Below are 41415 nucleotides of genomic sequence, written 5' to 3' on the forward strand. Positions count from 1 at the left end.
AGTTAAGGGTTGTTTTTACATGCCCATGTATGCTTTGCGTACTTCCTCCGAGCAGAGAAGCTCCTGCGATGTGCCTGAGTAGACTATTGTTCCGGTCTGGATGACATAGCCTCTCTTTGCGATCTCAAGGGCTTCCTGGACCATCTGCTCGACGAGGAGGATCGTTACGCCCCTCTTGTTTATCTCAATAACAGTCTCAAAGACTTTCTCAACAAGACTTGGCTGCAGGCCCAGGGAGAGTTCGTCAAGAAGCAAAAGCTTCGGCTTCGACATAAGTCCCCTTGCGATGGCGCACATCTGCTGTTCGCCGCCGCTCATCGTCTCTGCGGTCTGGTCTCTGCGGTCCTTGAGTATCGGGAAAAGGTCGTACATCTCCTCCAACCGCCCGTCAATTTCTTTTCTGTCCTTTGTGGCGAAGGCTCCCAGTTCGAGGTTTTCACGCACCGTCAGTTTGGAAAAGAGGCGGCGTCCTTCAGGAACATAGCTCAGCCCCTTCCTGATCGTTTTTGAGGCCGAAGTCTTTGAAATATCCTCCCCCATAAAGCTTATCGTACCGCTGACCGGATGCATAAGACCTGCGATCGTCCTCATGGTAGTGCTTTTGCCGGCTCCGTTCGCTCCGATTATTGCGACAAGCTCGCCCTCGTTTACCTCAAGTGAGATGCCATGGATGACCGGGACCGCGTCATAGGCACAGTGTATGTTTTTAACTTCAAGCATGGCAGACATCACTGTTCCCCCTCACAGACCCTGAGTCTCTTCGCAAATTTCTCGCCGAAGTATGCCGTGATGACTGTCGGGTCGTTGATTACTGCCTGCGGGCTGTCTTCCGCTATCTTTTTGCCGCTGGCAAGGACAACTATCTTGTCGGCTATCGGCATAATAGCCTCCATGATATGCTCGACCATCAATATGGTCACGCCCTCTTCCCTGAGCCTCACAATGACTTCCACCATCTCTTTTACCTCGGTCGATGTCAGTCCGGCAACAGACTCGTCAAGAAGAAGGAGCTTCGGGCCTGTCGCAAGGGACCTCGCCACTTCAAGCCTCTTCTTGTTGCCTATGGTAAGGCCGCCAGCCAGCTTGTTTCTGAGATCTCCCAGGAAGCAGAGGTCCACGCAGTGCTCAGCGACTTCGTTTGCCTTTGCCGTGTCGCTGTATCGCATATAGGCTCCGACCAGAATATTTTCATATACGGTCATCTCCTTGAGTGGCCTTACGACCTGGAAGGTCCTTGCGAGACCAAGGCGGGCCATCTTCCACGACGGGTATCCGGTCACGTCGAGTCCGTCAAATGTCACCTTGCCTGAGGCTGGCTTGTAGAGACCTGCAACACAGTTGAAAAGGGTCGTCTTGCCGGCTCCGTTGGGGCCTATAAGGCCAACTATGGTTCCTTTTTCCACATCAAAGGAGACATCGCTGTTGGCAAGCAGGGACCCGAATTTCATGGTCAGATCTCTGACTTCAAGCAGTGCCATTACGCGTCACCTTCTTCTCTTACGATTTTTTTTCTTGTGAAGTACCTGATCAGGCCCATGATCCCCAGAGGCTGCTTGATCATTACGATTATTATGATCAGGCCGAATATCATCAGGTCAACGCCTGCTCCGAGATTTGAAAGGTACGCGCGGGTGTATTCCTGAAGAGGTATAAGCACCAGTGCTCCAAGGAACGGCCCCCAGAATGTTCCAAGTCCTCCAAGTATAGTGATCAGGACAAATTTCATTGACATGTCAAGGGACATTACCATCGGCGGATCTACGCGGTAGTTGTACTGGGCGAAGAACGATCCGCAAAGTGCTGCCAAAGACGCCGAAAGGGCCATTGCAGAGAGTTTAACGACGGTGCTGTTGACTCCGAGGGATTCAGCGGTCTCCTGTCCTTCGCGTACGGCTCTCAGGTAGTATCCCATCCTGTGTCTCTCTATCCACCTGACGATACTGAAGACAAGGATAAATATGGCAAGCGCTCCGAGGTAATAGCCGTTCTTCGTGTCGGACCAGGAGAAATTCTTCCATCCGTCGGGAAGGATGGGATAGTCAAGCCCCAATGCTCCTCCCACAGCATCCCATATCATAAAGAGACGGTTGAATATTTCTACGATCGCGAATGTCGCTATCGCGAAGTAGTGTCCCTTGAGCTTAAAGCAGGGATAGCTGATTATGACTGATACGAGAGCTGCGACGACCATTCCGAGCGGCGCGCCGTACCAGGGAAGGCTCTCGAAAGTGACCACTGCCAGTGACGCCCCGTAAGCACCGATACCGAAGAAGACAGAGTGTCCGAATGAAGTCTGTCCGCAGTAACCGCTTATTATGTTCCAGGACTGTGCCATGGCCGCATAAAGCAGTATCATAGTCGCGACGTGGCCGAAGAAGGATCCGCCTATGACACCCGGGATAAAAGGCAGCACGACGGCGGCAGCAAGGAATCCATACCAGAGTTTGTCTGATTTTTCTTTAAACATCGCCGTCACCACCCGAACAGACCCTTAGGTCTTATTAGAATTACAACAAGATAGATGGCAAATACTGCCACGTACTTAACGACCGCAGCCACATAGAATCCCGCGAAGGACTCGACAAGCCCGATCAGCAGCGCAGCAAAGAGGGCTCCGGGAATACTTCCGAAACCTCCGAGCGCAACGACCACAAATGCGATAAGGCTGAAGAGCCCACCGACTTCGGGGTGAACTGCCAGATATGTAGTCATAAGTCCGCCCGCTACGCCGACACAGGCACCGCCGATCCCAAAGACGAGCAGATAAATATTTTCGGTGTCGATCCCCATCAGTTCGGCTGCTTCCTTGTCCATGGCCGTAGCCTGGATGGCCCAGCCCACCCTTGTCTTTTTAATGAGCCAGTAGACGCCTAGCAGGACCACCAATGAGAAGATGGCTGTTACAAGTTGGGGCAGCGATACGATCGCACCTGCCACCTCAAATGTTTTGCCTTCCATTATTGTTCCGGACAGCAAACGGAAGTTGGGGGTAAAGCGGTTCATGCAGAAGTTTTTAAGGAGCATTGAAAGGCCGAATGTCGCGAGCAGCGGTGCCATCGCGGCTTTTCCGAGACTGTTCTTTATTATGAGCCTGTAGGTCAGGGCTCCCATAAGGAACAGGAATATTCCGCCGGCTATCCATGAGAATAGCGGGTCAATTCCAAGTATTTCACCTATCCAGTAGCAGAGGTACATTGCAACCATCAGGAATTCTCCGTGTGCGAAGTTGATGACGTCCATAACTCCCCACATCATGCTTAGTCCCGCCGCGACAAGCGCGTAAAGGAGTCCGCTGAGGATCCCGTCTATTAAAACCTGCAAAAAGTTACTCACTGTAAAAACCTCCCTAAAAGAGGCGGGGCAATCGCTCGCCCCGCCTCATAACGCCTAAGCTGTAAGATCGACTAGCGTTTGTCCCACGGGGTCATGGGGAATACAGGCTCCGACTTCTTGTACTTAAGCGGGAAGACTGTTTTGTAGTCCTGGTCCTTTATCTGTGTGATGACGCTGAGTGCATAGACGTTCTGTCCGCCGGGCTCAAACTTGACTTTTCCGCTGAGAGACATCACTGAGGGGAACTCTTCGGTCCTGAGAAGCTGTACGACCTTTTCGGTATCGAGGGATCCGGCCTTCTCTATCGCCTGTGCGAGCACGAAGAGCATTACGCCTTCCTGGATGGAGTCGCTGTCAAAAGGCTGGTTGCTTCTTGGGGTATAGTATTTCTTCTCGATCTTTATCGCTTCGGGCATGAATTCCTTCGCGAGTGCAGGTGAATATCCCATTCCGCCCATGAAGTGGTCGCCGTCACCTGCAAGTTCTTTCTGGACTGCAGGGTTCTGATAGCCGGTGCAGTAGTTGAGGGCTATCTTCGGCAGCCAGTTTACCTGCTTCATCGTACGGACCCACAGTGAGTAGTCGCCGCCAAGTGCTGCGCCGAAGACCGCGTCGGGGTTTGCAGCCTTAAGGGTCTGGACTTCGCTGTTGAGGTTGGTTGCGCCGTTGTTGAAGGGAACGTCGGCTACGACTTTAAGACCGATCGCCTTTGCAGCCTTGTGAGCCTCTTCGGCAGCGTGCTTTCCGAATTCTGTGTTCTCGTAGATAACTCCAAGGGTCTTGATGCCTGCTTTTTTCTCTTTGTTGAGATATTCGATGTAATCAACAAATTCCTTTGATTCGATCGCATCTGTCGGAGCGTGGCGGAAGAAGTACTTGTAGTCGCGCTCTGTGAGAGCCGCGGAGCTCGAGCATCCGCACATGAAAATCTTCTTTGCGCGCTCTGCAACAGCACTCGCCGGTTTTGTGGCTGAGCTGTTGTAGCATCCGATCACCGCAAAGACTTTCTCCTGGTTGTAAAGACGCTCTGCTTCTGACTTGGCGACATCCGGTTTTCCCTGGTGGTCGGCCTTGATTATTTCGATCTTGTATCCGTCCAGAAGGCCTTCCTTTGCCGCAAGAGGAGCGTTGATATCCGGGTTGGCTTTGTTGATGACATCTGCTGCCGCAAGAACAGCATTGACGCAGTTCTGTCCGGAAACAGCTGCCGGACCTGTGAGGGGGAAGAGCGCGCCTATCTTGATGACCTTGTCAGCAGCAAACGCTGACTAACAGACCATCATAGAGAAGACCAAAACCATAAGTACCGCAAACATGGAACGCTTTCTGAGTTGCATTGAAAATCGACCTCCTGTAATAATGATTAAGTTGCTAAGACCAGAAAACTCTGGTGTATCAGTGACTGGCTTATTATAGTTAATTGAGTAACAAGATGTCAATTTTTTGTCATATTTCACATTTGTTATTAACCACCCTGAATTCTTATTGCCAATGGATCGGATGACATTTTAAACTAAATACGGACTATTTTCCCCTTGTTTCAATGTTCCGTATTATTTAGTGTTTCACAAAATAAAAAAGGGCAATTATGGTTGACATTTATTTTATAGGGGAATATATTATGAACAAGCTGGTGAACAATTCGTTCTAAACCAACAAACAACTTAAGGAGGCCGTCTGTATGATCTTTCAGGCTGAAGTACTTATAACACCGCGCGAGGGTGTGCTGGACACGCAGGGCAAGGCAGTGGAGAAAACACTGACTCACCTGGGGTACAAGGGGATCAACGAGGTAAGGGTCGGCAAGATAGTAAGGATGCAGCTTGATGCGCCGACAAAGGAAGAGGCCGTTAAAGATCTCGAGTCCATGTGTTCAGACCTTCTCTGCAACGACCTGATCGAGACCTTTAATATTTCAGTAAGGGAAAAATTGTGATGAAAACTGCCGTCGTCGTCTTTCCCGGGAGCAATTGCGACAGAGATGTCCAGCGGGCTGTGAGCGAATCACTGAACACCGCTGTAGATATGGTATGGCATGAAAATGATAATTTTGCCTCCGGAACGGACCTTGTGGTACTGCCGGGTGGTTTTTCGTACGGAGACTATCTCCGTTCAGGGGCGATGGCAGCAAGGTCGCCGATCATAAAGGCCGTAAGGGAGCATGCGGACAGAGGCGGGCTGGTGCTGGGGATCTGCAACGGGTTCCAGATCCTGACCGAAACAAAAATGCTGCCGGGAGCCCTGCTTCCAAACACCTCCCTCACCTTTATATGCCGCAGATGTCATGTCCGGGTGGAACGTACAGACAACAAATTCACTGCGGGCCTGAAAGAGGGAGATGTCATGCAGTTTCCCATAGCCCACCACGAGGGGCTGTTTTTCCTTCCCGATGACGAGCTGAAAAAACTGGAAGAGGCAGGACGCGTGGTCTTCCGGTATGCAGACCCAAAGACAGGCAGGGCCGGAGCGGAATACGCACCTAACGGCGCATTGAACGGCATTGCAGGGATATGCAGTGAAAAAGGAAATATACTTGGACTGATGCCCCATCCCGAACGTGCAACGATCCCTCATCTTAACGGAGGTACGGACGGCATCAGGTTCTGGAATTCGATCGCAGGGGCTTTCAAAGAAAGAGGTGCATGCTGATGGACTACAAGAGCGCCGGTCTTTCCGACTCGGAATATAAACGCATTAACGAACTTCTTGAAAGAGAGCCCAACCCACTTGAAACACAGCTGATCGGGGTCATGTGGTCTGAACACTGCAGTTACAAGTCGACCAAGAGGCTCCTTAAGACTTACCCCTCGACCGGCAGATATGTGCTCCAGGGACAGGGAGAAAATGCCGGGGTAGTTGACATGGGCGAAGGCTGGGGATTTGCCTTTAAAGTTGAAAGTCACAACCATCCTTCAGCTGTTGCCCCGTTTCAGGGAGCCGCCACTGGGGTCGGCGGGATAATAAGGGACATAATAGCCATGGGAGCACGTCCGACGGTATCGATGGACGGACTCTTCTTCGGCGATCCTTCACTTAAAAAAACAGAAAATCTCTCCAAAGGAATAGTTGAGGGGATCGGAGCTTACGGGAACGCTGTCGGTGTGCCCATTGTCGGAGGAAAGACCTTCTACTCCCCCTGTTACACTGACAACCCTCTTGTAAACGCTTTCAGCGCAGGATTCGTCCGCCTTGACAAGATGGCAAGCTCGCAGACCGCGAAGAGCGGAGACCTTGCGGTGCTCCTGGGTTCCAAGACGGGACGCGACGGGATCGCAGGAGCTTCATTCGCCTCCCGTGAACTGGATGAGGACTCGAAGGCAAGCAAACCGCAGATACAGATCGGGGACCCGTTCGAGGAAAAACTCCTGATTGAATGCTGCATGGATCTTCTTGACAAAGACCTGATCGCATCGATGCAGGACATGGGAGCGGCGGGGATACTCTCCTCTTCAAGCGAGATAGCCCACAAGAGCGGGTGTGGCATAGACATTACCGTTGAAAAGATCCCCCTGAGGGAAAAGGGAATGGCTCCGTGGGAGATATTCCTCTCCGAGTCACAGGAGCGCATGCTTCTTATAGTTGAAGAGGACAAGCTTGATCCTGTCTTTGCACTGGCTGCTCATTACGGGCTGGACTGCGCTGTAGTCGGGATCATGACTGATTCGCACCGTTACAGGGTATATGAAAATGGAGAACTGGTGGCTGACCTTCCCACATCCATTCTGGGAGACACACCGGAAGTGATTTGGCCGTCGTCAGAGCCTGCGGATATTATTCAAAGAGGCACAATAAATATGTCTTCCTTGATCTCAAAGGATCCGGAGTCGGATCTCTTGTCCCTTATAAGCTGCCCTAACGGAAGAAGCAAGCATAATATATGGGAGCAGTATGACTCAATGGTCCAGCTGCATACCATCGAGGGACCGGGCGCGCCTGCAGCCGTTGTCGAAGTGCCGCAAACCGAAAGGGCATGCCTGCTTACTATGGAGGCTGAACCTAACAAATGCTGGACAGACCCCTACATGGGAGCTTCAGAGACGATGGCCCTTTCGCTCAGGGGACTCTGGGTAGCCGGGGCTGAAGTCCTTGGGATGACGAACTGTCTCAACTTCGCCTCACCCGAAACCCCGGAAAAATTCTACGAACTCGAGCAGTGCATCAAGGGGCTTGCGGATACGTGCAGGGATCTGGACTGTCCGGTAGTTTCAGGAAACGTGAGCCTTTACAACGAAACGGCAAGCGGACAGATCTACCCCACTCCCCTCGTCGTGACTGCGGGACTTCTTGTAAACAGAAACAGACGACTGGAATCAGGAAATGCACAAACCGGAGACATTCTCTACGTTGTCGGAGATATTTGCGGTTCACTGGGAGCCTCACGCTACCAGGTAATGAAAAATGGGAGACCTCTCGGTAAAACAGTCGGACCGGATCATGATAAGGAGACGGCTTTTAGGGAAAGGGCAATGAAAACTGCTTCTTCCGGAGCCGCATCTTCCGGACGCGCTGTTGCAGGCGGCGGTCTTGCTATTGCGATTGCAAACGAGGCGATAGCCTCAGACAGGGGCATAAATGTTGATATAAGCTTATCACTCTCGGCAGAAGAGCTTCTCTTCTCAGAAGGTGGTGCAAGAGCCATATATGCAGTCCCCAAAGAGAAAGCCAACTCTTTTGAAAAGATCTGGGACGGTTATGCCTGCACAAAGATCGGTACTGTCGGTGGAGATAAGTTTGAATGGAAAGATATGTTCAGCCTTGATCTCTCAAAGTTGAAAAAAGTTTTCACGGAGGGCGGCTTCTAAAAATGTGCGGCGTTTTCGGCGCTTACAGCATTAACGGCGCCCCGGTGCTCGAGGATGTATATCTTGGTCTCTGCGCTCTGCAGCACAGAGGCCAGCTTTCTGCCGGAGTGGCATGGATCGCAGAGGGGAACGTAAACATCAAGAAGGGGATGGGGCTGGTCCACGAAGCTCTTGACCAGAGCTGCCTTTCAAAGATAGATGCATACACCGCCATAGGACATGTGAGATACGCCACTGCAGGAAGCACGAGAGTAGACGACTGTCAGCCGATAGGGGCGAACTACTCGCAGGGGCCTGTGGCTATCGCTCATAACGGCAACCTGACAAACGCCCAGGGGCTGAGCAGTTATCTTGAAAACAAGGGCGCAATATTCCACACATCATCCGATACGGAGACCATCCTTCAGCTTATGGCACACCAGCCCGGGGTAGTGCAGCTTGAAGCCCTTGAAAGATCCCTCGCAAAGATACAGGGGGCATACAGCCTTGCGGTCCTTTTCGAAGGATGCCTGATCGCGGCAAGGGACCCATGGGGCTTCAGGCCTCTGATCATAGGGCAGAAAAATGAGACTATATACGTCGCCTCGGAATCCTGCGCACTTGACATACTGGGGGCGGAGATAGTCCGTGACGTTGAACCCGGAGAGATCCTCGTGATCGACAGAAGGGGGATGATTTCGCGAAAACTCCCTGTCCTGCCGCCGAAAAGATGCCACTGCTCGTTCGAATACGTATATTTTGCACGGCCGGACAGCGTGATAGACGGCAGGTCAGTCTACAGGGCAAGGAAAGAGCTTGGCGTAAAACTCGCAGATCTGGATGTCCCCCAAAATTCTGTCGTGACGGGAATGCCCGACAGCGGAACACTGGCGGCTCTGGGATTCGCACAGAAGGCAGGACTCCCCTTCGAGATGGGTATAGTTAGGAACAGGTATGTAGGAAGGACATTCATACAGCCTACTCAGCTTGTCAGGGATATTGGGGTCAAGATCAAGCTCAACCCACAGCGTACGGCCTTCATGGGCCGGGAGGCCGTGGTCATCGACGACTCCCTTGTACGCGGGACTACGGCGGGCAGGATCATATCAATGATAAGGGAGAGCGGGGCAAAAAAAGTCCATCTGAGGATCGCGTCACCCCCTGTCTGCTTCCCCTGCTATTATGGGATAAACACTCCGAGTTCGGACGAACTTGCCGCTGCGCAGATGGACATCCCGTCCCTCTGCAGAAAGATCGGGGCCGATTCCCTTGAATACCTGACCTGTCAACAGCTCAGAGACGCAATAGGACTTCCGTCGTCGGAACTGTGTACGGCATGCTTTGACGGAAGTTATCTGGAAAACGAGGATTACTCTGATCTTCTGGAAGTCTGATCCAAATTTTACGAAACAATAGATACTGTTCACATATATTTTTTGGAGGTGCTGAAAATGGAATTGAATAAAAAGGATTTTATCTATGAAGGCAAGGCAAAAAGGCTCTACACCACGGACGACCCGGATATTGTCATAGTAGAGTACAAAGACAGCTTCACGGCTTTCAACGGAGAGAAGAAGGCGACCATGAGCGGTAAGGGGCAGCTCAACAATAAGATCAGTTCAAAGCTCTTCGGATACCTTAAATCGAAGGGCATCGGGTCGCATTTCATAAAGCAGATAGACGATATCCATCAGGAAGTGACAAGAGTCTCGATCGTTCCCCTGGAAGTTATAGTGAGGAACATCACGACCGGTTCGCTCTGCAAAAGGCTCGGCGTGAAGGAAGGAATGAGGCTTCCACGTCCCCTAGTCGAGTTCTGCTACAAAAACGACGAACTGGGCGATCCGCTTATCCTGGAAGACCACGCTATCCTCTTCGGCTGGGCCACGGAGGAAGAGATAGCAAAGATAAAAGAGATATCACTGAAGGTCAATTCAGTGCTGACCGAATATTTTGCGGCTAAGAATATAGTGCTGGTAGACTTCAAGCTTGAGTTCGGCAAGGATGCAAAGGGTGAGCTGATGCTTGCCGACGAGATCTCACCGGACACCTGCCGTTTCTGGGACAGCTCGACCGGAGACCGTCTGGACAAGGACCGCTTCCGCAAGGACCTGGGAAACGTGCTTGGAGCATACGAAGAGATCTGGAAGAGGATATCTGAGTAAATAATGAGCGGGATATTCGGGGCTTACAGCAAATCAGGCAGGTCCGTACTGGAGGAAGTTTACCTCGGATTATACGCCCTCCAGCACAGGGGACAGGAGTGCGCCGGCATTGCATGGAGCGAAGGCGGACGGATCGAAGCCGCAAAGGGCATGGGACTGCTTCACAATGCTATAGAACAGAAGTGCCTCACTGAGAAAAACGCGCCTTGCGCGATAGGTCATGTTCGTTATACCCCGCTGCCCGGTTCCCAGCTCCACAATGTTCTCCCGGTAGGTGCAAATTATGCAAGGGGCACGGTCGCTGTTGCACATGACGGCCTAATTACCAACCTTAAGGAACTTACATCGCAGCTTGAAAAACAGGGGGCCATCTTCCAGTCATCAACTGATTCGGAGGCCATCATCCACCTGATGGCGCACAAATCACACATGCAGCCGCTGGATGCATTTATTGACTCCCTCAGAAAAATTAAAGGGTCATATGCTGTTATTGTACTTATCAACGGCACACTGGTTGCAGCCCGCGACCCATGGGGGTTCAAGCCTCTTGTGATCGGGGAAAGGGACGGCAATTACTATGCGGCATCTGAATCATGCGCACTTGACATCGTCGGGGCAAAACTCATCCGCGACGTAGAACCCGGTGAGATAGCTGTTATCGACGAGAGAGGCATAAGGAACCTCCGGCTTAACCATGAGTGCTGCCGCGGCATGAGATGTTCTTTCGAGTACGTTTACACTGCCCGGCCCGACAGCATAATTGACGGAAGGTCCGTTTATGAGGCACGCAAAGAGATGGGAAGGCTTCTTGCTGAACAGGCGCCATGTACCGCTGCCGAGATAACCGCAGGCATGCCTGACAGCGGCACAATAGCGGCTGTGGGTTACGCCGAAAGATCCGGGATCCCGTTTGAAATGGGAGTCGTCAGGAACCGATATGTGGGAAGGACGTTCATCCGGCCTACACAGAAAGTCCGCGAACTCGGTGTTAAAATAAAACTGAATCCGATATCGGAAGTTTTCGACAAAAAGAAAGCAGTCGTGATCGATGATTCGATCGTCAGAGGGACCACTGCAGAGAGGGTAGTCTCGATGATAAGAGACTCAGGCGCATCCGAGGTACATCTCAGAATAGCCTCCCCTCCCGTTCTTCACCCATGCATGTACGGGATCGACACCAGAAAGGAAGAGACCCTTGCGGCTGTCAGGATGACTATTCCCGAACTCTGCAGAAAGGTCGGGGCGGACTCACTTGAATACCTGAGCGAAGATAATCTTACAAAGGCCATAGGCCTTCCGGATGATCAGATATGCACGGCCTGTTTCACGGGCAAATATCTTGACGAGACCGATCTGAAAGCGGGTGTGTGATCTTGGATAAAAACCTCACTTACGAAAAGGCAGGCGTCAGCATAGAGGCCGGCGACCTATGGGTCGAGACAATAAAGGAAATGCTGAAGCAACGCCCCAAAGACCCAAACTGCGTAGGCGGCGTGGGAGGCTTTGCGGGACTCTACAGGATAGGCGGAGGAAAATGCATTGCCGCATGCTGTGACGGAGTAGGCACCAAACTCGAACTTGCAAAGGAGACCGGCATATACCGCGGCCTGGGTCAGGATCTTGTAGCCATGAACGTCAACGACCTCGTCACAGGAGGCGCAAGGCCCCTCTTCTTCCTGGATTACGCCTCATGCGGAAAGCTGGACGCAGGGATATTCGGTGAGATCCTAGAGGGCATACTCGACGCCTGCGATGAAAGCATGTGCGCACTGCTCGGCGGGGAGACGGCAGAGATGCCCGATGTTTACGGTGAAAAGGGATTTGATCTCGCAGGTTTTGCCGTAGGCATGATCGACGAGGACAAAATTATTGACGGGAAAAATGTTAAAGAGGGCGACGTGCTTCTGGGACTCAGAAGCTCCGGAGCCCACAGCAACGGCTACAGCCTTGTCAGGAAGGCACTTGGCAAAGACGGTCTGGCCGCCGGCCTTGACACGGTTCCGGAAGGCTGGGGCGAGACGATCGCCGAAGCAGTCATGAAACCGACCAGGCTTTATGTAAAGCCTGCTCTGGCAGCTGTCGACACCGGGACTATACACGCAATGGCTCACATAACCGGCGGGGGCATGTACGGGAATGTGATAAGGGTGATCCCCAAAGGACTCGACATAGATATCGACTTCAGCTCATGGGAACGCCCTAAAATTTTCGGTCTTATCCAGAGCGCTGGGATAGAAGAGGATGAAATGAGGAAAGTCTTCAACCTCGGTATCGGATATGTATTTATCGTCGACCCGCAAGAGGTACGTCTTATCGAAGGCGCTCTTTCCGAATTAGGCGAAAGCCCTGTGAAGATAGGAAGGGTAGTTAAGTGTGCCTCCCGCGCATAGCGATCCTTATCTCAGGTACAGGATCAAACATGGAAGTCATCCTCAAGGCATGCATCACAGGTGAACTTCCGGCGGAGGTCTCATTCGTCGGAAGCGACAACATAAACGCAAGGGGACTGGGGACCGCGGCAGCGCTTGGGGCGCCCACCCGTGTGTTTTTTTACAAGAGGGACGGCAGGAATTCTGCGGAGGAGGCTATAGCAAAGGCTGTCGAAGAGACGAAGACAGACTGGATAATACTTGCCGGTTTTATGAAAATTTTGTCGCCCGCATTCGTGAAGAGGTTCCCTGACAGGATAATAAACATCCATCCCGCGCTGCTGCCTGCTTTTCCCGGGGCACACGGCATCCGCGACGCATGGGAGGCTAAGGCCGGCCATACCGGTGTCACAGTCCATGTAGTCGATGAAGAGGTCGACCACGGCAGGATACTTGCACAGGAACGGGTAGACATCCTTCCTGATGATACGATCGAGATGCTTGAAGAGAAAATTCACAGGGTCGAACACAGGATATACAGTGAGACCCTGAAAAAACACTTTGAAGAAAATCCTATATCAATTGAAGAGCGGGAGGAATAGTGATGATGGAGACCAGAAAAGCGCTCATCTCTGTCTGGGACAAGACGGGCGTGCTCGAATTGGCAAAGGGCCTGGCTGCCCACGGATACGAAATAGTTTCCAGCTCAGGAACTGCAAAACATCTTGAAGAGGGCGGGCTTAAGGTTACGGAAGTTGTTGACATGACAGGACTTCCCGCGATCCTTGGCGGCAGGGTGAAAACCCTGCATCCGGCTGTCATGGGTGGGATCCTTGCAAGAAGAGGATTGGCACAGGACGATGAAGACAGGAAAAAGTTTTCGATCCCGCTTATCGACGTTGTGGTCTGCACGCTCTATCCCTTCGAAGAGACGGCCGAAAAGGGAGCCGACCTTGACCAGCTTATTGAGAAGATCGACATCGGAGGAGTCTCGCTCATTAGAGCGGCTGCAAAAAACTACTACCACGTTGCAGTCGTGACTGACATTGCAGATTACGGAAGCGTCCTCGAAGAACTTGAGAAGAGGCAGGAATTTCCCCTTGAATTCAAACAGAAGCTGGCGCTGAAGGCCTTCCGCCTTACAGCATCATATGACGCCACTATATACAAGGGGCTTTGCTCCGAGACAGGAACTGCTGAAGAGGCGGGAGAAGACAAGATACTTCCTTTACGGAAAGTGCAGGATCTGAGATACGGGGAGAACCCTCACCAGAAGGCTGCCCTCTTCCTGCCCCCGCTTGAAAAACAGCCGTTTGAGCAGCACTCAGGCAAGGAGCTCTCATACAACAACCTACTCGACCTTGACACGCTTCTGAGAGGTTGTTCCGTATTTCAGGACCAATGCGCATGCACCATAGTCAAGCACACGACTCCATGCGGAACGGCACATGGCAGGACCCCGCTCGATGCATTCAGGAAGGCGTTGGAGTGCGACCCGATCTCAGCATTCGGCGGCATCATCGGAATGACAAGATGTGTGGACATGGCGACTGCGAAGGTCATTACCGAGACCTTCTTTGAGATAGTCGCCGCCCCCTCATACGCGGAGGGAGTCGTTGAATTTTTCAGGGACAAGAAGCCCAATCTGCGTGTCCTTACAATAACTCCGGGATATGCCCCAAAGCTTCAGATGACGGGGAATCGCTGCGGTTACCTTGTCCAGGAAGACATGCTCCCACCTCTTCCCAAAATGAATGAAGGCAAGTGGATCGGCAAGGCAAGACCTGACCTCTGGGATGACCTTATCTTTGCCTGGAAGACCGCTGCGATAACAAAGAGCAACGCTATCGTCCTCGTAAAGAACGGAGCCGCGGTAGGGATCGGCGGAGGCTTCACCAACAGGGTGGACGCGGCAGAGTATGCGCTGAAGCTTGCATGTGAAAAGGCAAAAGGGGCAGTGCTTGCATCAGACGCATTCTTCCCCTTCCCCGACACCGTAGAACTTGCCGCAAGAGAGGAAGTCAGCGCAGTGATACAGCCGGGAGGTTCCATAAAGGACAAAGAGATATTCGATCGGGCTGAAGAGCTTGGAATAAGCATGTTCGTCGGCAGCGGCCGGACGTTCAGGCACTAAGGAGGGACATTTATGAGAATAATGGTCCTCGGGGGCGGCGGCCGTGAACATGCCATCGTCCACGCTTTTTCAAAATCCAAGGTAGTCACAAAACTCCACTGCTGTCCGGGAAACCCGGGAATATCCAAACTGGCGGCCTGCCATGCGGGAAATCCGTCCGATCCCTTCCAGATGACGGCACTATGCAAAAGGCTTGACATAGACCTGGTATTCATCGGACCTGAAGCCCCCCTTGTAGCGGGTACAGCCGATGCGCTCAGAGCTGCGGGCATACTTGTCATGGGTCCCGGAAAACTTGGAGCACAGCTTGAGGGAAGCAAGATATTTTCAAAAAATTTCATGAAGAAGCACGGGATACCTACATCTTCTTTCGAATGCTGCCAGACGATAGAGGAGTGCGGGGCTGCTGTCGACAGAAGATCTGCCCCATACGTCGTAAAGGCTGACGGGCTGGCTTCCGGCAAAGGTGCATTCCTCCTTGATACAAAAGAAGAGGCAATGACAGTCTGCAGTATGATGCTGGACGATATGATACTCGGCTCGGCCGGCAAAAACATAATAGTTGAGGACTTTGTCGAAGGACAGGAGATGACGATCCTCGCTATAACTGACGGGGAAACAGTCAGGATCCTCCCTTCCAGCCAGGACCACAAGCGCGCGCTTGACGGAGACAAAGGCAACAACACAGGCGGGATGGGAGCCTATTCCCCTGTTCCCTGGGTGGACAATGCTTTTTTAAAAAAGGTTGAAGATATCGTCCTCATGCCCACTCTGGAGGGACTGAAGAAGGAGGGTATACCATTCTGCGGGGTCATCTACGCGGGCATCATGATAAAACCCGACGGATCGCTCTCTGTTTTGGAATACAACGTAAGGCTGGGAGACCCTGAAGCACAGGTCGTACTTCCTGTCTTTGGGGGGGATTTCGGGGAGGCGATCTTTGCATGCTGCAAAGGCGACCTGTCGAAGGCAGAATGGCCCGCCCCCGAACGTGTCGCTCTTGGGGTGGTCATGGCTTCGGGAGGATACCCGGACAAGTACCAGACAGGATATGAGATAGTGATACGCGACGAGGAAGTCCATGACACCTACATCTACCACGCCGGAACGGCACATGACAACACAGGCACCCTAGTCACATCCGGAGGAAGGGTTCTCACCGTTGTAGGAATGGCTCCCACTCTAAAGGAAGCAAAAGAACTTGCATACAGGCGTGTAAAGACCGTCTACTTCAGGGACGCGCACTACAGGAAGGATATCGGAGACAAATCTTTGAAAGGTGAGGATAAACAGTGACGACACCCGTGGTCGGAATAATAATGGGATCGGCATCGGACATCCCTGTGATAGAAAAGGGTGTCAAGGTACTCGATGAACTCGGGATCCCCTATGAAGTTGCGATAGCCTCCGCTCACAGGACTCCGCGAGACGTGGAGGGATATGCTGCAAATGCCCCCCAAAGAGGGATAAAGGTCATTATCGCTGCGGCCGGCCTTTCTGCCGCCCTGCCCGGAGTCGTGGCAGCCGCTACGACTCTCCCGGTCATTGGCGTACCTGTCAAAGGCGGAGCGCTCGACGGGCTTGACGCACTGCTCTCAGTTACACAGATGCCTCCCGGAATCCCCGTAGGCTCAGTAGGCCTCAACGCCTCACTGAACGCGTGCCTGATGGCGGCAAGGATAATAGCCATCAATGACACAGACCTGTCGAAAAGACTTGAAGAGTGGTCAAAGAAGAGAGCGTCCGCTGTCGCTGAGAGCCGCACTGAGCTTGCAAACCTGCCTGCGGCGCCCGAGGTGGCCTATAGACTTTAAAGACGGCTGAGCCGTCTTAAAAGTCGTGAAGCAGCGATATCCGATCGCTGTGAAGCAATTGTGAAGCAGTGGCGAAGCAATTGTTAAAAGCTGAAGGAGACTGCATCCGCCGGGGAATTCGCGTCCTTCGGCCGCTGGAGAATTTGCAGCTGAGAAACGCTGCGGAGAATTTGCTCGCTTTGCATCGCGGAGAATTACGGCCAAAGGCCGCGGAGATTCAAAAGCACCATCTTTCCGGAATGATCTCATCGGAAACGATGGTGCTTTTTGTTTAGGTTCAAAAGAATAGTAATAGCAAGTATCTAGAGCCGCATGGTCCCCGATTCAAGCACTCGGGGACGACGATATAAAAGACTTTCATTAACCGCCGGGGGGTCTTCCGGCAAATTCTCCGCGATGCGAAGCGAGCAAATTCTCCAGCGGCCGAAGGACGCGAATTCTCCGCAGCCAAAGGCTGCAAATTCCCGGCCTCTTTCATCTCCCCTTAAACACCGGCTTTTCCTTTTTGAAAAATGCATCGACTGCGTTTTTGTGATCCTCGGTCTGTATGCACTGTGCCTGGAGGAGGGCTTCCTGCTCCATCAGCTGATCCAGCGTCATTGCGTCTGAGCCGTTGATCAGCGCTTTTGCCAGCCTGTGAGCTATGGGAGGTCCCTGAGCGATTTTTTCCGCAACCTTCATGACCTCTTCATATAAGCTCCCAGCGGGGAATGTCATGTTGACTATGCCGATATCTTTCGCCTCCCCGGCGCTGATGTTCCGTCCGGTCAAGACCAGTTCCTTTGCCTTTTGAAGTCCTACCAGTCTCGGAAGGGCATAAAGCCCTCCGAGGTCGGGGATAAGACCCACATTTGCAAATGCCATTCCGAACTTCGCATCTTCAGAAGCGATTATCATGTCCGCGTGGAGTGCTATGCAGAAACCTGCTCCTACAGCGTAGCCATTGACCGCTGCAATGGTGGGCTTGCACATCCCCGCAAACTGCTTCACCCACGGGGCAAACCTTTTCATGTATAGATACCCTTCGTTGGCATCAAATCCCTCTGAAAACCTCTTCAGGTCGCCGCCCGCACAGAAGGCCCTCCCGGTGCCTGTAAGCACTACAGCCCTGACGGAACTGTCCCGCTCAACATCTGCTGTCGCCTCGCAGAGTTCCTCAAAGAGTCGGCTTTCAAGGGCGTTCATCGTCGCGGGTGAATTCAGCCTTATCACAGCGACATTCGAATCTTTTATAATTTCTATCTTATCGTACCCTGACATCTCATTCCTCCCCGGCAGTGTGGATCGGTCCCTGACTCCTATGCCGAAAAAATACTCAGATACTTGTCTCCTCTGTCGGGCTGGACCGTGACCACGATGCTCTCCTTCGGCAGTTTTTTTGCCTCCTGCAGCGCCGCCCATACGTTTGCACCCGTTGATATCCCGCTGAAAAGCCCCTCTTCGGATGCCAGCCACTTTGCTGTCCTGAGGGCGTCTTCGTCACTTGCCCTTTCATAGGCTGTGACCACGCTCCTGTCGAGATTTTTTGGCACAAAGTTGGCCCCTATCCCCTGAACCTTGTGGGGACCTGCCCTTCCTTCCGTGAGAAGCGGGCTCGAAAGTGGTTCAACAGCAATTATTCTGACATCGGGAAATTCCCTTCGAAGGACTTTCCCCACACCGCTTACCGTACCGCCTGTTCCAAACCCGGCCACAAAAGCAGCGATTTTTTTGTTTTTTGGAATCTGTCTCATGATCTCAGGGCCGGTCGTCATCTCATGTGCCCAAGGATTGCCCTCGTTTGAGAATTGGTCCAGCATAAGCGCATTCTTCTCTTTTGAGAGGAACTCGCATGCGGCATCGACCGCCCCCTGCATTCCCATGGATGCAGGGGTAAGGAGCAGTTCCGCCCCGAAGGAGGATAATATCGTTCTTCTCTCTACCGACATGGATTCAGGCATTGTGAGAACGACCCTGAGTCCCATAGCCCTTCCAAGCAGCGCAAGTCCTATGCCTGTATTGCCGCTTGTCGGCTCCACAAGGACCGTATCGCTCTTCAGGTCGCCTCTGAGCTCAGCTCTTTTGAGCATTCCCCACACTGCCCTGTCCTTTATCGATCCTCCTGGGTTGGAACCTTCCAGTTTTATCCAGACACCAGCCCCCCCGGTCTCTGTCTTGAGTTTATAGAGCGGAGTGTTGCCTATCAGTTTCAATATTTCTACATCGTCAACTTTCATTTTCACCACTCCTGCACAGACCCGGTCATTCAGCTGCTTTTTCAAAGACAGCCCTTACCTTCTCTTCGTCCACTGTTCCCTCATGTACCTTTTCGTCTCCTACAAAAAAGCATGGCACGTAGAAGTAATCACACTTCTCTGCCTCTTCCGGCTGCAATTTTTCGTCGATCATCACAAACGGTATTTTTTTGTATTCCGGGTTGGAGTCAAGAAGCGACGATATTATCTTCCTCGCCTTTGCACAGTGCGGACAGCTTTCAAACATGAACATCTTTATCTCTTTCATTGCGAGACCTCCTTGTCTGCGTTTAAAAAATAATTTGTCGGTCAGTTGTGTATGACTATGTATAAATTGAGCCAGAAGGCAAAACATCCCCACAGGATGTATGGTATGAGAAGCACCGCAGCAAGCCTGTCATGTCTGTTGAAGACCGCGGCAGTCCAAAGCACGGCGAAGATCAGAAGGAATAAATTGACCAGGCCTGCGTTAGTTTCCATGAAGTAAAAAAATACCCAGCTCCAGGTCAGGTTGAGGATAAGCTGGACAAAATAGGGTATCAGCACACCGGCACTGGCTCTGTTCACGACCCTGTACGCGGAATATCCCATCAGCGCATAAAGGAACGTCCAGACTATCGGAAAGGCTATATTGGGAGGCGTCAGAGATGATCTTGACAGTTCACTGTACCAGAGCATGGAGCTCTCGTTCATAGCCCTGCCGCCGATAAATGCAACAGCAAACGAAAGACCCTCCCAGAATAAAAGGGAACGGAATACCCTCTTCATCCTGATTTATTCACCTTTCCCCTCCGACGACTCTATGAGACGCCTCTTGCTTATTTCGTCCGCGACAAAGTATGCCACGGATTCAAGGACATACATGTCTCCCTTGTATCTTCTGGGTGTATCGACTCCGAGAAATCCCCAAAATTTTCCTTTTATCGTTATCGGTATGGCATACATCTCCTCTATCCCCTGGACCGCGAGCCTTTCGTACTCTTCAGGATAGGTCTCCCTGAACTCAGAAATATCCTTTAGGAAGACTGTTTCCTGTTTCGTGAATGCTTTTTGCCACAGGGGTGACCTGTACAGCGGAAAATGCTGAAGGTTGCCTATTGCGGGTGCAACTCCTTCCGCAAGCCACTCGTTGGTCATGCTTATCGTGCGCCCGTCATCGTTGATCCTCATCATATAGCTCCTGTCGGCTTTGTAAAGCTCAGCTACGCGCCTGAGGATAACGTTCATCGACTCTTCGAGGTCTGTTGCATAAGCCATCTCGCCGATCCCCTCCAGAAGCGCCTTTTCGATCTTTAGCCTCGAAGAGAGTATCTTCTGCTGCTGCTCTTTTTCTGTGAGGTTGATAGCCCATTCTATCCTGGCAAGCCTACCGTTCCAGTCAATAAGTTTGTCCTTAAGCATGTAATGGTTCCCGGAGTTTTGGTCTGTCCGCTCCCAGATGTAATACTTATCCTTTGAGAGCAGGTCCATAGTACAAAAAGAACAGGGCTTATCCGTCCCGAAGAAGAACTCATGACACTTCCGGCACCTGAAGTCCCTTCCGACGATCCAGGGCAGCTCTCTTCCTGCTTTGTTCAGGTAGAGCAGGTCATAATTTTCAGCGTCACTTACATAGACTACGTCATCTGTCTCGTCGAGCACAATTTCCCAGTTTTTCATCTGAGATACTTTTTCATTGTAAAGGGCACGCTCCCTTGCCCTGAGGACAAATAGGCTTATGGTGTCCGATATTGTCCTGATGGTATCCTTTTCCTCTCTGGTGAAGAGATGCTTCTCCTTTAAATATTCAAAGGCAAGGACAGCCTTCCTCTTGCCTTTTTCAACTATATAACACAGCATCGTAGACTTGACGCCGCGTACCTTCATGTGGTCGTTCTCAAGGCAATCAGGGATGCCAATATCCGCATCCTCACAGAGCAGTATGTCGTTCTCATCGAGCTGAGCCTTTATCGAGGACCACTCATCCGCAGGGAATCTCTTTCCTTCTTCCTTCAGCGGAGAAACACCATCGTCACACCATTCGTACAGGATCTCGTAGTAGGTATCGTCATCAGAGAAGACAGATACGTCCATGCGCCCCATCTTGAATGAGTGTCCGACGAATTCAAGGAGTATGGGCACTGCGGTATCAACATCGTCGTACTGATAAAAGAGCTTGAGGATGTACTCAGCTACGTTTTCTCTGAAGTTCTTCTGAACGAATCCGTGAGGGACTGCTATCTCAGTCGTGCCCCTTGCCTCGCCAAGTGCAAAGAGACCGCAGCTTTGGACATCATCTGCGTACAGGGTACACTGATCCTTGCCGCTGCTCTTCGAGAAGTAAAGGGAACTGTCAGCCTTCTGCATCAGTTCATCGTAAGTGCTGCCGTGCCCGGGGTATATTGATACACCTATGCTGCAGGAAATTCCCTGTTCTGCATTTTCTGTTCTGAAGGGGCGCTTAAAGGCACTGAGTATCCTTTCCGCCTTGGTCCGGATCACAGCAAGCTCATTTATGTTCGTCATGAAAACCACGAACTCATCTCCTCCGACCCTGCCTATTATGTCCGTATCCCTGAAAAGGGACTTAAGGGTATGCGCCAGTTCACTCAGCACTGCATCTCCATATAGATGCCCCAGTGTATCGTTCACGCGCTTGAAATTGTCGATGTCGAGCATCATGAATGCTCCCTGGTTCTGATTTGCACTGATATATTCCTCAATAAGAGCTTTTGTGGAAACCTTATTGTAGAGCTGTGTGAGAGGATCTTTCATGGCACTCTCTTCCGCAGTCTGAAGCTTCCGCTTCTGTTCGTCAATGTCAGAGAGGATCCCGACTACCTTAAGAGGCCGGCCTGAGCCATCAAATATTGCAGACATAGAGACCTTATACCATCGTGAATCCCCATGCCTGTTGACCGCTTTGACTTCCGCATCGCTCTCCGTAAGTCCCTCTCTGAACTCTTCAAACAGGGTGATCAGGCCTTCAGCGTCTTCCTGTGAAAATGCCCCGTAACCTTTCAGGCTATAAGGAAAATTTTCATAACTGTCGAGAGGATCAAAGAAATCAAGGAAGTTGGAAGAGTGAGAAATAGTGCCTGTCTCTGTGTCCCATTCAAAGAATATGACATTAGTAAGTCTCTTTACTATATCGAACTGTTCCTTGTTTACATAGAGTTCTCTGTCTGCCGCCTTGATCCCTGTTATGTCTGAAAATATCGCCACAACTTCCCTGGTCTCGTCTTCATTCCTGATATAGTCTATGTTCATGCAGACCCACTTGGGGTCCCCGCTGCCGCTGTTCAGCTTCAGTTCAGTCTCGAAGAGTTCCTCATTGTCGATCTTGGACCAGAATTCCTCCCTTGCCTCGCGCGGCATCGGTTCCGAGAGTATCTTGAAAATATTGCCCCCGTAATTTCTTTCAAACTCCTCTTTTGAACAGCCTATAAGCCTGTAAAAACCTTCATTTGCAGATTTTATCCTCCACTTCTGATCCTCACGGACATAGCGGACTATCCCGCCCGGCATGCTTTCATAGATCAGAGAGAGTTCCCTGTTTGTACTTTTTATGATCTCAGAATTTTTCCTGATCGTCCTGAAAAAGAAGAGCATAAATGATCCGAAGATGGCCAAAGAGACCATAACGAATAAGATCCCTTTGAAAAAATCACCCGAGGCAGCGGCAAAGACGACATTTTCAGGAACGGAGGTGAGAAGGTAAAGGTCAGCCGTTCCTACCGGTATATAGCTGACCACTTTATTCCCGCCTTTGGTGGGATATATAATCTCGCCTGAGAGGCCTTTCTGCATAGCTCCGGCGATAGTCGCACAGTATTTGCTTCCATCTTCACCTCCGGAGGATGAAGAAAAGAGGTCGGGAAGCGCAACTGCGTCCATGTTGACCTTCGGATTGTCAGACCTGGCTATTATTGCTCCGTCTTTTGAAAGCAGGTAACAGTAACCGCCCTGCCCAAAGATGTCGAAAGTGACCAACTCGTTGAGCTTGTCCTGATAGAATCTTGCAGAGAGGACTCCGATCGCTTTACTGTCGTTTATTATCACCGAGTTGATCGTCAGATATCCGCCCTTTCCGGATCCTGAGATCCTTATGTTGGAATGGATCTGGTTCTTTGACATTATTCCTTTGAAGTATTCCTGTTCCCCTTTGTTTAAGGGGTTGCCAAAATACATGTTTCCATCCCTGTTTATGAGGTAGAGCGCGCCAAAACCTGTAAAACGGTTCTGCTCCCTGATAAACCTGATAGCCTCGGGGGAGTTGAGCTCGGGGGTAAGCCTGCCCAGCGTCATTGATATACTGGTGACAAAATCCCTGTTTATGAGAAGATTCTGCCTTAGCAGCGCAATGTTTCTTTTTTCGACATCGCGGATAGAGGCAAGTATTTCTGCTTTGACCTGATCATAGGTACTGTTCATAAACACCAGTGAAGAGACGATAAATATAAAGGCGGCAGCCATTGCTGCGGAGACTATCGTTTTTCTGTCCTGTGACTCTTTCTTATCCACCACTCAGACCTCCTCCCGGATTTTTGCACAGAGAGTACACAAAAACGAGCCCCTGAGATATTACTCAAACGCTCAACATCTGACACTTATATAAAATTTGAAATAACGCGCATTACAGGAAGCCTGCTTTGCAAAAAACCGAAAGCTGAAACAGTTACAATTTGTATTATAAATCTTTTTGTTGTAATTACATAATCTAATTTCAACAAGATCAGAATGAGCATGCTCGCATCAAACTAAATCCAGATATTATTTTGCTATTGATTTTAAATTTCAACATTAGAATGTTTGAAAGCAATGAACTTTTAGTGCCGTCATTAAAATTTTGGCAGCACTAACTTTATCGGTCAGGTGCTGCCAAATAGTAAATTACTTTTTTCTTGAGACCTAAGGGAACAAACCGATCCTTGAACGAAGGCTGCTATTTAGGAGAACTCATTATCACTTCCAGAACCCCACCGGCTATCGCAAGAGCCTTATCAGTAATGCTGAAGCAATGCTCCCTCTCGCCTCTCGGGTCAATGTCTCCGATCTTCAGCCCCTTGCTGACTTTTACAGAAGGATGGATCAGTCCCCTCACTATTCCTTCGATCTGAGAACAGACCGGCAGGCCCTTAACATATGCAACAGCATCGCCCGGCATAACTGTGTCACCTATCTGTTTTACAAGCACAACATATCCTTCGGCAGGCGACCTCAGAAGCCTCTCAACTGTGTAACCCCTGATCAGACCGGGAACTCCGGTGTTGGGTATGGCCGAACCCTTCCTTATGACTCTTCCCAGGTAATGCCCCCGTTTTGTCTCTATTACCGCGTGTACATCTTCCGGGGCTGAAAATCCGGGACCTATCCCTATGACCAGAGGCGCCATGCCCTTGTCAGTCCCAAGATTTTTTTTAGCCATAATGGCATCAACGACGAGGTCCGGCTTCAGTATGCCGATAGATGACCCTTCCGGGTCGACCAGTACCGATATTCTGCCTCTGTCAAAAGAAAAGTCTTTCAGAGAATCTATCCTGACCGCTTCCATGTCTTCAATGACTGTCGATCCGTCAAATACAGCAGAGGCCACAGATACTGTTCTCCTGACGACCAGAGGTGTCTCTGTCTCCAGAGAAAGTACCGCATAACCCGCTTTCCAGAGTCTGTAAATTATTCCTGTTGCCAGATCTCCGCCGCCTCTGACTATTGCAAGTTTTTCGCGCGTCATTGAAATATCCCCCCCACAGAGATCAAGACTGCCACTAGAGTATGCTTATTTTTAATACGTCGCACCTGAGGCATCTGCCGGCTTCTTTCTCCACCTGTTCCGGTGTGAAGCCTTTTTCCACCTCACAGAAACAGCTCTTTCTTTCGTCCGGCGATAGGATAGGCATGGCTTCGCAAATGTTGTTGCTTGTCCGGACCCAGATAAGCAACTAAGAAAGCTCTGTAGTGACTCGGTATGTTTCCTTATACAGGCCTGTCCTTAAGCACGTCCATATGGCATCCTCCAAGCTGGTAGTAGAGGCACTTCCTGCCTGAACATGGCATGCAGGGCCGTACGGATGCCGGCAGTAGGATCTCGTTTGTACCGAACCCGACAAAGGAACACTGTGTCTTTCTCGGCTGGAGCATGGATTTACCAAAAGCCCTGACTCCTATCGTCTTTTCTGTATTGCCTGCCGTTTCGATCCTGTCCATGATCTCATGGGGGGCCTCCCTGAAGCCGGGATATACCTCTGCGGATATGTATTTTGAGTGGTCACGGTATACTTTTTTACTCAGCCATTCCAGCATGGCCCTGTGCATGCCATAGAGTGCTATAGAGCCCGCGACATCAAGCAGAAAGCCGGACATAAGGTCTCCCCTCAGAGACATTAAGCTTGCGCTTTTTTTCTCTATTGCCTCTCCCACAGTCCAGACCATAAGTGCTGACAGGGATATCTCAGCTTCACCGTAGTCTATGGTATCACCGAACTTTTTTCTCATATTTTCACCTGACATGAGGAGGACGCGGGCCTTGGGGTCAAACAGCTCAGGCCCCCATTCCTCTTCCCACAGCGGGATGAATTTTTCCACGTATTTCAGGTTGTTTTCTCCCAGCGTTCTGTAATGTTCGATAAGGGCGGAAAAATCGACGGCTGCTTCAGGTCCTTCGATCTCAATTATCCCATTCGTCGGATCAACAAGGTCAGAATTGAAGTATATCCTGATTTTTTTCATACCTTTTCATCTCCTGACAAGCCGTTATACAAACAGCATCGATCTGATAAAACGTTTCTGAAAATCCTTCAGCGAAGATAGTTCTATGTACTCCATCCTGCTCATTGTTTGTTCCGTTGCGCGGTAAAAATCAGCCGAGGCAAGAGCCATGCAGGCTCCCAGACCTGAAGAGTTGAAGATGAAGCGCACTTTTTCGCGTTCAACTTTCGGAAGCAGGCCGACCGTGATAGCGCTTGCTATATCGATGTTGCTGCCAAAGGCCCCCGCGAGCAGTATTTCATCGATCCCGTCAACAGTTGTGCCCATCTGCTCCATCATTACCTCGGTACCGACTTTTACGGCCCCTACCGCAAGTTGTACTTCACGGACATCCTTCTGGGTAAGGTATACAGGATCATTGCTGTCAGTGATCAGGAAGCGGTTGATCCTGTTATCGTCGGAGCTCAGTCTGTCTTTTATTCTTTCATCAGTGCATTCTTCGTGTGTAAGCATCCTTCCCCGGCTGTCAATGACACCTTCCCTCAGAAGCATAGCCACAACATCAATGAGGCCAGATCCGCAAAGGCCTTTGGGAACAGATCCTCCTATTACTTCGTATGATACTCCCTCTTCCGTCATCGCGACTTTTTCAACAGCGCCGTTGCAGGCCCTCATCCCCTGACTTATCCTGGCCCCTTCGAAAGCGGGACCCGCTGCGGTCGCACAGCAATACATCCTTTCTTCGCTGCCAATGACAAGTTCGTTGTTGGTTCCTATGTCTACAAAAAATCTCAGAGGCTTTTCCTTATCTACAGCATGCGCTGCGATCCCTGCTACGATATCCCCTCCTACATAGCCGGCAACGTTTGGAATTAATTTAACAGCCCCGTCCGGGGCTATGATGAGGCCAAGCTCTGAAGCTGCGACCGGAGGATGGGTCCTGAACTGAGGGGAATAGGGGCTGTGACCTATGCTCTCAGGAGATATACCGAGAAAGATATGCTCCATTACGGTATTGCCTGCGACTACGACCTCACTCAACGCCCCCGGAACGGTCCCCGCCTCTTCTGTAAGGGCCGAAAAGGCTCTGTTCATTTCCTCAACGAGCATTTCCTGCATACGGGCAAGGGTTCCCGGCTGTAATGTTGAAGCCGCTATCCTCGATATGACATCATCACCGTAGGAGACCTGCGGATTCAGAAAGGAGTGGGTTCCGATGACTTTATGTCTGTCAAGATCCAAAAGATAGCAGACCACCGTCGTCGTGCCGAGGTCAACAGCCACACCCAGGCCTTTTCTGTCGGGAGACCAGTCGGCCACCGGCCTTCCTGACGTCCCCTCAAGTATCCGGCTGCCTGGATCATCGACAGGATCAATGACTCTTAGTGTCCCGCTTCCCGATATTTTTGCGCAGCAGGCAAGCCGCACACCGAAATCGATCTCTTCCTTTTTGAGAAGTTTCTTTTCCGTAAGGGTAAGCGGTGAGAGGAACCTTTCTCCGTCAATTGCAGAGACCCTGCACTTGCCGCACGTGCCGGCACCTCCGCAGTGACGTGATATATTTACTCCCGCAGCAGCAGCTGCATGGATCACAAGCTCGCCTGCCTCTGATTCAGCTTTTATGTTATCCGGCAGGAATAAAATAGTATGCACCGAATTTTCCATCAAGACCATCCCCTTGCAAAGGACAATACTTCATCCCCTATTTTACCCTGCATATAATCATCTGCGGCCTCAGCCAAAATTTCAAGTCCCCTCTCCGCTTCGTCATCGGTGATAACAAGCGGCGGTTGTATACGCATTGTGTTCTCTCCAAGAAAAGTTGTTATGAGGCCCTTTTCCCACGCCCTGTAACAAATTTTTGCACATGCGTTCCTGTCGGGTGATCCGTCGTCCCTGATGAGGTCCTGCCCGATGGTCAGGCCAAGCGAACGTGTTTCGCCGAATATCGGGACCCTTTTTTTTAGTTCTCCGAGTCTTCCTGTTATCCTGTGACCAAGCTCCGACGCTCTGTCAATAAGGCCTTCATCCTCTATTACTGCAATGGTCGCCAAGGCAGCCCGGCAGCACACGGCGTTAGCCGCAAGCGTGAAGCAGTGTCCGGGATCCATGAGTGAATCCGCTATTTCTTCCCTCATTATGAGCGCGCTCAGCGGCATACCGGAAGCAAGAGATTTAGCTGCAGCTATTATATCCGGGACCACTCCGAAGTGTTCGATGGAAAACCATTTTCCTGTCCGTCCCATCCCTTGCTGGACTTCATCTGAGACAAAAATTATCCCGTTTTCGCTGCATAGTTCTGCAAGGGCCTTCACGTAGCGGACGGGCGGAATAATTATGCCGGCGTCTCCGCCTATCGGCTCGAATATTACTGCCGCGACCTCTTCGGGAGGGAGGTAAAGCCTGAACGCATTTTTGATCTGCTCAAGACATCTAAGTGAACAATCCTCCGGGACCTCGTTCCATTCGCAATTTTTGCACTGAGGATACGCGAAATGGTGAAAACCCGGAAGCATGGGGCCAATACTCCTTCGCATGTTCAGCGATATGGCAGATGCGGAAAGGGCTCCGTAGGTACAGCCGTGGTATGCCGTCAGGAAAGATATGACATTGGTCCTGCCCGTATATTTGCGGGCAAACTTTATCGCACCGTCGATCGCATCAGATCCAGAGAGTCCGTAAGCGACCTTTTTCTTAAAGTTGCCCGGGGCGATGAATGAGAGTTTTTCCGCGAGCTCTACCGAATATGGTTCATACATATAACCTGTTGTGTAGCAAAGCAGTTTTTCTGCCTGTTCCTGTATGGCACTGACAACTTTCGGGTGGCATGTCCCGGTGTTAAGGGCTGCCGCCGAGGCAGAAAAATCTATATATTGATTGCCGTCGATATCTTTCAGCACTGCTCCCCTGCCTGAGCCGATGACAAACGGATAATAAGGGGATCTTGAACATGGAGAAAGAATGTCATTATCCCTGGCAACTGTTTTCAAACTTTCGGTCAAGCATCTCCGCATGGGCTCACCTCATTACAATAATACAGGCGAAGCCGGATTTAACGGACTTCGCCTGAAATGTCTTATAGTATCGCTGCTGAAAATACAGATCAGAGTTCAGCGGTATCTCGGGATCTCTCAGGCTTTCTGTTCAGCTGGGTGAAAGTTGATGTCGGTACGCTTCTCTATCTTGTCTTCACCGTTCTTGCCCCAGTAGATCCCTATTCCCATATACGTCATCAATATTGCTACAAGCGGGTTGAGCCAGTTAAGGAAGCAATAGGGTGCGTAGGCAAGCGTCGGGACTCCCAGGGCACCCGCCTGGAAGGCTCCGCAGCCGGTCCATGGGATTAGGACGGCTGTCAGCGTACCGGAATCTTCCAGCGTGCGTGAAAGCATTCTGGGAGAGAGTCCCGATCTTTCGACAGCGGTCTTGAACATACGTCCCGGAACAACTATGCCAAGGTACTGGTCTCCAAGGAAGAGGTTGCTGGCAAAGCATGAAACGACGACCAGAGTTACAAATCCTCCAACTTTGCGGACCTTGAAAAGGAGTGGGTTGAGAAGAACTTCAAGATAGCGGCAGCTTTCCATGACTCCGCCAAGCACAAGCGCAATAATTATCAGTGAAAGCGACCACATCATACTGTCAAGCCCGCCCCTGTTGAGAAGCTCGGTCAGCAGAGAAGCAACTTCGTGTGCCATCTCAGGCGCAAAACCTGTTATATTGTATTCTGTCAGTGCTGCGGTGATGTCTCCGGCACCAGCCTCGGCGAGTTTCGTCGCTACTGTGGAGTGGTAACCATAGTGGATCGCCTCAAGGGCTTCGCTAAGAGAGAACCCCTGGATCATAGCCAGCACGGAAGCTGCCGCAGTTCCCGCCATCATGCTCGGAAGGGCGGGGCATTTGGTGATTGCAAGCACAAGAACGATTAGCGGCGGGACTATGGCATAGATGGGGTTGATGTCAAATTCCGCGGCAAGGATCGCCTGGAAGGCATCTATCCGGCTCGCGTCAAAAGCACCCGTACCGTTGGCGTAACCAAAACCAAGGACTATCGTGATTATGACAACGATGACATATGTCGGACCTGTTGTCCATACCATTGCCCGTATATGGTCAAATAGGTTTGAGCCTGAAACAGCCGGAGCAAGGTTCGTCGTATCCGACAGGGGAGACATTTTATCTCCAAAATATGCTCCCGAGATTATGATACCCGCTGTGAGAGGTGCCGGGATACCAAGCCCTGCCGCGATACCGATAAGCGCGACTCCGACTGTTCCGCCAACCCCCCAGGACGAACCTGTTGCAAGGGATACTACCGAACAGATCAGAAGGGTGGCAAGGAGGAATATTCCCGGAGAAAGCAGATCAAATCCGTAATAGATCATACCCGGAACTACCCCTGCCTGGACCCATGAGCCGACAAGCATACCAATGGCTATAAGGATAAGCAGTGCGTCTATTGCAGAGGTGATAGCATTGCTTATGGCTGTAGAAATTTCCGTCCATGAGACGCCTACTATAAATTTACCAATAAGTCCTGCGAAAATAGCAGCCAAAGCGATAGGTACATGTGCATCCAATCCAAGACCCAAAAGACCATAACTGATAATTCCCGCGATACCCACAAATGTTACAAAAGCCAGTCCGACACTGGGTTTTCTTACCGTACTACCTTCCATTTTTCTACCTCCCGTTCTTTTTTGAAGATCGTTTCTGTGAAAAATTTTTAAAAAACTTAATAATATCCAGTCTTATGATTGAAAAAGCTCTCTCCTGTTGCTGTATCAGTTGCAGAAATCAACTTCAGGAGAGAGTGAGGATCGACTTCAGCCCTTGAGCCTCTTGTCGATCTGTTTCATCAGATCGTCCGCGGTGGGGATTATGTTGTCGTAGACTACTTCATTGTTGATTAGCATTGTGGGTAGGGTAGATACTCCGAGTGCCTTCGTCCTTTTTATGCCAGCAGCACTCTTTATCAGGGATTCCCTCCACGTGAGCCTGTCTCCGTAATGCGGTGCCACGTTTTTGACTGCTTCACACATATACTGACATGGCGCGCAGCCTTCTGAGTCGAGCGTGACTATTTCGATGAATACCTTTCCGGGTCCTATTGTCACATCTTCAAGGACATCTCCCGATTCCTCGGCCTGAAGCAGTGCGTCTTCCAGCGAAAGGAAACCGGCTGTATCCGAAGGTTCTTCACCTGTGGCGGCATATTTGCCTACAGCTTCCAGGTTGTAGAAAGGGGTATCATAGGGAAGGTCGCATCCCGGTGAAAGTATGTATCCTCTTTTTCCGCCAACTTCCATCCTCATTTTGACATCTTCAACGCTCTCCTTGGGTGAGCCGAAGAGAAGGGTCGTTGTAAGAGGAATATTGCCCTCAAAACATACCTTGTACTTTTCTGCGAGCCCTTTCACAAAAGCCAGGTCGACCTGCTCATCAAAGGCTATCGCGTTAGGAGCTGACTGCATCATGAGTTCAATGTTTTTCGTGGCGTTGCCGCAGCAGAAGAGTGTAACGATGCCGTTTCTGCCCTGTACCTCATCGATGACGGGTTTGATGTAGGGGGTCACAAATGCTTCAAAATGCTTAGGTGCGATCTGGCTTGTCATAGGATCGACTACTGCGATCACATGAGCTCCCGTCTCCATGTACCACTCGCCCATCTTACGGGTGATCTCGGCGCAAAAGGCAAGGACCTTATGAGCCTCGTCGGGCTTCTTTATCATGTCCATGATAAAAGCTGATCCTCGCAGGTGAAGGGCAAGTGTGAAGGGTCCGCAGCAAAGGGCAAACACTGCTGTTTTGTCGCCTATCTTCTCAACAAGTTTGCGGGTAGCGTTGAAAAACACAGGAAGGCGCCCCTTGTCCTTTTCAAACTTTGGAAGGTCACCCAGTTCTTTACCCTGTGCCAGCACATGACCGGTAACTGCGGGAGGGTTGTTTTTCGACCAGTGGAGACCGCAGCCGAGGACCTCCGCCTCCGCCTGAAGATCAAAAGCCGAGCAGACTCCGTCGGCGTAGTAGCGCTCGCCTGCGGCGCAAACCGCTTCAACGAGGAGGTCCTCATCCTTAAGGAGTTTTTCGGCATCCGTTCCGATAAGCTTGGCAACATGCACGCCTGTGAAGGGGACCCATGGAACGCGGTCCACTTCCTGGAATTTCAAGGCTTTCAGAACTCTTTCTTTTCCTGTCACATTCCTCACCTCATTATTCGTAAACAGCGATATGTGCAGAGATGCAATAACATCCATGCACATACCGCAGCTTCGGGATCTGTAAATTAATAGGCGAACTCGACTCCCAATTTGCTAAGCTCATCTCTCATGCGTTTGTACTGATCGACGAACTGTTTGCGCGGGACAAGGTGTTCCATGTCGTAAACTTCCTGGATCTTTTTGCCGTAGTTGTCGATCGGGATCAGTTTTTCGTACTTCTCCATGATCTTCTGGCAGATCTCATCAGCCTGTGCGCGGGTCATACGCTTGTAGAACGAGGCTTCGGACACTTCGTGGTAGAAGCGTGACTCGAGCGGCGTTGCCATGTCAGTAAACTTATTGCGGCATGTCGCTGCTCCCCACGGGTTTCCGCCTGAAGATTCCGTTGCAAGAGCGTGGTTTGCGCATTCCCAGTAAAGCTGCTCAGTTGCGGGTCCTGCGTTGGCGAAAAGGTTGTTGAGGAATATAAGGTTTGAATTCCTTGACATTGCCTGGCTGAGTACGCTCTGGAGCCACAGTATCTCTCTTGTAGTCGTCGACTGCCATTTGAGATGGAAGGGGAAGTTGAGTGCCCAGCAGGATCCATAAAGGCATGCTCCCTCAATGTTATATGCTGTCTGGAGGACCAGTGTTCCTTCTGCTCCACCGGCATGCCCGCCATAGATGGCTCCGCAAAGGTTGCCGAATACATTCCCGTAGGCGCGATAATGCATCGACTTGTTGAGCATTGCATTGTTCGTTGTCATCTCTGTCAGTATGGATACCATACGGCCATCAAGGTGCGAGGGGCGGACTCCCCATTCTTTGTTTGCCGCGGCAATCTGTGCCTGATCAGTTTCAGCTGTTCCTACAGATACCGTCCAGACATCCGGCTTTCCGACAAGGCGCTGAGCATCACGCAGGTTCATTGCATGTTCCATCGCAGCCGCAACTTCGGTAGGCGTCTGTGATGTGGCTTTCCTTCCCATGAAGTCCTCTATGAGAGGTGCGCAGAGACCGTCAAGAAGGGGCTCTTTGAGGTATGCCATACAGGCCTTCTTATGAATATCAGAGCTGAAGTTGGCATCGGGACTGAAGAGGTGGAAGGGACGTTTTTCCTTGTCCTCTACGGAACGGACCCTGAGCCAGCGCTGGTCATGTCCTGCGCCTATCATGTAACACGGCCTCTTCGTGTAGAGCACTTCATTTACTTCTTCTTCTGTGAACTTGATGACCCTGTGACTTTCCTGGTGGTAGACACCGACAGAGACAAAGAAATCCTTAGCGGCTTTCCATACGCGGTCGGCCAGGTCGTCATCACAGTTTACGATGGTTTTCCCGTCATACTTGATGTTGTATTCTTTTACTACCCTTCTCATATTGGGAATGAAACTCTTGAGCATCCATTCTGACTGGTCTCTAAAGAAAGGACCGTTTTCAACTTTTTCAAATACTTCCCACATTCTGAATGTTGACATCTTTGTTTCCTCCTCTGTTAGTTTCTGCTAAGACCTAGCCAAGCATATCTTTAAGCTTGGCAGCGAATTCAAAGGCATCAAATGACCATAGGTCAGCTCCTATGCGTTCAGCCCATTCGACCGAGGTAGGTGCTCCTCCTACACAGACAACATACTTGCCTTTATCGCCGGTCTCTGCGACAAGCTTGATAAATTCTTCCTGTCCCGGCATTGTCGTGGTCATCAGTGCTGAGATACCAACAGCGTCAGCTTTTTCTTTGCGAGCCGCATCCATGTAAGCAACAGGGTCAACATCTGAACCAAGGTCTACGACCTTAAACCCGTTAGCCTGGAGGACTATGCCTATGATATTCTTTCCTATGTCATGAAAGTCTCCCTTGACTGTTCCAATTACCACTGTCTTTTGTGCGGCTTCTGCTGATTCGGCAACAAGGTGTTCCTTGAGCACATCCATGATCTGCATAAAAGCATCTCCGGCGATCATCAGGTCGGGAAGGAAGGCTTCAAAGTTTTCAAACTTATCGCCAAGAATTCCCATTTCCTCGGTCAGACCGCCCATTATATCGTGCGGCGCAATACCCTTCTCAATAAGATCTTTTACCATAGCTACCGCTGAATCTCCGTCTCCCTCGATCATGTGCTTACGAACCTGTTCAACTGACATTTCTGATACCTCCGTTAGTGTGATTTTTTCATTATTTTCGAAAAAACTTTTAAACTTGATTTTTTGCTCAATGGACCCATCCTAACAACCCTGCATAAAAACAATGCAAAAAGGCCGGACCACCGACTCATATCCGCCGATTTTCCGACCTTTTTCATAAAAAGTTTTTTGCACTTTTTAACAATCAGGATCTGAAACTATCAAAAATCGTTCTTCCACCCTATCTTTTTTTTCATTTCATTCAAGTTTTCACGATACCACTCAGGGCTTTTTTTGAACAGCTTTTTGGAAACATCTTCCGGGATATTTTCTATAGAATACAGAGAAAGCTTGGACCAATAAAGAAAAGTCTCCCATGTCGGCCTCCCGGTCTCAGAGACAAATTTTTGAGCATGGGAGTAATAACAGACAGCATCATCCCACTCCCCCTTCATTGCAGAGAGGAGTCCCATAAGGCTGTATCCGATACCCCCTCCCTGAAGTCCCCCGCTTTTCTCGGTATGTGTGATCGCGTACAGCTTTTCCATCCTTTGCAGCAGTTTTTCCGCATCATCATACTTACCGTTGAGGATATTGCAAAATGCTGCTTTCGCAAGTGAAAGGCCGAGCCCGCGGTAAATTCCTATTGATTCCCCGATACTGATGCATGTAAGGTAGTAGGAGAGAGCCTCTCTGGTTTTGCCTTCCGCAAGGCAGGCATCACCCCTGAAATGCTCCGCCGCTACAATGCATACCGTATAACTATCGCCCTCTTCCTCCAGCTTTTCAAAAAGAAGCGTTGACATCTGGAGTACTTTGAATGCTATTCCGAACTCTCCCTTAAGTATTGCGGATATACCTTTAAAACGAAGGGCGACTCCCATCCACTTATGCAGGTGATCTTTTATTGAAAGAAGGTAGACCCTGTTCGCGAATGCGGAAAGCCGCCTTTCATCGTCATTCTGTATAGCCAGATAACAAATCTGTACACATGCCTCAACGACAGGTTCCGTCTCTCCGATTTTTATCGCCTTTTCAAGACCTTCCCTCAGTGCGCCTTCCGCGTCCTCGTATTTCCCGCTCCACCATAGCATAGCGCCCCGAAGGATCAAAAGGTCCCTTTCGATCCGCATCATCTCGGGCTTCCTGCCTGAGACCCGCACGATCCTGTCCATTAGTCTGCCGGTCTCTTCGAGAGCCGACTGAGTATAGTCCAAATCTTCCAGGGTCGGTACATATTTCATCAGGTCATGGTCTGCCAAAGTCGGAAAGACCTCGTGCGCCGCTTTGAAGTGCTGTTTCAGCTCCATAACGCGCCAATACAGCTCTTTTTCTTCAAGACCGGCTTCATGTGAATGAAAACAGAGCAGAGAGTATATTTCTCTTTTTCTGTACTGGTAAGGTGATATTCCTGCTTCGAGCACTTCGATGTTTTTGAGGTGCAGGGCCTGTTTTCTGGTAGCGGACATATTTGCCAGGAGAGCCTCCCTGATCTTTACATGGGTAAAGTAATAGATAACATCTCCTTCTTCGTTGTTTTTTTCCTTTACAAGGGCGTTGTTTTTTATGTTTTCGCATATTTTTGAGAGTTGAAGCGGAGAGATGTCCAAAACTTTGCTGATGTTCAGCATTGAGGCATGGTCCGGTTCAACTGCCAGGGCTTCCAGAAAGAGCCTCTCATCCTTGCCTGAGAACTCTATGACGGACACAAAGGGGTTGTTTGATATGATCCCTTTACCGTCTTTTACAGGCAGTCCCGCATTGAGCAGCTGTCTGATGAAGAACGGATTGCCCTCCGTCTGCAAATAGACATTTCGTATGTCCTTCTCTGTCCACGTACTGTCAGGAGCCATTGTGCGGCATATCTGACCTGTCTCTTCAAGGTCAAATCTTCTGAGTGTTATCTCAAACTTCTCAAATGGTTCGGTCTCAAAGGAAGTCCTGAGCATGAACGTAGGCCTTATCTCTTCGAAGCCTGATATTATCAGGTGGAGCGGCGAAGAATAGTCCCACATGATGGTCTCAAGTATCATCCAGGAAGCGTCATCCATCCAGTGTATGTTTTCTACGACAAGGAGCTTTTTCTTACTTTCTTCAGCAGAGGCAGCAACATTCATCCGGACAAGCTCGGCTATCCGCGAGTAGTTCAGCTCACTAAGGGACGAAATGTCTTCAGACTGAGGCAGGGAACATTTCTGTCGCTGCAGCATTTGGATAAAAGGGACCATCGGCCTTTCTTTCTCTTCCTGTGTGCACCTTACATAGTGGCTCTCCCATCCTCTCTGGTTGAGACATGATACGAGCTCATCTATAAATTCAGTCTTGCCGATGCCGTTCTCTCCCCATACCAGCCCGCAGGAGGACTTACCCGAACTTTCAGTCTTTATCATAAAGTCAAGCATCTTAAGGATCTCCGAACTTCTCGAAAGGGGCGTATCGTCAGATGATTTGGGCTGTTTGTCCAAAACGGGAGATTTCTTCTTCACTATTGACGAGATATCTGATAGATCCGTGCAGATACCCAGGTCGTTTTCTATTCTTTTTGAGAATGCGTGGGCTGCGTCAACAGCTTTGACTTTCTGGCCGGTTTTAATGTAAAGCCTGACAAGCTCTCCGTGGATCTTTTCATTATAGGGCTCCCTCTCTGCAAGCAGCTCATAACATTCAAGAGCCTTTTCGCAGGAATCATCTGTCTGGCTCTCAAGAAAAGCGTTCGCTCTTTTCCTGAGGCCGTCTACAAAAAGCTCATGATAATGCTGACGTTTGGGAAAGAGCCAACAGCAAAAAGATTCCAGATCCTCCGCTTCCGGCAGATCCATAAATATTCCGTTGATTTTTATCATCTCATTCAGGGATAACCTGTCGAGGGAAGAAAGCAGGTCCGTGTCCCGTGCTATGTGCAGAGATGGTTTTATTGAAACGACTTCCCTGTTGTTCATCTGCACAGGAATGACTGTCCTGACATAGCTCAGGGCATTGCTGAGGTTCCGGCGGCCTTTTTCTGTCTCCTTGTCAGGCCACAGATATTCACACAGTTTATCCCTGCGGATGTTTTTTTCCTCAATAAGCATAAACGTAAGGAGCTTGGCTTTTAGAAACGGGAAAAGGACTTTGGCCCCGTCTACGAAAAGTTCAGGCACCCCAAGGAGACATGCCTTGTGCTTCATGAGCATTGCCCTCTTTCCGTGGGTATTTACCAGAACATTATAACAGAGCGGATCTGTGGGGTTGCGTTTCTTTTCAACAGACACCGTGTATGCCCCGGAACACTAATAAAAGAATAAGCCCGCCTTCAGGAAGGGCAGACTTATCTAAGTGGGCGCGGAACAGATCCTGTTAAGGGACGGGCACGTGTATTCGGGTCAGATGTTTTTTTCACCTTCGGCATAAAATGGACAGTCTTCCTTGAGACATTCAAGGTTGAATTTGCTGAAGGTGCATTTTACCTTCTCTTCTCTGCCAATATCGATCCCAGTCTGCTCAAAAATATACTCAGCGCCTTCCTGCAGCGCTATCAATGTGTTTCGTTTACAGCACCTGGGTCCTCCGATCTCCGCCATCCTTTTCAGGGTGCGGACAGTGATCCCGTTGCAGAGTCCCCATGTCTCCTTTGACATAGGAGTGGTCCCGGTATGGACGCTCATGAAAATACCTGTCCCTATTGCCGCGCCGCATGCTCCGTAGAAACCGCAGAAAGCGGGAAGGACGTTTTTCGACCTCTTTTCGATCTCAGCCATTTTTTCTTCATACTGCCTCCGGCCTGTTTTCTGAAGACGGCAGACCAGCGTCATAAGAACGGCAGGGACCAGGTAATGGTGTACGAAGTTATGCATCGGAATATCCGTTTCCTGCATAATTGAAATGGCCATCGAACAGGGTGTTGCCGCTGTTTTTTGATCCATATACTCCATGCATTTTTTTGTGACTGTATCAAAACTTCTGTCGTTGTTATTGCTGTCCATAATACACTTTTCCCTCTCTCTGTTTATATCAGCCAAACCTGACTTCAAGCATCCTGAGCCCTTTGGACTCAAACATTCCGGGTATTTCCCGGCGCGCTTTCTTTGTCCTTATGAAAATGGCAAGGTTCCTCGGCATTTCAAAATTTTCATCGGCATCAGAATAGACAGGAGCGGAATTTCCAACTATGTCGAAGACCTTCCATTTTCCGTCGGTATCCTTGAAATATCCCTTCGAACGGATAATGTCGTCAGGCAGATCCCGGAGGATCTCTTTGAACAATACCGGATCACCTTCCCAAAATACGCTGAGCGAGGCAAGCTTATCCGGGGGAGCCAGATGGGCATCCATGTCATTCAGTGTCTTTTCTATGAATTTTTCCCAATCCTCTGTGCAGGGCAGGGCCTGTGCCTTCTCCTCCTCTTGTGGACATACAAAGACATCCCATGGTATGTTGCCGTACAGCGCATGCCTGATCTCTGCCGAAGGGTTAAGGTCTCTGATGTGCTCCTCTATCGAACTCAGTTCTTCTGCAGAGACAAGGTCGATCTTGTTGATTATGACATGGGAGGCTGCCTCTATCTGTTTCGGTACGGCGCAAAAGAGGTCTGCCCAGTCCTCGAATCTTTGGGCATCCGCAACGCAGATATTGCCGCAAAACCTGTAAAAATCATGCAGCATACCATGGCCCAGGTCACGCTTCATGTCGGTGGTATCGGCTACTCCGCTTGCTTCGATCAAAAGAACGGACGGCTTGTAGTCACGGAATATCGTATAAAGTCCTCTCAGGAAATCTCCCTTTGCACATGCGCAGAAAATAGAGCCGCTGCTTATCTCAATGATTTCAAGGCCGTTTTTGCGGACCACATCTCCGTCGACCCCTGCTTTTCCGAATTCATTCATGAGAACGGCAGCCTTTTCCCCTTCCGGCACTGTTTCAAGCAGCTTCTTGAGCAATGTCGTCTTTCCGCTTCCCAAAAAGCCGGAGATGAGAAAAACTCCGCATTTGTTCTGTTCCATCAATAAATCTCCTCCCAATACATGTTGGCAAATTCGATCTTATCAAGCATCATCCCGAAGACCGAGAGAGACCGGCATATGGTCTGTTATGAATTCTCTTCGCTTTCACAATACTCAATGAAGTCCCTGACAGACTCCCTGACGGCACTGGCAAGGCTATCGATGCGCTTCCTGTAATCCTGAAGCGTATCGATCCAGAAAATAAGGCATATCTTCCCTTCATCCGTTATGCTGTATATCCGTCTGAGCTGGGTCTCGCTCCCTGCATCGATTTTAGATCGGAGCAACCCTGCCTCTTCCATTTTTTTCAAAGTCCTGTAGAGCCCTGTGGGATCAAGGCTGCTGTAATCCATCACATCGCTCGAATAAAGCCTCTTAAGGATCGAAAAACCGTGGAGGTCATCCTTCATCAGCAGCATCAGTATCGATGGCTGGACGAACCTGTCCAGGAATGACCCCTTGCACGCACATTTGTCAGACATGGCGGACCACCTCTCATATTAGACAATGTCCAATATAATAATACAAAACCCCTTCTTAATCAATAAAAAAAGAGCCTTCGCCTTTTGACGAAAACTCTGAATTTTCTGGAGCGGAAGACGGGATTCGGACCCGCGACCCCAACCTTGGCAAGGTTAGATATGCACACTTCAATCAAAATCGCATAAACCTGAATATTACTGAATAATCCTGATTATTACTGAATTTTACCTGCTTCCAGCATAATAATTTTATGTGGGATAGTTGTTTAAAGATGTATTTTTTAGTATATTGGTTGAGTAAAATGTGAGTAAAATATTGGGGGATGAAGATTATGCAAGTACTTCTTACAGAAGAGTTCGTGGAACAGGCAACGTGTCCGGATGACAAAAAATATATCGAATACTGCGACATTGAGACCCAAGGCTTGATATTGAGGGTAAATCAAGGAGGAAAAAAAACATACGCCATAAGGTCTAGAAAATTCGAGGGAAAGGTTCAGTTAAAGAAGAATATTGGTAATGTTAAAGATATAAAATTCACCAAAATTCGCACGATTGCAGAGAAGTATATAAAACAATATGCTGCCGGAGGGGCTCCGCTTGATCCCATTAAGAGAAATAGAAGCGCAGGTATCCCTACACTTGAAGATGTATACGAAAACTGGTGTGCTTGGGAAAAGAAGCAGGCTCAGACCAGACGAAACTGTACACACAGCTCTTACTTGGCATTGAAAGACTTATATAACGTCCGTATTACTAACATCGACAAGGCAAGGATAGAAAAATATCAAGCAGATGAGAGCATGGCAGAAAAAAAGGCTTCGACAATAAACAGAAAATTAAGAGAGTTAAAATACCTGTGCGTGTGGGCGTGCGAGCATTATGAACGATTAAAAGACTATGAGTATCCCAAATATAAGCAGTTATCGGAGATAGGCATTGAACCTAGGATCCAAGAGATACCTGAAGTGGACCGAAATATAATAATCGCAGCTGCGTTAGAGCAATCAAAAGAAATATACACTATAGGCGATAAAAAATGTGATATGGGATATATATACCCGTTAATCATCCTCATGATGTATACCGGTATACGTCCTGTTACTGCACTGGGACTTATCTGGAGGGACATAAATTTAAAAAAGAAAAAGTTTCTTGCCCGCCACACTAACAATCGAAAAGCAAAAACAACGTGCTGGCTGTATTTATCTGAAGCTCCGTATCACGCTTTGAAGGACTGGAAGGATAAGAACCCAAATGCGAAGCCAGACGATAGACTCTTTCCTGTTTCTTCGATAAAAAAACAGTTTAAAAGTGTTCTCCGCCGTGCTGGAATTGATGAAAAAAAGTATTCACCGTATAGTCTTCGACACGGCTTTGCCATGCTGTTGGCCGAAAAAGGAGCCGATCCGCTCCAATTGCAGAACGCCCTCACGCATGCCGATTTTAGAACTACACAACATTATATTGATGCCCAAGAGGAAAGACAGCGTGCGGCGATGGCGCTTCTTGATTGATAACTAAGGAGATATTTATAATTAAGATAGGCTTCACTTTCAAAAAAACGTACATGAGAAATCCCACATAGAGTTAATGACTGTTAGGATAGACGCCACGTCAGTTTAATAAAATATTAATGTCTGACAACCATGATATATGCATGTTTTTGCTTTGACTAGCCGAAAAGAATTAAGAGTTCATTATTATAAGTTTATGTTTATTATTTACAAAAAAATGTAACGGTAGTAATATTTACAATATTATCAGAAAATTAAGGCAAATCAGCCCCCCTAAAATGCAGGGAGATAATTCAAATTAAGGAGGTCAATGAAATGGCAAATGTTTTAGATGCGACTCTTTATCAAGCAACACTGCACAACGACATCAAAGCGGTAGAGGATGCGCTCAACAAAGGAGCCAACCCCAATGCAAACGATTTTAACTGGGATCAGGGTACCGCTCTTATTGAATCATGCAAAAACGGGAATAAGGATATTTGTCTTTTACTGATCAGCAAAGGAGCACAAATTGGTTTAATGGATAAATATGATAATCATCCCATCCACTATGCGTGCTTGAATGGACACTCAGATATTGCAGAAATATTGGTTCAGA

General features: G+C 49.7%; 36 protein-coding genes. 13 read left to right on the forward strand and 23 right to left on the reverse strand.

From position 1 onward, the window contains the following. Positions 1-15: 15 nt before the first annotated feature. From OLM33_07130 to OLM33_07150, 5 genes are all read right to left on the reverse strand, one after another. Positions 16-729 carry an ABC transporter ATP-binding protein gene (locus OLM33_07130; GenBank protein MCW1713434.1) on the reverse strand — a complete coding sequence of 238 codons (714 nt, stop codon included), beginning with the start codon at positions 727-729 and terminating at the stop codon, positions 16-18. Further along, the gene (locus tag OLM33_07135; GenBank protein ID MCW1713435.1) at positions 729-1478 is read right to left on the reverse strand and encodes an ABC transporter ATP-binding protein; all 750 of its coding nucleotides are present in this window, start codon (positions 1476-1478) and stop codon (positions 729-731) included. The genes OLM33_07130 and OLM33_07135 overlap by 1 nt, the downstream gene beginning before the upstream one ends. After that, positions 1478-2467 (reverse strand): branched-chain amino acid ABC transporter permease, encoded by a 990-nt coding sequence (locus OLM33_07140; protein MCW1713436.1) that lies wholly within the window; start codon positions 2465-2467, stop codon positions 1478-1480. The genes OLM33_07135 and OLM33_07140 overlap by 1 nt, the downstream gene beginning before the upstream one ends. A gap of 5 nt (positions 2468-2472) precedes the next feature. Then, entirely contained in the window at positions 2473-3333 is an 861-nt protein-coding gene (locus tag OLM33_07145; GenBank protein MCW1713437.1) for a branched-chain amino acid ABC transporter permease, read from the reverse strand. Between the two features lie 71 nt (positions 3334-3404). Continuing rightward, on the reverse strand, positions 3405-4571 hold the full coding sequence (locus OLM33_07150; GenBank protein ID MCW1713438.1) for an ABC transporter substrate-binding protein: 1167 nt from the start codon (positions 4569-4571) through the stop codon (positions 3405-3407). 443 nt (positions 4572-5014) lie between these two features. Between OLM33_07150 and purS the strand changes: the two genes are divergently transcribed. From purS to purE, 11 genes are all read left to right on the forward strand, one after another. Next, a complete protein-coding gene (gene purS / locus OLM33_07155) occupies positions 5015-5269 on the forward strand; it encodes a phosphoribosylformylglycinamidine synthase subunit PurS (protein MCW1713439.1) in 255 nt (84 codons plus the stop codon). Then, positions 5269-5982, forward strand: a complete 714-nt coding sequence (gene purQ / locus OLM33_07160; GenBank protein ID MCW1713440.1) for a phosphoribosylformylglycinamidine synthase subunit PurQ — start codon at positions 5269-5271, stop codon at positions 5980-5982. The genes purS and purQ overlap by 1 nt, the downstream gene beginning before the upstream one ends. Next, positions 5982-8135: a phosphoribosylformylglycinamidine synthase subunit PurL gene (gene purL, locus OLM33_07165; GenBank protein ID MCW1713441.1), complete on the forward strand. Its 2154-nt coding sequence runs from the start codon at positions 5982-5984 to the stop codon at positions 8133-8135. Before purQ ends, purL begins: the two co-directional genes overlap by 1 nt. A 2-nt stretch (positions 8136-8137) precedes the next feature. Further along, positions 8138-9508: an amidophosphoribosyltransferase gene (gene purF / locus OLM33_07170; protein MCW1713442.1), complete on the forward strand. Its 1371-nt coding sequence runs from the start codon at positions 8138-8140 to the stop codon at positions 9506-9508. A 63-nt stretch (positions 9509-9571) separates the two neighbouring features. Beyond that, complete coding sequence (locus OLM33_07175; GenBank protein MCW1713443.1) at positions 9572-10279, forward strand: phosphoribosylaminoimidazolesuccinocarboxamide synthase; 708 nt, start codon at positions 9572-9574, stop codon at positions 10277-10279. 3 nt (positions 10280-10282) lie between these two features. Then, positions 10283-11650, forward strand: a complete 1368-nt coding sequence (gene purF / locus OLM33_07180) for an amidophosphoribosyltransferase (protein ID MCW1713444.1) — start codon at positions 10283-10285, stop codon at positions 11648-11650. Positions 11651-11652: 2 nt separating this feature from the next. Further along, positions 11653-12669 (forward strand): phosphoribosylformylglycinamidine cyclo-ligase, encoded by a 1017-nt coding sequence (gene purM, locus OLM33_07185; GenBank protein MCW1713445.1) that lies wholly within the window; start codon positions 11653-11655, stop codon positions 12667-12669. Beyond that, positions 12651-13250: a phosphoribosylglycinamide formyltransferase gene (gene purN, locus OLM33_07190; GenBank protein MCW1713446.1), complete on the forward strand. Its 600-nt coding sequence runs from the start codon at positions 12651-12653 to the stop codon at positions 13248-13250. The genes purM and purN overlap by 19 nt, the downstream gene beginning before the upstream one ends. Positions 13251-13252: 2 nt before the next feature. Then, positions 13253-14782, forward strand: a complete 1530-nt coding sequence (gene purH / locus OLM33_07195) for a bifunctional phosphoribosylaminoimidazolecarboxamide formyltransferase/IMP cyclohydrolase (GenBank protein ID MCW1713447.1) — start codon at positions 13253-13255, stop codon at positions 14780-14782. A 12-nt stretch (positions 14783-14794) separates the two neighbouring features. Continuing rightward, on the forward strand, positions 14795-16078 hold the full coding sequence (gene purD, locus OLM33_07200; GenBank protein ID MCW1713448.1) for a phosphoribosylamine--glycine ligase: 1284 nt from the start codon (positions 14795-14797) through the stop codon (positions 16076-16078). Then, positions 16075-16596 (forward strand): 5-(carboxyamino)imidazole ribonucleotide mutase, encoded by a 522-nt coding sequence (purE, locus tag OLM33_07205; protein ID MCW1713449.1) that lies wholly within the window; start codon positions 16075-16077, stop codon positions 16594-16596. The genes purD and purE overlap by 4 nt, the downstream gene beginning before the upstream one ends. A gap of 474 nt (positions 16597-17070) precedes the next feature. On the opposite strand, the gene OLM33_07210 is transcribed toward purE, so the two are convergent. From OLM33_07210 to OLM33_07295, 18 genes are all read right to left on the reverse strand, one after another. After that, positions 17071-17856: an enoyl-CoA hydratase gene (locus OLM33_07210; protein MCW1713450.1), complete on the reverse strand. Its 786-nt coding sequence runs from the start codon at positions 17854-17856 to the stop codon at positions 17071-17073. Positions 17857-17894: 38 nt separating this feature from the next. Next, the gene (cysK, locus tag OLM33_07215) at positions 17895-18812 is read right to left on the reverse strand and encodes a cysteine synthase A (protein MCW1713451.1); all 918 of its coding nucleotides are present in this window, start codon (positions 18810-18812) and stop codon (positions 17895-17897) included. 25 nt (positions 18813-18837) lie between these two features. After that, entirely contained in the window at positions 18838-19098 is a 261-nt protein-coding gene (locus OLM33_07220; GenBank protein MCW1713452.1) for a glutaredoxin, read from the reverse strand. A gap of 41 nt (positions 19099-19139) precedes the next feature. Then, positions 19140-19598 (reverse strand): tryptophan-rich sensory protein, encoded by a 459-nt coding sequence (locus OLM33_07225; protein MCW1713453.1) that lies wholly within the window; start codon positions 19596-19598, stop codon positions 19140-19142. Between the two features lie 6 nt (positions 19599-19604). After that, the gene (locus tag OLM33_07230) at positions 19605-23333 is read right to left on the reverse strand and encodes a diguanylate cyclase (GenBank protein MCW1713454.1); all 3729 of its coding nucleotides are present in this window, start codon (positions 23331-23333) and stop codon (positions 19605-19607) included. 421 nt (positions 23334-23754) lie between these two features. Further along, positions 23755-24543, reverse strand: coding sequence for a selenium-dependent molybdenum cofactor biosynthesis protein YqeB (yqeB, locus tag OLM33_07235; protein MCW1713455.1), 789 nt, complete (start codon positions 24541-24543; stop codon positions 23755-23757). Positions 24544-24577: 34 nt separating this feature from the next. Further along, on the reverse strand, positions 24578-24709 hold the full coding sequence (locus tag OLM33_07240) for a hypothetical protein (protein MCW1713456.1): 132 nt from the start codon (positions 24707-24709) through the stop codon (positions 24578-24580). A 76-nt stretch (positions 24710-24785) separates the two neighbouring features. Beyond that, positions 24786-25538, reverse strand: a complete 753-nt coding sequence (locus OLM33_07245) for a hypothetical protein (GenBank protein ID MCW1713457.1) — start codon at positions 25536-25538, stop codon at positions 24786-24788. Positions 25539-25562: 24 nt separating this feature from the next. Further along, entirely contained in the window at positions 25563-27182 is a 1620-nt protein-coding gene (locus OLM33_07250; protein MCW1713458.1) for an ASKHA domain-containing protein, read from the reverse strand. Continuing rightward, positions 27182-28531 carry an aminotransferase class III-fold pyridoxal phosphate-dependent enzyme gene (locus tag OLM33_07255; GenBank protein ID MCW1713459.1) on the reverse strand — a complete coding sequence of 450 codons (1350 nt, stop codon included), beginning with the start codon at positions 28529-28531 and terminating at the stop codon, positions 27182-27184. Before OLM33_07255 ends, OLM33_07250 begins: the two co-directional genes overlap by 1 nt. Positions 28532-28648: 117 nt before the next feature. After that, positions 28649-30196, reverse strand: coding sequence for a Na+/H+ antiporter NhaC (gene nhaC, locus OLM33_07260; protein MCW1713460.1), 1548 nt, complete (start codon positions 30194-30196; stop codon positions 28649-28651). Positions 30197-30343: 147 nt separating this feature from the next. Further along, complete coding sequence (locus OLM33_07265) at positions 30344-31717, reverse strand: uroporphyrinogen decarboxylase family protein (protein MCW1713461.1); 1374 nt, start codon at positions 31715-31717, stop codon at positions 30344-30346. Between the two features lie 86 nt (positions 31718-31803). Then, entirely contained in the window at positions 31804-33195 is a 1392-nt protein-coding gene (locus tag OLM33_07270) for a monomethylamine:corrinoid methyltransferase (GenBank protein MCW1713462.1), read from the reverse strand. A gap of 34 nt (positions 33196-33229) precedes the next feature. Next, positions 33230-33859: a cobalamin-dependent protein gene (locus OLM33_07275; GenBank protein MCW1713463.1), complete on the reverse strand. Its 630-nt coding sequence runs from the start codon at positions 33857-33859 to the stop codon at positions 33230-33232. 200 nt (positions 33860-34059) lie between these two features. Next, positions 34060-37089 (reverse strand): AAA family ATPase, encoded by a 3030-nt coding sequence (locus OLM33_07280; GenBank protein ID MCW1713464.1) that lies wholly within the window; start codon positions 37087-37089, stop codon positions 34060-34062. 111 nt (positions 37090-37200) lie between these two features. Beyond that, positions 37201-37800, reverse strand: a complete 600-nt coding sequence (locus tag OLM33_07285; protein MCW1713465.1) for a DUF5714 domain-containing protein — start codon at positions 37798-37800, stop codon at positions 37201-37203. A gap of 28 nt (positions 37801-37828) precedes the next feature. Continuing rightward, positions 37829-38818 carry a hypothetical protein gene (locus OLM33_07290; GenBank protein ID MCW1713466.1) on the reverse strand — a complete coding sequence of 330 codons (990 nt, stop codon included), beginning with the start codon at positions 38816-38818 and terminating at the stop codon, positions 37829-37831. 86 nt (positions 38819-38904) lie between these two features. Continuing rightward, positions 38905-39300 (reverse strand): helix-turn-helix transcriptional regulator, encoded by a 396-nt coding sequence (locus tag OLM33_07295; protein ID MCW1713467.1) that lies wholly within the window; start codon positions 39298-39300, stop codon positions 38905-38907. 332 nt (positions 39301-39632) lie between these two features. Here OLM33_07295 and OLM33_07300 point away from each other — a divergent pair, with 332 nt between their 5' ends. Together OLM33_07300 and OLM33_07305 are read left to right on the forward strand one after the other, a co-directional pair. Further along, positions 39633-40817: a tyrosine-type recombinase/integrase gene (locus tag OLM33_07300; protein ID MCW1713468.1), complete on the forward strand. Its 1185-nt coding sequence runs from the start codon at positions 39633-39635 to the stop codon at positions 40815-40817. Positions 40818-41132: 315 nt separating this feature from the next. Continuing rightward, on the forward strand, positions 41133-41415 hold a 283-nt coding region (locus OLM33_07305; protein ID MCW1713469.1), incomplete at its 3' end, for an ankyrin repeat domain-containing protein.

The sequence above is a fragment of the Synergistaceae bacterium DZ-S4 genome, from assembly GCA_025943965.1.
GTDB classification, from domain to species: Bacteria; Synergistota; Synergistia; order Synergistales; family Synergistaceae; genus Caenicola; species Caenicola nitritireducens.

Coding starts and splice junctions, on each gene's coding strand:
- purH (MCW1713447.1), top strand. CDS start 13,253: ATGATGGAGACCAGAAAAGCGCTCATCTCTGTCTGGGACAAGACGGGC.
- OLM33_07245 (MCW1713457.1), bottom strand. CDS start 25,538: ATGAAAAAAATCAGGATATACTTCAATTCTGACCTTGTTGATCCGACG.
- OLM33_07225 (MCW1713453.1), bottom strand. CDS start 19,598: ATGAAGAGGGTATTCCGTTCCCTTTTATTCTGGGAGGGTCTTTCGTTT.
- cysK (MCW1713451.1), bottom strand. CDS start 18,812: ATGAAAGTTGACGATGTAGAAATATTGAAACTGATAGGCAACACTCCG.
- OLM33_07290 (MCW1713466.1), bottom strand. CDS start 38,818: ATGGAACAGAACAAATGCGGAGTTTTTCTCATCTCCGGCTTTTTGGGA.
- OLM33_07220 (MCW1713452.1), bottom strand. CDS start 19,098: ATGAAAGAGATAAAGATGTTCATGTTTGAAAGCTGTCCGCACTGTGCA.
- purF (MCW1713442.1), top strand. CDS start 8,138: ATGTGCGGCGTTTTCGGCGCTTACAGCATTAACGGCGCCCCGGTGCTC.
- purS (MCW1713439.1), top strand. CDS start 5,015: ATGATCTTTCAGGCTGAAGTACTTATAACACCGCGCGAGGGTGTGCTG.
- OLM33_07130 (MCW1713434.1), bottom strand. CDS start 729: ATGTCTGCCATGCTTGAAGTTAAAAACATACACTGTGCCTATGACGCG.
- purL (MCW1713441.1), top strand. CDS start 5,982: ATGGACTACAAGAGCGCCGGTCTTTCCGACTCGGAATATAAACGCATT.
- purD (MCW1713448.1), top strand. CDS start 14,795: ATGAGAATAATGGTCCTCGGGGGCGGCGGCCGTGAACATGCCATCGTC.
- OLM33_07210 (MCW1713450.1), bottom strand. CDS start 17,856: ATGTCAGGGTACGATAAGATAGAAATTATAAAAGATTCGAATGTCGCT.
- OLM33_07240 (MCW1713456.1), bottom strand. CDS start 24,709: ATGCCTATCCTATCGCCGGACGAAAGAAAGAGCTGTTTCTGTGAGGTG.
- yqeB (MCW1713455.1), bottom strand. CDS start 24,543: ATGACGCGCGAAAAACTTGCAATAGTCAGAGGCGGCGGAGATCTGGCA.
- OLM33_07255 (MCW1713459.1), bottom strand. CDS start 28,531: ATGCGGAGATGCTTGACCGAAAGTTTGAAAACAGTTGCCAGGGATAAT.
- OLM33_07300 (MCW1713468.1), top strand. CDS start 39,633: ATGCAAGTACTTCTTACAGAAGAGTTCGTGGAACAGGCAACGTGTCCG.
- nhaC (MCW1713460.1), bottom strand. CDS start 30,196: ATGGAAGGTAGTACGGTAAGAAAACCCAGTGTCGGACTGGCTTTTGTA.
- OLM33_07285 (MCW1713465.1), bottom strand. CDS start 37,800: ATGGACAGCAATAACAACGACAGAAGTTTTGATACAGTCACAAAAAAA.
- OLM33_07275 (MCW1713463.1), bottom strand. CDS start 33,859: ATGTCAGTTGAACAGGTTCGTAAGCACATGATCGAGGGAGACGGAGAT.
- OLM33_07135 (MCW1713435.1), bottom strand. CDS start 1,478: ATGGCACTGCTTGAAGTCAGAGATCTGACCATGAAATTCGGGTCCCTG.
- OLM33_07295 (MCW1713467.1), bottom strand. CDS start 39,300: ATGTCTGACAAATGTGCGTGCAAGGGGTCATTCCTGGACAGGTTCGTC.
- OLM33_07250 (MCW1713458.1), bottom strand. CDS start 27,182: ATGGAAAATTCGGTGCATACTATTTTATTCCTGCCGGATAACATAAAA.
- OLM33_07270 (MCW1713462.1), bottom strand. CDS start 33,195: ATGTCAACATTCAGAATGTGGGAAGTATTTGAAAAAGTTGAAAACGGT.
- purQ (MCW1713440.1), top strand. CDS start 5,269: ATGAAAACTGCCGTCGTCGTCTTTCCCGGGAGCAATTGCGACAGAGAT.
- purF (MCW1713444.1), top strand. CDS start 10,283: ATGAGCGGGATATTCGGGGCTTACAGCAAATCAGGCAGGTCCGTACTG.
- OLM33_07140 (MCW1713436.1), bottom strand. CDS start 2,467: ATGTTTAAAGAAAAATCAGACAAACTCTGGTATGGATTCCTTGCTGCC.